The sequence below is a fragment of the Microbispora sp. NPDC049125 genome (genome assembly GCF_040802045.1).
Lineage (GTDB): Bacteria > Actinomycetota > Actinomycetes > Streptosporangiales > Streptosporangiaceae > Microbispora.
The window spans coordinates 230,545-284,781 of sequence record NZ_JBEZDW010000006.1 but is presented as its reverse complement, the minus strand read 5'-3'; the positions used below and the strand labels follow the sequence as shown (position 1 = coordinate 284,781).

Genomic DNA, 54,237 nt, shown 5'->3' with positions numbered 1-54,237 from the left:
ACCGAACAAGACCCCACGCGGCCAGGTGCGGCCGAACAGCCCCCCGGAGGGCCCTCGGGATCCGCCTCCACCCCGCCCACGACGCCGCCCTGGCAGCCGTCCCAGCCCTGGCAGGCACCGCCTCCTTGGCAGCCCGCGGCCTGGCAACCTCCAGCGCCACAGCCCCAGCCCTGGCAGCCGCCGCCGTCCTTCAGCGGGGCGACGCCGCCGGACGCCGGCCCTGGTCAGGGCACAGGCGGCACCGGCCAGGGCGCGGGCTCCAGCGTGCAACCGCCCGCGAATTCCTCCAGCGAAGCCGGATGGCCGCATTCAGGTGCGCAGCCTCCGCCGGCCGCACCCCCGGTCCCAGGCCCCACGTGGTCGGCCGGAGGCCCGATGTGGGCCGCCCCCATACCGGAGACCGCCTCGCCCCAAGGCCTCACTGACCGGCCCGCCGCCGGAGCGACCGGCGCACAGACCTGGCCCAGCCAGCCCGCCGCCGAATCGACCGGCGCACAGACCTGGCCCAGCCAGCCCTCTGCCGGAGCGACCGGCGCACAGGCCTGGCCCGGCCGGCCTCCTGCCGGCAACGCCCCTCACGGACAGGCGGCTCCCGCCGGAGGCGAAGGCCCCTCGGGCCCCTTGACGGGCCCCGCGCCCGCCTGGCCGCCCGCAGACGCCGCGACAAGATCTCCGGACGCTCCCTCCGCGAGCACCCCCGCCTCCTCGCCGGAGGCGCCCTCCCTGCCAGGCCCCGAGGGCTCGGGCCCCGTCGCGCCGGACGCGTCCGGCCAGAGCGCTCAACCGGCCCCCGGCGGCACTCCATCGGCTCTCACCGAACCCGCTCAGCCCGCAGAGCACGGCACACCCGGTCAGCCTGACGCGACCGATCAGCCGGGCGCGACCGATCGACCGGGCGCGACCGAGCAGCACAGCACGCCCGAACAGCCCGCAGGCGCTCTGTCCTCCCGCGCCGCCGAGCCCGGCGACATCCCCGTCTGGCCACCGCGTCTCCCCGGTGAGCCGCAGCGACCGTCCGCCGGAGAGCAGCCTGGCGACGCTTCCGCCGGTTTCGGCACCTCCTGGCCCCCTGTGGCGGTCTACGGGGACGATCAGCCGGCGGCCGATCCCGACCGCACACAACCGGACGGCCGCACGCAACCGGACGACGTCCTCTCCCCGGACATCCCTCCGGTCGCGTCGTCCCACGCGTACATGGCCCCGGGAGAGGACGTCCCGCGCGCCTCGGCGTACGCGGCCCAGGGAGCGGACGCCGAGCCGGCCGACGGCGGTGCCGCGAGCGAGCGGCCCGGCACGACGCCGCCCACGCCTGCGGAGCCCGGTTTGTCCGCTCCCGCATCCGGCACCTCGCCGGGCGACTCCCCCGCCGATCTCACCGGCGCCTCACCTGGCGGCTTGGACACCGGCCACGGGACCGGGGGCGACCTGCCCGACGACGCGCCCACCCGGCCGGGAGCCCACGCGCTGCAGGAGACGGGGGCCACGACACGCGCGTGCCTCCCCCAGGCAGACGCGGACGACCCGTCCCGGGCCGGACAGACCGGCTCTGCCCGTACAGGCGCCCACGCGGCACCGGACGCGAGCACCTCCGGCTCACCCGCGGTTTCAGGCGCGGACGCGCCGCCACCCGGTGCCGGCGCCCTCCCGGACGCCGGCGAATCGAACGACCAGACATCCGCCCACGCGGCGGCGGGCGCCTCTGAGGAGATCTCCGGGGCCGCGACCCCGGCGAACGGCTTCTCGCCCTCCACGTCCGCCTGGCCGTCGCCTCAGGCGCTTCCAGGGGGTGGCGCGACGCCCCCCCGCTTCGCAGACGCCGCACTTCCCGGCGTGACGCCTCCTGAGGGGCTTTCATGGCCAACCCCTGGCCTGACGCCTCCCGAGGGGCTTTCATGGCCCGCCCCCGGCGATCCTTCCGCCGCCTCCAATGCCGCGCCGCCCATGGCGTCCCAGACGAACGCCCCCGGCGACGCACTCGCCGGCGGGACGCCGGCGGCCCCATCCGAGACCCCCCCAGGACACATGCCCTCTTCTTCCACAGAATCGGCCCCCACCACCCCGCCTGGCTCGACCCCGTTCGCCTTCACACCGGTGACCCCGGCGAGGGCGGGGAAGGCCGCACCGCCGCCCGGCTTCGAGGTGACGCCGCCGCCCGGCGCGGGCTCGCTCGCCGGCAGCCCGCCAGGAGGCGCCCGCCTCCCCGTGCCGCTGGCGCCCGCCAAGGCTCCCGGCGGCCCCACGGGCGGCACCGTCAAGCGGGTCCTGCTGGCCGCGGGCACCGTGGTCGTCGTGGGCGCAATCGGCGCCGCCGCCTTCTACGCGTACTCGGGTGAGTCGCAGGCCCCGATCAGCCGGGCTCCGTCGGCCACCGGCGCCCCACCGGCCGCCACCGGGCAGGCGAGCCCGCCGGCTTCGACGATCGTCGACTCCGAGACGACCGACCCCAGCAAGCTCACGCTCGCCGAGGCGTTCCCCGACCCGAAGGTCACCCTGGCCGGACGGACCTTCCGGCGGGTCAAGGTCAACATCACCGACGACTGCCGGCAGGCGGCCGCCGGGGCGTTCGCGGAGGCGCTGGACCGCCAGCAGTGCAGCCGGGTGGTCCGGGCCACATACGTCGACGGCAAGCGCGACTACGCCGTCACCACCGGAATCGCCGTGCTGCCCACGAAACAGGCGGCGCTCACCGTCGACCAGGCCAAGGACCTGGCGGGCAACGTCTGGTTCCGCGGTCTCAACGGCGCCGAGAAGGCCGGCGCCGACCGCGTCGCGATCTCCGGTGGGTACGCGGCGGGCCTGGTGTGGGGTCGCTACATCGTGTTCAGCTACGCGACCTACGCCGACGGCCACACACCGGACGCCAAGGACAAGAACCTCGGGCCGGTCAGCGGCGCCTTCCGGGACCACACCGCCAAGGTGATCGAGAAGCGGGTCACGGGCTGAGCGTACGGACCCGGCGTGTCGCGGCGGCACGCCGGGCCAGCTCCCCGGCGGCCGGATAGCGCACCTCCTCAAGCGTCAGCCCGTGCGCGGGCGCGACGTGCACCCCCGAGTCCCGTACGGCTCCCGCCAGCACCCCGGACGGCCACTCGACGGGCTGACGGCCCTCGCCCACGGCGAGCAGGGAGCCCACCAGCGCCCTGACCATCGAGTGGCAGAACGCGTCGGCGACCACGGTCGCCAGGATGATCCCGTCGTCGCCCCTGACCCAGTCGAGCCGCTTGAGCTCGCGGATGGTGGTCGCCCCCTCGCGCCTGCGGCAGAACGCGGCGAAGTCGTGCTCCCCCAGCAGCCGCGCGGACGCCTCGTTCAGCAGGTCCACGTCGAGCGGCCGGGCGTACCAGAGCACCTCACGACGGCGCAGCGGGTCCACACCCCCGGGCGCGTCGCTCACGCGGTAGCCGTACCGGCGGGAAAGCGCGGAGAAGCGCGCGTCGAAGCCCTCAGGGGCGACGCTGACGGCATGGACGCGGACGTCGGGAGGCAGGACGCCGGAAAGGCGTCTGATCAGCGCGGAGAGCCACTCAGCCTCGCTCCCCGGCCACGCGCCCTCCACGTCCACCACGGCGGCCCGTCTCGCCGAGGCCGCCGCCAGAGCGGAGAGCGGGAGGTCCACGTGGGCCACCTGGCCCCGGGCGTGGACGCCGGCGTCCGTACGGCCCGCCACGGTCAGCCCCGGCGGCGGCTCCAGGCGCAGAATGCGGCCGAGCGCGCCCTCCAGCTCCCCCTGGACCGTACGGCGTCCGGGCTGCTTGGCCCAGCCTGAGAAGTCGGTGCCCTCATAGCCGAGATCGAGCCTCAGCCGCACCAGCGGCCCCTCGACGTCCACCCTCATCCCTCCCACCGGCGACGACCGGCCCGCCGCGCGCAAACGAAGAGCGGGCCCAGATCCCCGGAAGGGAAACTGGACCCGCTCGCCGAGCCTGAGATCCTCGTGGGGATCAGGCCTCGTCCTTCTTGTCGCCCTCCGCCGGCTGGCCGGCCTCGGCGGTCTCAGCCTCGGTGGTCTCGGCCTCGGGGGCCTCCACGACCTCGGCGGACTCGTCGGCCTCGACCGTGGTCTCCTCGGTGGTCTCCTCCGCCGGAGCGGCCGGAGCGGCGGCCGGAGCCGGCTGCGCCGTACGGGAGACGCGAACGGGGTTGAGCTGCTCGGTCACCAGCTCGATGAGCGCCATGGGAGCGGCGTCGCCCTTGCGCGGGCCCAGCTTCGTGATCCGGGTGTAGCCACCGGGACGCTCGGCGAACGTCGGCGCGATCTCCGTGAACAGGTGGTGGACGACGCTCTTGTCGCGGACGACGGTCAGCACCTGGCGACGGTTGTGGATGTCGCCCTTCTTCGCCTTGGTGATCAGCTTCTCGGCCAGCGGGCGGAGCCGCTTCGCCTTGGCCTCGGTGGTGCGGATCCGGCCGTTCTGGAAGAGCGCGGTCGCGAGGTTCGAAAGGATCAGCCGCTCGTGGGCCGGGCTGCCGCCGAGGCGGGTGCCCTTGGTGGGCTTGGGCATTTCATGCTCCTCATGGGTAACCCGCCCCGGCCGTGTCAGGTACCGGGGTCGGGCCGACCGGCGTACCGGTCGTGACTTGTCATCGCCGCCCCCGCCGGCTCAACGGATCACCGTGAGCCGCCGGAAACGACCTGTGGCGCCGGGCAAGGGCCCGGCGCCGCAGGGTTCGGCTCAGTACTGCTCGGTCTCGATGAAGCCGCCGTCCTCGTCGTCGTACCCTCCGCCGGCGACCGCGGTGGGGTCGAATCCGGGCGGGGAGTCCTTGAGAGCGAGGCCCATCTCGTGCAGCTTCTGCTTGACCTCTTCGATCGACTTGGCGCCGAAGTTCCTGATGTCGAGCAGGTCCTGCTCGCTGCGGGCGACGAGCTCACCCACGGTGTGGATGCCCTCGCGCTTGAGGCAGTTGTACGAGCGGACGGTGAGGTTGAGCTCCTCGATCGGCAGCGCCAGGTCGGCGGCGAGCGCCGCGTCCGTCGGCGACGGGCCGATGTCGATGCCCTCGGCCTCGACGTTGAGCTCCCTGGCGAGGCCGAACAGCTCGACCAGGGTCTTGCCGGCCGAGGCCACCGCGTCGCGGGGCTTCATGGACGGCTTGGTCTCGACGTCCAGGATCAGCCGGTCGAAGTCCGTGCGCTGCTCGACACGGGTCGCCTCGACCTTGTAGGTGACCTTGAGGACCGGAGAGTAGATCGAGTCGATCGGAATCCGGCCGATCTCCTGACCCGGCTGCTTGTTCTGCGCGGCGGAGACGTAGCCGCGCCCGCGCTCGACGGTCAGCTCCATCTCCAGCTTCGCCTTGCCGTTCAGCGTGGCGACGTGCAGGTCCGGGTTGTGCACCTCGACACCGGCCGGCGGCGCGATGTCGGCGGCGGTGACCTCACCGGGGCCCTGCTTGCGCAGGTACATCACGACGGGCTCGTCGTGCTCGGACGAGACGACCAGCGACTTGAGGTTGAGGATGATGTCGGTGACGTCTTCCTTGACCCCGGGCACGGTCGAGAACTCGTGCAGCACGCCCTCGATGCGGATGCTGGTGACCGCCGCCCCCGGGATGGAGGACAGCAGCGTGCGCCGCACCGAGTTTCCGATGGTGTAGCCGAAGCCCGGCTCCAGCGGCTCGATGATGAACCTGGACCGGTGCTCCTCGAGCGACTCCTCCTGGAGGCTCGGGCGCTGTGCGATCAGCATGGATTACTCCTGAATCCGGGACGGCCGTCCTGTCGCTCTCAAGGAGGGCCGGCCCTCGGTTCGGCGACGCCCGCTATTTGACGCCGCTCGCCTACACACCATGATGCCGTACGGCCGGCGTGTGCCGGGCCGTACGGCCTCACAGGTCTTGAATCGGGCTCTGCTACTTGGAGTAGAGCTCGACGATGAGCTGCTCCTGGACCAGCGTGTCGATCTGCTGGCGGACCGGGAGCTGGTGCACGAGGATGCGCATGCTGTCGGCCGACACGCCCAGCCACGCCGGGACGGTCTTGTCGCCGGCGGTGGCGCGGGCCACCTCGTACGGCAGAAGGTTGCGCGACTTCTCGCGGACCTCGATGATGTCGTGCTCGCGTACGCGGTACGACGGGATGTCGACCTTCTTGCCGTTCACCAGGATGTGGCCGTGGCGCACCTGCTGGCGGGCCGCGTCACGCGACTCGGCGAAACCGGCGCGGTAGACCACGTTGTCGAGACGGCTCTCCAGGATCTGGAGGAGGTTCTCGCCGGTCTTGCCGGTCTTGCGGTTGGCTTCCTCGTAGTAGTTGTGGAACTGCTTCTCGAGGACGCCGTAGATCCGGCGGGTCTTCTGCTTCTCACGAAGCTGGAGCTGGTACTCAGACTCCTTGGGACGGCCGCGGCCGTGCTCACCCGGCGGGTACGGACGGATTTCGATGGGGCACTTGGCGGACTCGCACTTCTTGCCCTTGAGGAAGAGCTTGGTCTTCTCCCGGCGGCAGAGCTTGCAGTCCGGACCCGTGTAACGAGCCATTTCCTTCTATCTCTCCTGAGCTCAGACGCGGCGGCGCTTGGGCGGACGGCAGCCGTTGTGCGGGACCGGGGTCACGTCCTGGATGGACCCGACCTCGAGGCCGGTCGCCTGCAGCGACCGGATCGCGGTCTCCCGGCCGGAGCCGGGGCCCTTCACGAAGACGTCGACCTTGCGCATGCCGTGCTCCATGGCCCGGCGAGCGGCGTTCTCCGCAGCCATCTGCGCGGCGAAGGGGGTGCTCTTGCGGGAGCCCTTGAACCCGACGTGGCCGGCGCTGGCCCAGGAGATCACGTTCCCGTTGGGGTCGGTGATCGAAACGATCGTGTTGTTGAACGTGCTCTTGATGTGGGCGTGCCCATGAGCGACGTTCTTCTTCTCCTTGCGACGCACCTTCTTCGGTGCGCCCTGGCGGCTCTTCGGCGGCATTTAAGCGCTATCTCCTGGAGTGGGCTGCTTAGGACTACTTCTTGCCCGGCTTCTTCTTGCCGGCCACGGTCTTCTTCTTGCCCTTGCGGGTGCGCGCGTTCGTCTGCGTCCGCTGACCGTGGACAGGCAGGCCCTTGCGGTGCCGGATGCCCTGGTAACAGCCGATCTCGATCTTGCGCCGGATGTCGGCCTGAACCTCGCGGCGCAGGTCACCCTCGATCTTGTAGTTCGCCTCGATGTAGTCACGCATCGGGACGAGCTCGGCGTCCGAGAGCTGGTGGACGCGCAGATCGGGGCTGATGCCCGTCGCCTCGAGGATCTCCTGAGCGCGGGTGCGGCCGATTCCGAAAATGTAGGTGAGAGCGATCTCCAGCCGCTTGTCGCGGGGGAGGTCGACGCCAACCAGGCGTGCCATGGTCGGGCATTCTCCTTCGGTGTGGCGGAGGTCTTGCGCCTCGCTTCCCCTCCCCATGCCCGGGGTGAGGGCCCCGGCCTCCGACCGGGGGTCTCCCGCGTGGTACGGCTTCCACGGAGGAAGCCGCCTGCGCGAGTGCGAGACACGCCTTGTTTGTTCCGGCTCCGCGCGCCCGGCGGTCGAACCGCCCGGCGTCGCGAACCGGCGGCCCTACAGGTGCCGAGCCCGCCGCTGGGACGGGCTCCCCGTGGGGCCGTGCGACATCAGCCCTGGCGCTGCTTGTGGCGCAGGTTGTCGCAGATCACCATGACGCGACCGTGCCGGCGGATCACCTTGCACTTGTCGCAGATCTTCTTGACGCTCGGCTTGACCTTCATAGTCCTTATTCGTTCCGCGTACGGCCCGCCCCCGCTGTGGAGGGGGACCTACTTGTACCGATAGACGATCCGCCCGCGACTCAGGTCGTAGGGGCTCAGTTCCACGACGACCCGGTCGTCCGGGAGGATCCGGATGTAGTGCATCCGCATCCGCCCGCTGATATGGGCCAGGACCTTATGGCCGTTGTCGAGCTGCACCCGGAACATCGCGTTCGGGAGCGACTCAACCACAGTGCCCTCAATCTCGATGGCGCCGTCTTTCTTGGCCATGGCCCTCGCGTTTCGCTGATCGGTTCGTCAGAGGTTTCGGAACACTGCAGCCGCGACCTTCGGGCGCTTCCAGAGAGCGACGACCAGCCAGGCCGTCTACGCGCAAAAGGTCATAGTGAACCGACAAAGGAGTGTACGGCAACCCGGCCCGAATTGCGAAACGAAGCCATGGGGTCCCGACACAACCAGATCAAAGCCTACCCCGGGATCACACGTGCGGCGCACCATCACGGCGGAACGGCGAAGGGGCCCGCCCCCGGAAGGGGCGGGCCCCAGTGTGCACCCCGCACAGATGAGCCGTCTTCTCGAAGCAGGCGAGCCGTCTCCTAGAAGACGTCGTGCCAGCCGCCGCAGTCCTCGGCCGGGCCGCCCTCGCACACGCGGATGTCGAAGTCGTTGAACCCGTTGCTCTTGCGGAAGCCGCCGAAGTGGTTCACTTCCCGGTGACCGAAGGTCCGGTACGACGCCAGGTGCGAGCCGCTGCGGTCGTGCCACCGGAACCACACGTAGCTGTACTCACGGTCGTGGTCGCGGTCGAACAGGTCGCCGTAGAACCAGTAGCGCCCGCCGTCGCGGATCCAGTAGCCGCGCCCGAAGTACGAACGGTCGCCGCGGTTCTCGCCGTCGCCACGGTCGTAGCCCGAGTACGTGTTCCCGAAGAAGTGCCTGACCGGTCCCGCCGCGGCGGCGGTCTGGGTCGCGGCCTGGGCGGCGGGGGCGACCATGAGGCCGGCCGCGAGGGCTCCCGCCACAGCGGTGCCGGCCAGAACGGTACGGATGTTCATTGTTCCTCCAGGGGACTTTCGGATGATGCTGCTCATCTCCGAACACCTCTGAAGTTACGGATGATCACCGTTTCGTTCTGCGCAGGAATCCACACTCGACGCCATCTGAAATGCGGAAAAATGCACGTTCGCCGGTGTCAGTCCTTGCGGCCGGACGAGCCCGAGCCGGCCGTGCCGAGCGTGCTGAGGACGAGGATCACGCCCCACGGGCCCATCACCCACACGGGCCAGGGGTAGACGAAGTGCCCGGAGGTGAGGCCGACGATCAGCCAGATCACCCAGTTCACCGCGCTGGCCGCCGCCCAGGCCTTCCACGCGTCCTGAAGCTTGCCGCTCTTGCCCGCGCCCTTGACCTCCCCGACCGGCCGCCGCGCCGGCTGTGACCCGCTGCTCGCGGGCAACCGGTGCAGGTCGATCTCCGGCAGGTCCGAGGTGAGCTTGGCCAGCTCACCGTACGTGCGACTCTCGTAGACCTGCTCCAGCCGCTCGTTGAACTCGTCGAGGCTGAGCCTGCCTTCGGCCATGTGCTCACGCAGTCCGGCGGCGACCCGATCCCGGTCGCCGTCGGAAGCCCGCATCTCCGGCGCTGCCGCCATCACCATCTCCTGCGTATCCGAGCGATACGACCATTATGGTCCACAGCCGGCGGCATGGGGCTGCGCGGTTTCAGGAGCCTTCGACAGGGGCCCGGGCGCCGTCCCGCGTCTCGGCCGCGAGCCGCTCCAGGCGGTCCCGCCCGCCGTCGAGGGCGGTCAGCACGACCGGGCCGTCCTCGGTCACCGCGACGCTGTGCTCGAAGTGCGCGGACGCCTTGCCGTCCAGGGTGACGACGGTCCAGTCGTCGGCCAGCACCTTCGTCCGGTCGGTGCCGAGGTTGACCATCGGCTCGATGGCGAAGCACATCCCGGGCTCGAACCGGGGCCCCCGCCCCGGGCGGCCGTGGTTGGCCACCCACGGGTCCATGTGCATCTCGGTGCCGATGCCGTGCCCGCCGTACTCCTGAGGGATGCCGTAACGGCCCTGAGAGCGCACGTAACGCTCGATCTGGAAGCCGATGTCGGACAGGTGCCCCCCCACCTTGAGGGCGGCGATGCCGCGCCACATGGACTCCTCGGTGACCCGCATCAGCTCGGTCAGCGCGGGGTCCACCTCCCCCACGGGGACGGTGATCGCCGAGTCGCCGTGCCAGCCGTCGAGGATGGCGCCGCAGTCGAGGGAGATGACGTCGCCTTCGCGGAGCGTCCGCCGGTCGCTGGGGATGCCGTGGACCACCTCGTCGTTGACCGACGCGCAGATGGTGGCGGGGAAGCCCTGGTAGCCCTTGAAGGAGGGGACGGCGCCCTCGCCCCGGATGGCCTCCTCGGCGATGGCGTCGAGGTCCAGCGGCGTCAACCCGGGCCGCACGGAGGACCGGAGCAGCTCCAGAGTCCTGGCCACGACCAGGCCGGCCGCGCGCATCTTGTCGAGCTGCTCGGCGGTCTTGATCTGGATTCCGTGCCTGTTCTTCTTGAACACGTGTCGCACCCCCTCTCGAAATTGTCCCATACAAGGCTGAACGCCACCCCATGGAACGGAGTGGCGTTCGCGGCCTTGGTAACGAGTCAGTCGGCGAATCGGCGCAGGGCCGACATCGCGCGCTGGGTGATCTCCTCGACGGGACCCGTCGCGTCGACTCCCTGGAGGATCCCCTCGTCGGCGTAGAAGGCGATGAGCGGCGACGTCTGCTCCTGGTAGACCTCCAGGCGGTGCCTGATGGTCTCCTCACGGTCGTCGTCGCGCTGGAACAGCTCCCCGCCGCAGGCGTCGCAGACTCCGTCGACCGCGGGCGGATCGAACAGCACGTGCCACACCTTGCCGCAGGAGCGGCAGGTGCGCCGGCCGGCGAGCCGCCGTACGACCTCGTCGTCCTCGACCACCAGGTTGAGGACCACGTCGAGCGCCGTGCCGAACTCGGCCAGCATCTTCTTGAGGACCTCGGCCTGGGGGACGTTGCGCGGGAAGCCGTCCAGAAGGAAGCCTTCCTGCGCGTCGTCCTCCGAGAGCCTGTCACGCACCATGGCCACCGTGACCTCGTCAGGGACGAGGTCACCGCGGTCCATGTACTCCTTGGCGAGCTTGCCGAGCTCCGTGCCCCCGGAGACGTTGGCACGGAAGATGTCGCCTGTCGAGATTTTCGGGATCGACAGGTGCGAAGCGATGAACTGGGCCTGAGTCCCCTTGCCCGCTCCGGGGGGCCCGACCAGGACGACGCGCACTATCTCAGGAAGCCCTCGTAGTTACGCTGCTGCAGCTGGCTCTCGATCTGCTTGACCGTGTCCAGACCAACACCAACCATGATCAGAATGCTGGTCCCTCCGAACGGGAAGTTCTGGCTCGCTCCGGCCACCGCCAGCGCGATGATCGGGATGAGCGAGATGACACCCAGATACGGAGCACCGGCGGCGGTGAGCCGATTGAGCACGTAGCTCAGGTACTCGGCGGTCGGCCGGCCCGGACGGATGCCCGGGATGAACCCACCGTACTTCTTCATGTTGTCGGCCACCTCAACGGGGTTGAAGGTGATGGACACGTAGAAGTACGTGAAGAAGATGATCAGCGTGAAGAACGTGAGCATGTAGATCGGGTGATCGCCCCGGACCATGTTCTGCGCCAGCCACTCGATCACCGCGTTGGGCTTCTGGCTGTTGCCGAACAGCGTGACCAGAAGCTGCGGCAGGTACAGCAGCGAGGAGGCGAAGATGACCGGGATGATGCCCGCCTGGTTGACCTTGAGCGGGATGTAGGTCGACGTTCCGCCGTACATCCGCCGGCCCACCATGCGCTTGGCGTACTGCACCGGGACGCGTCGCTGCGCCTGTTCGATGAACACGACCACCGCGATCATCACGATGCCGACGATCATCACCACGACGAACTTGAACGGGCTGAGGCGGTAGATGTTCAGCAGCTCGGACGGGAAGATCGCGATGACCTGGGTGAAGATCAGGATCGACATGCCGTTGCCGACGCCGCGGTCGGTCACCAGCTCGCCCAGCCACATGATCACGGCCGTACCGGAGGTCATCGTGATGACCATGGTGACCAGCGGGAAGACGTCCTGGCTGAGCAGGATCTGCTCACGGCAGCTCGGGAAGAGCTGGCCGCTGCGGGCCAGCGCCACGAAAGCCGTCGACTGGAGCACCGCCAGCCCGATGGTGAGATACCGCGTGTACTGCGTGATCTTCGAAGTGCCCGCCTGGCCTTCCTTCTTCAAGGCCTCCAGACGGGGAATGACGACGGTCAGCAGCTGCAGGATGATGCTCGCCGTGATGTACGGCATGATTCCGAGCGCGAAGACTGAAAGTTTCAGCAACGCGCCGCCGCTGAAGAGCTGGACCATCCCGTAGATGTTGCCGGCGTCGCCGGACTGGGCCTGGTCGAGACATGTGCGGACGTTCGCGGCGTTGACGCCCGGAGTGGGAAGCACCGAGCCGAGCCGGAACAGCGCGATGATGCCCAAGGTGAAGAGCAGCTTATTGCGCAGGTCCGGCGTCCGGAATGCCCGGGTAATCGCGGTTAGCACGGTCCCTCCTGCGCGCCTGTGACGCGGTAACGGGCGATGGCTTGGGAGGCGTCCATCGACATGTCTTCTTGCCAACGAGCTAGATCGGCCACGGGACGAGCCCGCCGCCAGGCGAACTCTAACGCACTACGGGCGCGGAGGCTCATAACGAACCTCCGCGCCTCGTGCAGCATCATGCCTACAGCTCGGAAACCGAGCCGCCGGCCGCGGCGATCTTCTCCTTGGCGGAGGCGGAGAAGGCGTGCGCCTGCACGTTCAGCGCCACGGAGATGTCACCGGTGCCCAGCACCTTGACGGGCTGGTTCTTGCGGACGGCGCCCTTGGCCACCAGGGCGTCGAGCGTGACCTCGCCGCCCTCGGGGAAGAGCTCTCCGAGCCTGTCCAGGTTGACGACCTGGTAGGTCGTCTTGAACAGGAAGTTGGAGAAGCCCTTCAGCTTCGGCAGGCGCCGCTGGAGCGGCACCTGGCCGCCCTCGAAGCCCGGCATCACGGTGTTGCGGGCCTTGGTGCCCTTGGTGCCGCGACCGGACGTCTTGCCCTTGGAGCCCTCGCCGCGACCCTTGCGGATCTTCGGACGGTTGGAGCCGGGGGCGGGACGGAGGTCGTGCAGCTTGAGCGGAGCGTTGTCGGTCATGACTAGTCGACCTCCTCGACCTCGACGAGATGCGTCACCGTGGCGACCATCCCGCGGATCTCGGGACGGTCCTCCTTGACGACGACATCGCCGATGCGCTTCAGGCCAAGCGAACGCAGCGTGTCACGCTGGTTCTGCTTGCCACCGATCTTCGACCGGGTCTGCTTGATCTTCAGTCGGCCCATCGTCAGCTCACCGCCTTCGCCGCTGCCGCGGCCTCGGCGAGGCCCTCGGCACGCGCCTTGAGCATCGACTTGGGTGCGACGTCCTCGATCGGCAGGCCCCGGCGGGCGGCGATCTCCTCGGGCCGGCTGAGGCCCTTGAGCGCCGCCACCGTCGCGTGCACGATGTTGATCGGGTTGTCCGAGCCGAGCGACTTGGACAGCACGTCGTGGATCCCGGCGCACTCCAGGACCGCGCGCACGGGACCGCCCGCGATGACACCCGTACCGGCCGAGGCCGGACGCAGGAGTACGACGCCCGCGGCCTCCTCGCCCTGCACGGTGTGCGGGATCGTGCCCTGGATGCGCGGCACCTTGAAGAAGTGCTTCTTGGCCTCCTCGACGCCCTTGGCGATCGCCGCGGGCACCTCCTTGGCCTTGCCGTAGCCGACCCCGACGAGGCCGTTGCCGTCGCCGACGATGACCAGCGCGGTGAAGCTGAAGCGCCGGCCGCCCTTGACGACCTTCGCCACTCGGTTGATCTTCACGACGCGCTCGATGTACGAGACGCCCTTGTCTGCGGCGCCACCACGGCGATCGTCACGACGGTCACGCCGCTCGCCACCGCCGCCTGCGCCGCGACGCGGTGCTGCAGCCATCAGTGGTTCCTCTTCTCATTGCTCATGGGACGGGCCATCAGAACTCCAGCCCGCCTTCCCGGGCGCTGTCCGCGAGAGCGGCCAGGCGGCCCGCGTAGCGGTTGCCACCACGGTCGAACACGACAGCGGTGATCCCGGCGGTCTTGGCCCGCTGAGCGAGAAGCTCGCCGACCTTCTTCGCCTTCTCGGTCTTGTCGCCCTCGGCGGTGCGCAGCGAGGCGTCCATGGTGGACGCGCTCACCAGCGTGTGGCCCTGGGTGTCGTCGACGATCTGCACGAACAGGTGCCGCGTCGAGCGGTTGACGACCAAGCGCGGACGCTCGGCCGTGCCGACGACGTTCTTGCGGACTCGGCGGTGCCGGCGGGCCCGCGAGACCGTGCGGGCAGCCGTGTGCTTGCCGAACGCAGTCTTGCCAGCCATGCCTACTTACCAGCCTTTCCGACCTTGCGGCGGACAACTTCGCCCTGGTAACGCACGCCCTTGCCCTTGTACGGGTCGGGCTTGCGCAACTTCCTGATGTTCGCGGCGACCTCGCCGACCTTCTGCTTGTCGATGCCGTCCACGTGGAACAGGGTCGGCCTCTCGACACGGAAGGTGACGCCCTCGGGCGCGTCGACGATCACCGGGTGGCTGAAGCCCAAAGAGAACTCCAGCTGCGTCGGGCCCTTGGCCGCGACACGGTAACCGACGCCGACGATCTCCAGCGTCTTGGTGTAGCCCTGCGTCACGCCCGACACCATGTTGGCGATGAGCGTGCGCGACAGGCCGTGCAGCGCACGGTTGCGGTTCTCGTCGTTCGGGCGGGTGACGGCGATGGTGCCGTCATCCTCACGAGCGACCTCGATCGGCTCTGCGACAGTGTGGCTCAAGGTGCCCTTCGGGCCCTTGACCTGGACGTCCCGGCCGTCGATGTTGATCTCGACACCCGTGGGTACGGGGATGGGCAGCCGTCCGATTCTCGACATGCTGTGGTTCCTCCCCTCGTTACCAGACGTAGGCGAGGACTTCCCCGCCCACTCCACGCTTGCCGGCCTGCTTGTCCGTCATGAGACCGCCGGACGTCGAGATGATCGCGACGCCCAGCCCCCCCAGGACGCGGGGCAGGTTGTTCTTCTGCGCGTAGACCCGCAGACCGGGCTTGGACACCCGGCGCAGGCCCGCGATGGAACGCTCGCGGCTGGGCCCGAACTTGAGCTCAACCACCAGGTTCTTGCCGACCTTGGCGTCCTCGACGTTCCAGGCCTGGATGTAACCCTCCTGCTGGAGGATCTCCGCGATGTGTGCCTTGATCTTGGAGTAAGGCATGCTCACGGTGTCGTGATAGGCCGAGTTCGCGTTGCGCAGACGCGTCAGCATGTCTGCGATCGGGTCGGTCATCGTCATGGCCGGTGGCCTTCCTCACCGCGGTTTCCCGCCTGCTTGCCGTGTCTGCGACACGAGGGGGACCTACGGTGTGGTCGTGGGCGCTGCGTCAGCGCCCGGTTGATTGGTCTTCGGTCGGAGCTGGAGAGCCTGGCGGCTTACCAGCTCGACTTGGTGATGCCGGGCAGCTCGCCGCGGTGCGCCATCTCGCGGAAGCACACGCGGCACAGCCCGAACTTGCGGTAGACAGCGCGGGGACGGCCGCAGCGCGAACACCGAGTGTACGCCCTGACGTCGAACTTCTGCTTGCGCGCTGCCTTGACCTTCAGCGACGTCTTCGCCATGATCAGGCCTCCTTGAAGGGGAATCCGAGGAGCTTCAGCAGCGCCCGGCCCTGCTCGTCGTTCGTCGCGGTCGTCACGACCGTGATGTCCATGCCCCGCTGCCGGTCCACCCGGTCCTGGTCCACCTCGTGGAACATGACCTGCTCGGTGAGCCCGAAGGTGTAGTTGCCGTTGCCGTCGAACTGCTTCGGCGACAGGCCGCGGAAGTCCCGGATGCGCGGAAGCGCGAGGGACAGCAGGCGGTCGAGGAACTCCCACATGCGGTCGCCGCGCAGCGTCACGTGCGCGCCGATCGGCATGCCCTCGCGCAGCTTGAACTGGGCGATGGACTTGCGGGCGCGGGCGACGGCCGGCTTCTGGCCGGTGATCGCGGTGAGGTCGCGTACGGCGCCCTCGATGAGCTTGGAATCGCGTGCCGCCTCGCCGACGCCCATGTTCACCTTGATCTTGGTGAGCGTGGGCACCTGCATGATGTTCTCGATGCCGAAGTCCTCGCGCAGCTTCGCGATGATCTCTTCGCGGTAGCGCTGCTTGAGGCGCGGCAGAGCGCGCGCGGTCTCAGTCGTGGCGGTCATCAGCTGTCCTCACCCGTCGCGTCGGCGTCGCCCTTCGCGGCGGCCTTCTTCTCGGGCTTGTCGGCCTTCGCGGGCTTCTCGTCATCCTTGAGCTTCTTGACGTTGCTCACGTGGATGGGAGCCTCCAGAGTCTGCACGCCGCCCTCCTTGGCGCCGCGCGGTCCCTGGTGGGTCACCTTCGAGTGCTTCTTGATCATGTTCACGCCCTCGACGACCACGCGGTCCCGGTCGGGGATGGCGATGAGGACACGGCCCTTGGCACCCTTGTCCTTACCGGCGATGACCTGAACCAGGTCACCCTTCTTCACGTGGAGCTTCCCCATCACAGCACCTCCGGCGCGAGCGAGATGATGCGCATGAACTTCTTGTCGCGCAGCTCGCGGCCCACCGGGCCGAAGATGCGGGTGCCGCGCGGGTCGCCACTGTCCTTGATGATGACCGCGGCGTTCTCGTCGAAGCGGATGTAGGAGCCGTCGGGGCGGCGGCGCTCCTTCACGGTGCGCACCACGACAGCCTTGACAACGTCGCCTTTTTTCACGCCTCCGCCGGGAATGGCGTCCTTCACCGTCGCGACGATGATGTCACCGATTCCCGCGTAGCGCCGACCCGAGCCGCCGAGCACACGGATGCAGAGGACTTCCTTCGCACCCGTGTTGTCGGCGACCTTGAGCCGCGACTCCTGCTGGATCACGTCTACTCCTGTTTGTCGTGCCGGTTCTCACCGTGACGGTGAGCCTGGCCGAACTCGATGTGGTCTTTTTCCCTCGGCGACAGCTGTACGACCGCCGCCGCTGGCGGACCGGCCGATGGTCGGCGCGGCCCCTTGGACACCGTCGTGGGGGGCGGGGACTCCCACCCCCCACGAGGCGCGTCTGTGCTGAACCTACTTGGCCTTCTCGAGGATCTCGACGACCCGCCACCGCTTGGTGGCCGACAGCGGCCGGGTCTCCATCAGCAGGACCCGGTCGCCCACGCCGCACGAGTTCTGCTCGTCGTGAGCCTTGTACTTGGTCGTACGGCGGATGACCTTGCCGTACAGGGGGTGCTTGACGCGGTCCTCGACGGCGACGACGACGGTCTTGTCCATCTTGTCGCTGACGACCAGGCCCTCGCGGGTCTTGCGGTAGTTCCGCGTCTCGGTGGTCTCGGAGGTGGTGGTCTCAGTTGCTTCAGCCATCGCTCGGCTCCTTCTCGACCGTGACGATGCCGAGCTCCCGCTCGCGCATCACGGTGTAGATACGGGCGATATCGCGGCGAACCTCGCGGAGCCGCCCGTAGCTCTCCAGCTGCCCCGTGGCCGACTGGAAGCGAAGGTTGAACAGCTCCTCCTTCGCCTCCTTCAGCTTCTGAACGAGGACGTCCGCGTCCTCGACACGCAGCTCCCCGGCGGTCAGACCCTTAGCCATCACGCCTCACCCACTTCACGCTTAACGAAACGGCACTTCATCGGGAGCTTGTGCATGGCGCGACGCATGGCCTCACGGGCCACGGGCTCGGCGACGCCGGACAGCTCGAACATGACACGGCCGGGCTTGACGTTGGCGATCCACCACTCCGGAGAGCCCTTACCGGAACCCATGCGGGTCTCGGCCGGCTTCTTCGTAAGGGGACGGTCCGGGTAGATGTTGATCCACACCTTGCCGCCACGGCGGATGTGCCGGGTCATGGCGATACGCGCGGCCTCGATCTGGCGGTTGGTCACATAGGAGTGCTCAAGCGCCTGAATGCCGAACTCGCCGAAGACCACCCTGGTGCCGCCCTTGGCGGCACCATGACGGTCGGGCCGGTGCTGCTTGCGGTGCTTGACCCTGCGCGGGATCAGCATGGTCAGCTCCCTTCAGCACCCGGCTGCTCCGCCGGGCCGGTCTCGGGGGCAGCCTGCGTGGCGGCCTCTGTTCTGGGTGCGCGGTCGGTACGGCCCGCGGCTCCGCCACCACGACGGGGACGCTCGCCGCCGCCACCGCGACGGGGACGGTCGCCGCCACCGGGAGGACCGCTACGACGGTCGTCCCGCTCGCGACGCTGGCCCGCACGGGCGCCGGCCGCGGCGGCCTCGCGCTCCTGACGGCTGGTCGGGGCCTCGCCCTTGTAGATCCACACCTTCACACCGATGCGGCCGAAGGTGGTGCGGGCCTCGTAGATGCCGTAGTCGATGTCGGCGCGGAGCGTGTGCAGGGGCACGCGGCCCTCGCGGTAGAACTCCGAGCGCGACATCTCCGCGCCGCCGAGACGGCCGGAGCACTGCACCCGGATGCCCTTGGCGCCGCTCTTCATGGCGGACTGCATGGCCTTACGCATGGCCCGGCGGAACGAGACGCGGCTGGACAGCTGCTCGGCCACGCCCTGCGCGACGAGCTGCGCGTCGATCTCGGGGTTCTTCACCTCGAGGATGTTCAGCTGGACCTGCTTCTTGGTCAGCTTCTCGAGGTCGCCGCGGATGCGGTCGGCCTCGGCGCCGCGGCGGCCGATGACGATGCCCGGCCGGGCGGTGTGGATGTCTACCTGCACGCGGTCCGTCGTACGCTCGATCTCGACCTTGGAGATGCCGGCCCGCTCCATGCCCTTCTGCAGCATGCGGCGGATCGCCACGTCTTCGGCGACGTACGACTTGTAGAGCTTGTCGGCGTACCACCGGCTCTTGAAGTCGGTCGTGATGCCGAGGCGGAACCCGTGCGGGTTAACCTTCTGGCCCACTAGCGGGTCCTTCCCTTCGGCTCGCGGGACTCCACGATCACGGTGATGTGGCTCGTCCGCTTGTTGATCCGATAGGCGCGACCCTGGGCACGCGGGCGGAACCGCTTCAGGGTCGGACCCTCGTCCACCCATGCGCGGCTCACGACCAGCGTGTTCGGATCGAGCTTGAAATTGTGCTCCGCGTTCGCGATCGCGCTCGAGAGCACCTTGTAGACGGTCTCGCTCGCCGACTGGGGAGCGAACTGCAGCACGGCCTGCGCCTCCGAAGCGGGCAGCCCGCGAATGAGGTCCACCACACGGCGGGCCTTCCGGGGCGTGTGGCGCGCGAACCGCGCCTGTGCCCTGGCTTCCATCGCTGTCTCCTCTGATGCTTGCTTTGAAGGCGCTTACCGCCGGCTGCGGCGGTCTTCCTTGACGTGGCTGCGGAACGTCCGCGTGGGGGCGAACTCTCCCAGCTTGTGACCGATCATCGCCTCGGTGACGAACACCGGAACGTGCTTGCGGCCGTCGTGCACGGCGATCGTGTGACCGATCATGTCCGGCACGATCATGGAGCGCCGCGACCACGTCTTGATGACGTTCTTGGTGCCCTTGTCGTTCTGAGCGTCCACCTTCTTCTGAAGGTGATCGTCTACGAAGGGACCTTTCTTAAGACTACGTGGCATATCGGCTGCTCCTACCGCTTCTTCCTCTTGCTCCGCCGACGGATGATCAGCCGGTCGCTGGGCTTGTTCGGCTGCCTGGTGCGGCCCTCGGGCTTGCCCTTCGGGTTCACCGGGTGGCGACCACCGGAGGTCTTGCCCTCACCACCGCCGTGCGGGTGGTCGACCGGGTTCATGGCGACACCGCGGACGGTGGGGCGCTTGCCCTTCCACCGGTTCCGGCCCGCCTTGCCGATGTTGATGTTCGCCTGCTCGGCATTGCCCACCTGGCCCACGGAGGCGCGGCAGCGGACGTCGACCTGGCGCATTTCCCCGGACGGCATACGCAGCGTGGCGTAGGTGCCCTCCTTGGCCAGCAGCTGGATCTGCGCGCCGGCGCTGCGGCCGAGCTTGGCGCCCCCACCCGGACGGAGCTCCACCGCGTGGATGAAGGTACCGGTCGGGATGTTGCGCAGCGGCAGGCAGTTGCCCGGCTTGATGTCGGCCGCGGGGCCGTTCTCGACACGGTCTCCCTGCTTGAGGCCGGTGGGAGCGAGGATGTACCTCTTCTCGCCGTCGGCGTAGTGCAGCAGCGCGATACGGGAGGTCCGGTTGGGGTCGTACTCGATGTGAGCGACCTTGGCGGGGATCCCGTCCTTGTCGTGGCGGCGGAAGTCGATGATGCGGTAGGCGCGCTTGTGCCCGCCTCCCTGGTGCCGGGCGGTCACCCGGCCATGGACGTTACGGCCGCCCTTGCTGTGCAGGGGAGCAAGCAGCGACTTCTCCGGAGTGCTGCGCGTGATCTCGGCGAAGTCCGAGACGCTCGCGCCGCGACGACCCGGAGTCGTCGGCTTGTACTTTCGGATGCCCATCTCTTTCGTTCATCCTTTGTCGGTTCGTGCCGGTCGGGGTCCGCCTCTCGGCGGTCCCCCCGGCGCTGACTGGTGGGGCGAGTCCCTCGCTGGCGAGGGGCCCCCGTCCCCGCGTACGGCAGGCGGTCAGCCGATCTGGCCGAAGATGTCGATCCGCTCGCCCTCGGCGAGACTCACGATCGCGCGCTTGGTGGCCGGGCGCTGGCCGTAGCCATGCCGCGTCCGCTTGCGCTTGCCCTGCCGGTTGATGGTGTTCACACTGGTCACCTTGACACCGAAGATCTGCTCTACGGCGATCTTCACCTGCGTCTTGTTGGAACCCTTGCGCACCAAGAACGTGTACTTGTTGTGCTCATCGATCAGGCCGTAGCTCTTCTCGGAGACGATCGGCTTGAGGATGATGTCGCGCGGGTCGGCGATCTTCTGCATCAGGCCTCTTCCTTCCCGCTGCTCGCGAGTCGCGTCACGACCTGGTCGTAGGCCTCACGGGTGAAGACCACGTCGTCGTAGCACAGCACGTCGTAGGTGTTCAGCTGACCGGCGTCCACCAGGTGCACGTCGGGCGCGTTGCGCAGGCTCAGCCACGTGAGCTCGTCGGTCTCGTCGACCACGACCAGCACGCTGCGAGCCGCGGTGATCTTGCGGAGCGCCTCGAGGGCAGCCTTGGTCTTCGGCGTCTCGCCGGCGACCAGACCGCTCACCACGTGGACGCGGCCGCCGCCGGCCCGGTCGGACAGGGCGCCGCGAAGCGCCGCCGCCTTCATCTTCTTGGGCGTGCGCTGCTCGTAGTTGCGCGGCTGCGGGCCGTGGACGGTGCCACCGCCGGCGAACTGCGGGGCGCGGGTCGAGCCCTGGCGGGCCCGGCCGGTGCCCTTCTGGCGGTACGGCTTCTTGCCGCCGCCGGAGACCTGGCCACGGGTCTTCGTCGCGTGGGTGCCCTGCCGGCGGGCGGCGAGCTGCGCGATGACGACCTGGTGGATCAGCGGGATGTTGACCTTGGTGCCGAACACGGTCTCCGGCAGGTCGACGGTCCCCGTCTTGGCGCCGGTGGCGTCAAGGACGTCGATGGTGGTGGTCACTTCGCGACCCCCTTCTTGGCGGCGGTGCGGAGGAGGACCAGGCTGCCGTTGGCGCCGGGGATCGCACCCTTGATCAGGATGAGGCCCTTCTCGGCGTCCACGGCGTGGACCTTCAGGCTCTGGACGGTCGTCCGGACGTTGCCCATCCGGCCGGCCATGCGCAGGCCCTTGAAGACGCGCCCGGGGGTCGCGCAGCCGCCGATGGAGCCCGGCGAACGGTGCTTGCGCTGCGTGCCGTGCGAGGCGCCCAGACCACGGAAGTTGTGGCGCTTCATGACACCCGCGAAGCCCTTGCCCTTGCTCTTGCCGGTGACGTCGATGTACTGCCCGGCCTCGAAGGTGTCGGCCAGGATCTCCTGGCCCAGGGCGTACTCGGAGGCGTCGTCGGTGCGGAGCTCGGTGAAGTACCGGCGCGGCGTGATGTCGTGCTTGCGCAGGTAGTCACCCAGGGGCTTGTTGACCTTGCGAGGGTCGATCTGCCCGTAACCGATCTGGATGGCGGAGTAGCCGTCTCTGTCAGGAGTGCGGACCCGGGTCACCACGCACGGACCGGCCTCGACGACGGTGACCGGGACCACCCGGTTCGCCTCGTCGAAGACCTGGGTCATGCCGAGCTTCTTGCCCAGGACGCCCTTGATCTGCTTAGCCATGTCAGTGCGTTCCTTAAAGCTTGATCGAGATGTCGACGCCCGCGGGAAGGTCGAGACGCATGAGCGAGTCGACGGTCTTGGGCGTCGGGTCGATGATGTCAATCAGCCGCTTGTGGGTGCGCATCTCAAAGTGCTCGCGGCTGTCCTTGTACTTGTGCGGCGACCGGATCACGCAGTACACGTTCTTCTCGGTCGGCAGCGGCACCGGGCCAGCGACCTTGGCACCGGTCCGCGTCACCGTCTCGACGATCTTCTTGGCCGAGCTGTCGATGACCTCGTGGTCATACGCCTTAAGCCGGATGCGGATCTTCTGTCCCGCCATAATGGCCTCGGTGTCCTTCGCTGTCGTCCTATAAAGCATCGTGCGGCCCATTGCCGCTGGTCGTTCCACGGGACCGACGCTCCGGAGCCTGCCCGGCGTTCCGTGATCTGGCAGTAATTTCGGTCGCACGCGGCCGAAAGCACTGCGAGATCACGGTTTCGTCGTCCGTGGGGGGTCGTCTCCGGCCCCGTGTGGCGCGGCGGTCAGGCCCGTGTCCGGGCCTGGCCGCCGCCCCGCGGTGGTGCTACTTGATGATCTTGGTCACACGGCCGGCGCCGACGGTGCGGCCTCCCTCGCGGATAGCGAACTTGAGGCCCTCCTCCATCGCGATCGGCTGGATGAGCTGCACGGACATCTCCGTGTTGTCACCCGGCATGACCATCTCGGTGCCCTCGGGGAGGGTCACCACGCCCGTCACGTCAGTCGTACGGAAGTAGAACTGAGGACGGTAGTTGTTGAAGAACGGCGTGTGGCGGCCACCCTCGTCCTTCGACAGGATGTAGACCTGCGCCTCGAACTCGGTGTGCGGAGTGGTCGTGCCCGGCTTGATGATGCACTGGCCGCGCTCGACCTCCTCGCGCTTGATGCCACGCAGGAGCAGACCGACGTTGTCACCGGCCTGGCCCTCGTCGAGGAGCTTGCGGAACATCTCGACACCGGTGACGGTGGTCGTGGTGCTCTTCTCCTTGATGCCGATGATGTCGACGGTCTCGTTGACCTTGACGATGCCGCGCTCGATACGGCCGGTCACCACGGTGCCGCGACCGGTGATCGAGAACACGTCCTCAATCGGCATGAGGAACGGCTTGTCGGTGTCACGAACGGGCTCGGGGACGTTCTCGTCCACGGCGTTCATGAGCTCGATGATCGAGTCGGCCCACTTCTCGTCGCCCTCGAGCGCCTTGAGCGCCGAGACGCGCACGACCGGCAGGTCGTCGCCCGGGAACTCCTGAGCGGACAGCAGCTCGCGGACCTCGAGCTCGACGAGCTCCAGGATCTCCTCGTCGTCCACCATGTCGGCCTTGTTCAGGGCCACGACGATGTAGGGGACGCCGACCTGGCGGGCCAGGAGGACGTGCTCCTTCGTCTGGGGCATGGGGCCGTCGGTCGCCGCGACCACCAGGATGGCGCCGTCCATCTGCGCCGCACCGGTGATCATGTTCTTGACGTAGTCGGCGTGACCGGGGCAGTCCACGTGGGCGTAGTGGCGCTTCTCGGTCTGGTACTCGACGTGCGCGATGGAGATGGTGATTCCACGCGCCTTCTCCTCGGGCGCCTTGTCGATCTTGTCGAACGGGGTCGCCTCGTTGAGCTGCGGGAAACGGTCGTGAAGCACCTTGGTAATCGCCGCGGTCAGAGTGGTCTTGCCGTGGTCGATGTGCCCAATGGTGCCGATGTTCACGTGCGGCTTGTTCCGCTCGAACTTGGCCTTGGCCACTGGTCTTTCTCCTTAGAGATTCTGACTTGACTTGCGTCTTCCAACTCAGGCTCCGTCAGACGTGGCGCTCTGCCGAGCGCCACGCCGTACGGCGAGCGGGACTGTTCGCCCCGAGCCCCTCCGGCACGGGCGCCGACGATCTCCGTCGGGGCCCCACCGGAACGGAGCAGGACTATTCGCCCCGCGCCTTCGCGACGATTTCCTTGGCGATGCCCGGAGGCACCTCCGCGTAGGAGTCGAACTGCATGCTGTAGCTCGCCCGTCCCTGCGTCTTGCTACGCAGGTCACCCACGTAGCCGAACATCTCAGAGAGCGGCACGAGCGCGGTGATGACACGGGCGCCTGCCCGCTCGTCCATCGCCTGGATCTGCCCGCGACGACCGTTCAGGTCACCGATGACATCACCCATGTAGTCCTCGGGCGTGACGACCTCAACGGCCATCATCGGCTCGAGGAGCACCGGGTCAGCCCTGCGTGCGGCCTCCTTGAAGGCCATCGACCCGGCGATCTTGAAGGCCATTTCGGACGAGTCGACCTCGTGGAAGGCGCCGTCCTGCAGGGTGACCTTGACCCCGACCATCGGGTAGCCGGCGAGGACGCCGAACTCGGCGGCCTCCTGGGCACCCGCGTCGACCGACGGGATGTACTCACGCGGGATACGGCCACCAGAGACCTTGTTCTGGAACTCGTACCCGTCGTTGCCCACGCCCAGCGGCTCAAGGTCGATGAGGACCTTGGCGAACTGGCCGGAGCCACCGGTCTGCTTCTTGTGCGTGTAGTCGACCTTCTCCACCTTGCGGCGGATGGTCTCCCGGTACGCGACCTGGGGACGGCCGATGTTCGCCTCGACCTTGAACTCGCGGCGCATCCGGTCGACGATGATCTCCAGGTGGAGCTCGCCCATGCCCCAGATGACCGTCTGCCCGGTCTCCTCGTCCCGGCGGACCTGGAAGGACGGGTCCTCCTCGGCCAGCCGCTGGATCGCGGTGGACAGCTTCTCCTGGTCGCCCTTGGTCTTCGGCTCGATCGCGACGCTGATGACCGGCGCCGGGAACGTCATCGACTCCAGGACGACCGGGTGGCTCGGGTCGCAGAGCGTGTCACCCGTGGTGGTGTCCTTCAGGCCCATCACGGCGACGATCGCGCCGGCGGAGGACGTGGGGAGCTCCGCACGCTTGTTGGCGTGCATCTGGTAGATCTTGCCGATCCGCTCCTTCTTGCCCTTCACCGAGTTGATGACACTGGTGCCGGTCTCGAGCGAGCCCGAGTAGATGCGAAGGTAGGTCAGCTTGCCCAGGTGCGGGTCGCTCATGATCTTGAACGCCAGCGCGGAGAACGGCTCGTTCGGGTCCGCGTGGCGCTCGACGATCTGGTCCTCGTGCCCGACGGCGTGGCCCTTGAAGGCCGGGATGTCGATGGGCGCGGGAAGGTAGGCCACGACGGCGTCGAGCAGGGGCTGCACGCCCTTGTTCTTGAACGCCGTGCCGCACAGGACCGGGTTGACGGCGCTCTTCAGCGTCGCGCGGCGGATGGCCGCGACCAGCTGCTCCTCGGTGGGCTCGACGCCCTCGAGGAAGAGCTCCATCAGCTCGTCGTCGTTCTCGGAGATGGTCTCGACCAGCCTGTCGCGCCACTCGCGAGCCGCTTCGGCGTGGTCGGCCGGGATGTCGACGATGTCGTACATCTCGCCCTTGGCCGCCTCGATGGGCCAGATCAGACCCTTCATCCGCACCAGGTCGATGACGCCCTTGAAGTCGGACTCAACGCCCCAGGGGAGCTGGATGACCGCCGGGGTGGCACCCAGGCGGTTGATCATCATGTCGACGCAGCGGTGGAACTCCGCGCCGACCCGGTCCATCTTGTTGACGAAGCAGATGCGCGGCACGTCGTAGCGGTCGGCCTGACGCCACACGGTCTCGGACTGGGGCTCCACGCCCGCGACGCCGTCGAACACGGTGACCGCACCGTCAAGGACACGAAGGTTGCGCTCGACCTCGATGGTGAAGTCGACGTGACCCGGGGTGTCGATGATGTTGATCGTGTGACCGTCCCACTCGCAGGTCGTCGCGGCGGACGTGATCGTGATGCCGCGCTCCTGCTCCTGCTCCATCCAGTCCATCGTGGCAGCGCCGTCGTGGACCTCACCGATCTTGTAGTTGATACCGGTGTAGAACAGGATGCGCTCGGTCGTCGTGGTCTTGCCCGCATCGATATGGGCGATAATCCCGATGTTGCGGACCTTGGCCAGGTCAAGAGCGGTCGTCGTGGCCACTTCTTCGCGTCCTTAACTCGTCGTCGGTGCCGACTACCAGCGGTAGTGGGCGAAGGCCTTGTTGGACTCGGCCATCTTGTGCGTGTCCTCACGCCGCTTCACGCTGGCGCCGAGGCCGTTGCTCGCGTCGAGCAGCTCGTTCATCAGCCGCTCGGTCATGGTCTTCTCACGGCGCGCGCGCGAGTACTGGACGATCCAGCGCAGGGCCAGCGTGGTGCTGCGCGCCGCGCGCACCTCGACCGGCACCTGGTAGGTGGCGCCACCGACACGGCGGCTGCGCACCTCGAGGGTGGGCTTGACGTTGTCGAGCGCCCGCTTGAGGGTGACGACCGGGTCGTTGCCGGTCTTGTCCTTGCAGCCCTCGAGGGCGCCGTAGACGATCGACTGCGCCAGGGAGCGCTTGCCGTCCAGGAGGACCTTGTTGATCAGAGCGGTGACCAGCGGCGAGTTGTGCACCGGGTCAGCGATCAGCTGGCGGCGGCCAGGGGAACCCTTGCGCGGCATGTCAGCTCTTCTCCTTCTTGGCGCCGTAGCGGCTGCGAGCCTGCTTGCGGTTGCGGACGGCCTGAGTGTCCAGCGAACCACGGATGATCTTGTAGCGAACACCCGGCAGGTCCTTCACACGACCGCCGCGCACGAGCACCATCGAGTGCTCCTGAAGGTTGTGCCCCACCCCGGGGATGTACGCCGTGACCTCGATGCCGTTGGTGAGCCGAACACGGGCCACCTTGCGCAGAGCGGAGTTGGGCTTCTTGGGGGTCGTCGTGTAGACGCGGGTGCAAACGCCGCGCCGCTGCGGGCTCCCCTTGAGGGCAGGAGTCTTGGTCTTACTGACCTTGTCCTGCCGGCCCTTACGGACCAACTGCTGAATGGTGGGCACCGCGTCTCCGTTTCGTGCCTAGCCGGTGATACGTAGGTGTCTGGCCGAAGCGGTCTCCCGCTTCTCCCAGTTCATGCTTTCGCAGGTGCTGCCGGTGTCATGACCTGCTGGTTATCCTTCTCCTTCGACCCACGCGGTCGGGCGTGTCGCGGCCTTGCCGTACCACACCCGGGCGGACCCGGTCGATCTGGAGAGGTCACGCGGCGCCCCACCGGTCTTCCACACCGGGAAGGCGGCTCTCGAGCGCACGCATGCGAACCCATGAACCCATGGGCACGAAGGAAAAGACTACCCAGCCTTACGCGACTCGTCAAAACGACGGTCGCCCGGGGGTCGTCGTGTCCGTCCCATGGTGTCCCGCGACCTGCTCGGGCGGCAGGCCGCAAAGGGCTCGGAAGAAGTGTACCCGTCTTCGATCGCGCTCGCTCCGCTCACGCGGCTCGAGGCGCCGTTGAGGCCCTCGTGGTCGTGCCGGAGGCGCGCGAAGATGCACCGCCCTCGTCACGTCCTCGCTCGTTCCTCGCTCCGGGCGTTCCTCAGTCCAGACACGGCCGCGCCTCTCGCGTGACCGCTGAGCGCCGTACTCGGTGAAGACGACACAAAACCAAAACGCCCGGAGCTTGCGCTCCGGGCGTTCGTGGTGCGGTGAAACTCAGCGGGTGAGACTCAGCGGCCGTACTGGCCGAAGTCGTACTCCTCCAGCGGGACGGCCTCGCCGCTGCCCGAGCCGAAGGTGTAGTCCGACGCGGAGCCGTCGTAGCCGCCGACCGTGTACATCGCGGCCTTGGCCTCCTCGGTCGGCTCGACCCGGATGTTGCGGTACTGGGGCATGCCCGTACCGGCCGGGATGAGCTTACCGATGATGACGTTCTCCTTGAGGCCTAGCAGCGAGTCCGACTTGGCGTGGATCGCCGCGTCGGTGAGGACTCGCGTCGTCTCCTGGAAGGACGCCGCCGACAGCCACGACTCGGTGGCCAGCGACGCCTTGGTGATGCCCATCAGGACCGGACGTCCGGAGGCCGGCTGGCCGCCTTCCGCCTTGGTCTGGCGGTTCATCGCCTCGAAGCGCGGACGCTCCACCAGCTCGCCGGGCAGCAGCTCGGTGTCGCCGGACTCCAGCACGTTCACGCGCTTGAGCATCTGCCGGACGATGACCTCGATGTGCTTGTCGTGGATCGACACACCCTGCGAGCGGTAGACCTGCTGCACCTCCTCCACCAGGTGGAGCTGCACGGCCCGGGGGCCGAGGATGCGCAGGACCTCGTTCGGGTTGCGGGCACCGGCGATCAGGAGCTGGCCCACCTCGACGCGCTGGCCCTCCGAGACGAGCAGACGCGACCGCATCGACACCGGGTAGGCGACCTCTTCCGAGCCGTCGTCCGGGGTGACCACGATCTTGCGCGTCTTGTCCGTCTCGTCGATCCGCACGCGGCCGGCCGCCTCGCTGATCGGGGCGACACCCTTGGGGATGCGCGCCTCGAACAGCTCCTGGACACGCGGCAGACCATGGGTGATGTCCGCACCGGCCACACCACCGGTGTGGAAGGTACGCATGGTCAGCTGGGTGCCGGGCTCGCCGATCGACTGGGCCGCGATGATGCCGACGGCCTCGCCGACGTCCACGAGCTTGCCGGTCGCGAGCGAACGGCCGTAGCAGGTGGCGCAGACACCGATCTTGGCCTCGCACACCAGGGTGCTGCGGGTCCTGACCGTCTCCACACCGGCGTTGACCAGTGCCGTGACCACGAGGTCGTTGATGTCGGTGCCCGCCGAGGCGACCAGCTTGCCGTCCACCTCGACGTCCTCGGCGAGGATCCGGCCGTGCACGTTGCTCTCGGCGTTCTCGGCCTTGACCAGGTTGCCCTGCGCGTCGCGCTCGCCGACGTGCAGCGGGACCGCACGGTCGGTCTCGCAGTCGATCTCGCGGACGATGACGTCCTGTGCCACGTCGACCAGACGACGGGTCAGGTAGCCGGAGTCGGCGGTCCGCAGAGCGGTGTCCGCCAGACCCTTCCGCTGGCCGTGGGTCGAGATGAAGTACTCCAGCACCGACAGGCCCTCACGGAAGGAGGACTTGATCGGACGCGGGATCGTCTCGCCCTTGGTGTTGGACACCAGGCCGCGGATGCCGGCGATCTGCCGGACCTGCATCTTGTTGCCTCGGGCGCCGGAGTTGACCATCATCCAGACCGGGTTCGTCGCCGGGAACGCGTTGACCATGTCGGTCTCGACGTCCGCCGTCGCGTGGGTCCAGATCTCGATGAGCTCCTGGCGGCGCTCCTCGTCGGTGATCAGACCGCGGTCGTACTCGCGCTGGACCTTGTCGGCCCGCTTCTCGTACGACTCCATGATGGAGGCCTTGTTCGGCGGGGCCACGACGTCCTCGATGGAGATCGTGACACCGGCGCGGGTCGCCCAGTAGAAGCCGGCGTCCTTCAGCGAGTCCAGCGCGTTGGCGACGTCCACCTTCGGGTACGTCTCGGCCAGCTCGTTGACGATCGCCGAGAGCTGCTTCTTGCCGACCTGGTAGTTCACGAAGGGGTAGTTGTCCGGCAGCGTCTGGTTGAACAGGCACCGGCCGAGCGTGGTCTCCAGCCGGATCGGCTCACCGGGCTCCCAGCCCTCCGGGCCCTCCCAGCCGCGGGGCGGCGGGACGTCCTTGAGGCGGACCTGGATCTTGGCCTGGATGTCCAGCTCGTGCCGGTCGTGGGCCATGAGGGCCTCCGACACGGAGGTGAAGACCCGGCCCTCGCCGGCGCCCTCCTCCTTGTGAGTGGTCAGCCAGTACAGACCGATGACCATGTCCTGGGTGGGCATCGTCACCGGCTTGCCGTCCGCCGGCTTGAGGATGTTGTTGGTGGACAGCATCAGGATCCGCGCCTCGGCCTGGGCCTCGGCCGACAGCGGCAGGTGCACCGCCATCTGGTCGCCGTCGAAGTCCGCGTTGAACGCGGTGCAGACGAGCGGGTGGATCTGGATGGCCTTACCCTCGACCAGCTGCGGCTCGAAGGCCTGGATGCCCAGACGGTGCAGGGTCGGCGCGCGGTTGAGCAGCACCGGGTGCTCGGTGATGACCTCTTCGAGCACGTCCCACACGACCGGCTTGGACCGCTCGACCATCCGCTTGGCGGACTTGATGTTCTGCGCGTGGTTGAGGTCGACCAGGCGCTTCATCACGAACGGCTTGAACAGCTCCAGCGCCATCTGCTTGGGCAGGCCGCACTGGTGCAGCTTGAGCTGCGGGCCGACGACGATGACCGAACGGCCGGAGTAGTCGACGCGCTTGCCCAGCAGGTTCTGCCGGAACCGGCCCTGCTTGCCCTTGAGCATGTCGCTCAGGGACTTGAGCGGACGGTTGCCGGGGCCCGTGACCGGGCGGCCGCGGCGGCCGTTGTCGAACAGCGCGTCGACGGCCTCCTGGAGCATCCGCTTCTCGTTGTTCACGATGATCTCGGGCGCGCCGAGGTCGAGCAGACGCTTGAGGCGGTTGTTCCGGTTGATGACCCTGCGGTACAGGTCGTTCAGGTCGGAGGTCGCGAACCGGCCACCGTCGAGCTGCACCATGGGGCGCAGGTCCGGCGGGATGACCGGGATGCAGTCGAGCACCATGCCGCTCGGCGAGTTCCGCGTGTTGAGGAACGCCGCCACGACCTTGAGCCGCTTGAGGGCACGGGCCTTCTTCTGGCCCTTGCCGCTGCGGATGGTCTCGCGCAGGTTCTCCGCCTCGGCGTCCAGGTCGAAGCTGTTCAGCCGCTCCTGGATCGCCTGGGCGCCCATGCCGCCGCGGAAGTAGCGGCCGAACCGGTCGCGCATCTCACGGTAGAGCAGCTCGTCGCCCTCGAGGTCTTGGACCTTGAGGTTCTTGAAGCGGCTCCAGACCTCCTCCAGCCGGTCCAGCTCACGCTGGGCGCGGTCACGCAGCTGCCGCATCTCGCGGTCGGCGCCCTCCCGCACCTTGCGCCGCTGGTCGCCCTTGGCGCCGGCGGCCTCCAGCTCGGCCAGGTCGGCCTCGAGCTTCTTCTGCCGGGCCTCGATGTCGGCGTCCCGGCGCTGCTCGACGTGCTGCCGCTCGACGGAGATCTTCGCCTCCAGCGACGGCAGGTCGCGGTCACGCATCTCGTTGTCGACATGCGTGATCATGTACGCCGCGAAGTAGATGACCTTCTCGAGGTCCTTCGGGGCGAGGTCGAGCAGGTACCCCAGGCGCGACGGGACGCCCTTGAAGTACCAGATGTGCGTGACGGGAGCGGCCAGCTCGATGTGGCCCATCCGCTCGCGCCGCACCTTGGCGCGCGTGACCTCCACGCCGCAGCGCTCGCAGATGATGCCCTTGAAGCGGACCCGCTTGTACTTACCGCAGTAGCACTCCCAGTCCCGGGTGGGGCCGAAGATCTTCTCGCAGAAGAGCCCGTCCTTCTCCGGCTTGAGGGTCCGGTAGTTGATGGTCTCCGGCTTCTTGACCTCGCCGTGCGACCACTGGCGGATGTCATCAGCGGTCGCGAGGCCGATGCGCAGCTCGTCGAAGAAGTTGACGTCGAGCACTAGATAATCCCCTTTTGAATCAGACCTCGTCGACGGTCATCGCGCCCTCGTGGGGACGCCGGGACAGGTCGATGCCGAGCTCCTCCGCGGCACGGAACACGTCCTCGTCGGTATCTCTCATCTCGATCGACATGCCGTCGCTCGACAGAACTTCGACGTTCAGGCAGAGCGACTGCATCTCCTTGATGAGGACCTTGAAGGACTCGGGAATGCCCGCCTCAGGGATGTTCTCGCCCTTGACGATGGCCTCGTAGACCTTCACGCGACCCAGCACGTCGTCGGACTTGATCGTCAGCAGCTCCTGCAGCGCGTACGCCGCGCCGTAGGCCTCCAGGGCCCAGACCTCCATCTCACCGAAGCGCTGGCCGCCGAACTGGGCCTTACCGCCGAGCGGCTGCTGGGTGATCATGGAGTACGGACCGGTCGAGCGAGCGTGGATCTTGTCGTCGACCAGGTGGAGCAGCTTGAGGATGTAGATGTAGCCGACCGAGATCGGGTGCGGGAACGGCTCGCCGGAACGGCCGTCGAACAGCCGCGCCTTTCCGTTCTCACCCACCATGCGGACGCCGTCCCTGTTCACCAGGGTGCTGTCCAGCAGGCCGACGATCTCCTCCTCGCGCGCGCCGTCGAACACCGGGGTCGCGACCTTGGTGAAGGGCTGGACGGTGCCCAGGCCCTTGTCCCTCAGGCGCTCGGCCCACTGCTCGTCGAGGCCGGTGACGTCCCACCCGCGGGCGGCGATCCACCCCAGGTGTGTCTCCAGGACCTGGCCGACGTTCATTCGCCCGGGAACACCCAGGGGGTTCAAGACGATGTCGACCGGCGTGCCGTCCTCGAGGAACGGCATGTCCTCCACAGGGAGGATCTTGGAGATGACGCCCTTGTTGCCGTGGCGGCCGGCGAGCTTGTCGCCGTCGGTGATCTTGCGCTTCTGTGCCACGTAGACGCGGACCAGCTCGTTCACGCCGGGGGGAAGCTCGTCGCCCTCCTCGCGGCTGAACACGCGGACGCCGATGACCTTGCCCGACTCGCCGTGCGGCACCTTCAGCGAGGTGTCGCGCACCTCGCGCGCCTTCTCACCGAAGATCGCGCGGAGCAGGCGCTCCTCGGGGGTCAGCTCGGTCTCACCCTTGGGCGTGACCTTGCCGACGAGGATGTCGCCGGTGACGACGTCGGCGCCGATCCGGATGATGCCGCGCTCGTCGAGGTCGGCCAGGACCTCCTCGGAGACGTTCGGGATGTCCCGCGTGATCTCCTCGGGGCCCAGCTTGGTGTCACGGGCGTCGACCTCGTGCTCCTCGATGTGGATCGAGGACAGGACGTCGTCCTGCACCAGGCGCTGCGACAGGATGATCGCGTCTTCGTAGTTGTGACCCTCCCACGGCATGAACGCCACGAGCAGGTTCTTGCCGAGCGCCATCTCGCCGTTGTCGGTGCAGGGACCGTCGGCGACGACCTGGTTGACCTCGACGCGGTCGCCCTCGGCCACGATCGGCTTCTGGTTGAAGCAGGTGCCCTGGTTCGACCGCTTGAACTTGGCCACGCGGTAGGTGGTCCGGGTGCCGTCGTCGTTCATCACGGTGACGTAGTCGGCCGAGACCTCCTCCACCACCCCCGCCTTCTCGGCGGTGATGACGTCGCCGGCGTCGGTGGCCGCGCGGTACTCCATGCCGGTGCCGACCAGCGGGGCCTCGCTCTTCAGCAGGGGCACCGACTGGCGCTGCATGTTGGAGCCCATGAGCGCGCGGTTGGCGTCGTCGTGCTCCAGGAAGGGGATCATGGCGGTCGCCACCGACACCATCTGGCGCGGAGAGACGTCCATGTAGTCGACCTCGGACGGGTGGACCGCCTCGAACTCGCCGCCCTTGCGGCGGGCGAGCACCCGGGCCTCGGCGAAGCTGCCGTCGGGGTTCAGGACCGTGTTGGCCTGGGCCACGACGTGCCGGTCCTCCACATCGGCGGTCAGGTAGTCGATCTGCTCGCTCACCTTCCCGTCGATCACGCGGCGGTACGGCGTCTCCACGAAGCCGAACGAGTTGACCCGGCCGAACGAGGACAGCGAGCCGATGAGGCCGATGTTCGGGCCTTCCGGCGTCTCGATCGGGCACATGCGGCCGTAGTGCGAGGGGTGCACGTCCCGGACCTCGAAGCCCGCGCGCTCACGCGACAGACCACCGGGGCCGAGAGCCGACAGACGCCGCTTGTGCGTCAGGCCGGCCAGCGGGTTGGTCTGGTCCATGAACTGCGACAGCTGGGAGGTGCCGAAGAACTCCCGGATCGACGCGGTGACCGGCCGGACGTTGATCAGCGTCTGCGGCGTGATCGCCTCGACGTCCTGCGTGGTCATGCGCTCGCGGACGACCCGCTCCATGCGGGCCAGACCCAGGCGGACCTGGTTCTGGATGAGCTCGCCCACCGTGCGCAGACGGCGGTTGCCGAAGTGGTCGATGTCGTCGGTCTCGACGATGATGTCCCGGCCGCCGACACCGCTCATGGATTCCTCGCCGGCGTGCAGCCGGACCAGGTACTCGATGGTGGCGACGATGTCGTCCTCGGTGAGCGTCCCCTGCGTGATCTCGGAGTCGACCCCGAGCTTCTTGTTCAACTTGTAGCGTCCGACCTTCGCGAGGTCGTACCGCTTGTGGTTGAAGTACAGGTTCTCCAGCAGGGTCTGCGCCGACTCCTTGGTCGGCGGCTCGCCCGGCCGCAGCTTCCGGTAGATGTCCAGCAGGGCGTCGTCCTGGCCGGACGTGTGGTCCTTCTCCAGGGTGGCCCGCATCGACTCGTACTGGCCGAACCGCTCCAGGATCTGGTCGCTCGTCCATCCGAGCGCCTTGAGCAGGACGGTGACCGGCTGCTTGCGCTTACGGTCGATGCGCACACCGACGCTGTCACGCTTGTCGATCTCGAACTCGAGCCAGGCGCCCCGGGACGGGATCACCCGGCAGCCGAACAGGTCCTTGTCGGAGGTCTTGTCGACGGACCTGTCGAAGTAGACGCCCGGCGAACGCACGAGCTGCGACACCACGACACGCTCGGTGCCGTTGATGATGAAGGTGCCCTTCGACGTCATGAGCGGGAAGTCGCCCATGAACACCGTCTGGCTCTTGATCTCACCGGTGGTGTTATTGATGAACTCCGCCGTCACGAACAGCGACGCGGAGTAGGTCATGTCCTTGTCCTTGCACTCCTCGACGGAGTGCTTGGGAGGCTCGAAGCGGTGGTCCCTGAACGACAGGGACATGGTCCCGGAGAAGTCCTCGATGGGACTGATCTCTTCGAAGATCTCCTCGAGACCGGACTGGGCAGGAACGTCCTTGCGCCCGGCCTGGCGAGCCGCCTCGACCCGGGCCTTCCATCTCTCGTTGCCCACCAGCCAGTCGAAGGACTCGGTTTGCAGGGCGAGAAGGTCGGGAACTTCGAGCGGCTCCTCGATACGTGCGAATGAGACGGTACGGGGACCGGCGGGTACGGCGGAGGCGTTGCGCGAGGCTGCCAACAGATGTTCCTTCCGAGGGCTCGCGGACTGACTACACGCACGCCAGACGACCGGCATCAATGTTACAGAGAGAAGCGGTCGTCAAAGGGCAGCGCAAAGGGGCAGTGTAGCCGATAGGCATACACCTGTCCAGTCCACTCTCGCTCTACGCTCCACGTTGCTGGCAGCATCACCCGTCCGCGTCGAAACGTCAAGCCCGAGAGCCGACATTTCGCCTAACTGACGGGCTTCACGCTGGGTTTTCCCCATTCGAGCGACTCGCGAACCGCTGGTCCCCTGTCCCTACCCGGGAGCCGGTCCAGGTAACGCTCTGTCACTCGGGGGCCCGGCGCTCAGCCCGACGCTGACCTTCCATCGACGTTGCCGTGCCGTCGGTATGCCGCGAAACGGCGCGGCGCAAACATAGACTTTGCTAACAATTTAGTGTCGAGGTCAGCGGGCGGGCGTGTCACCGAGCAGGGACGACAGGCCCGAGACCCGCCAGCCGTCGCCCTGTGTGACCAGGACGAACCGGGCCCTTCCCTCGCTGACCTGCTGCCGCGCGACCGCCTGGCCGGGCTCGGTGCTGGTCTTGACCATGTTCACGAAGAGCAGCACCCGGACCTCGCCGGGGGTGGCCGACTCGACCCCCGCGGCAGCCACGACGGCCTGCTGGACGATCCGCAGCCGCCGGGCCTGCGGCCCGAGCGTGGCGGCCAGCGTGCGGTAGTGCTCGGCCAGCGGCCCGGTGGCGTGGCCTCGCGCCCGCGCGAAGTCCTGCTCCATCGTCCGGTAGTCGTACGACAGCATGTCCGCGGCGTACGACCGTGCGGCCGTCAGAGCCTCGCCGGCGGCCGTGTCGCCGTCCTGCAGGCGGCGCAGGGCGGAAAACATGGAGATCGAGGTCCAGGCCAGCACGACGGCCGTGAGGGCCGCCACCGCCCGCAGGAACCGTCTCACTGCACGCGCTCCGACGTGGCGACGAGCCACTGGCCCGAGACCTCGGTGACCCGCATGCGCCAGCGGAAGAAGCGCTCCTCGGGCGCGGCCTTCTTGCCGTCCTCCCAGTGGACCACGGCGTCCCCGATGACGAGCACCTCCGCCGTACGCCGGGCCGCGTCGAACGACGCCAGCGCGGAGGCCCGCAGGACGCCCGTCTGCACGACCTTGGTGCGCAGGGCCGCGGCCTTCAGGTCCGCCTCGTTCCTGGCGTACTCGGCGCGCTCCTGCCCGGTGGAGGTGGCCAGGACCCGCCTCATGTCGTCGTCCACGGTCCGGTGGCTCAGCGACATCAGGCTGACGGCGTGGCCGGAGGCGGCGCGCATGGCCGCCTCCCGGTCGCCGGCCGCCGCTCGCGCCGCGGCGAGGCTCTGCTCCACCCGCCAGGTGACCAGGGCCAGCACCGCCACCAGGACGACGAGGGCGGGGGTCAGCGCGCGCCGCATGGCCCGACCACCCCCCTTGTCACGTCGCCCGTCGCCGGATCCCATCCCCGCAACATAGATCAGCAGGCCTGTCCTGCCCATAGTTTCCGCCGTCATCGGCCTGACCGCCCGCCTCGGCTGAAAGTCGCGAGAACGCGCTCACTACTTGACGGCAAGTGACAAGTACTTGATGCTTGGCGTCAAGTAGGAGGAGCGAGCATGGACGAGCGGCATGCCTTGATCGAGGACCTCCGCCGGATCGTCGGCGGCAGGGTGCTCGACGCACTGGAGATCCTGTTCGACCCGGACGAGCTGTCCGGCGCCGATGAGCGGCTGCGCGAACTGCTGAAGGTCAGGAGCCGCGTCTGGGCGGACGTGCTGCTCGGCGAGGACGACCGGGCCGCCGCCTTCCTGGCGATTCGTCTGGTGAGCGTGCTCTATCCGGGCGATACGCCGTTCGACCCGCCGGCGAGCTGGTGGGGCACGCCACTCGGCCGGGCCGTCGCCCGGCGTGCGGGACACCCGGCCGCGACCGCGGTTCCGGTCTCCGTCGCCGCCGCGATGCTCGGCATCACCCGGCAGGGCGTGCACGACCTCGTACGGCGGCACAAGCTCGGCCGCGATCCGGACGGCGCGATCACCACGGCCTCGATCCAGGCTCGCCTCACCCGCCGCGGCGACCAGCCCGCGGCCGATATGAGGAGGCATGAATGACCGTTCCCGCCGGCAGAGTCCTCGACCTCGCGGACGACCTCACCTTGGGGCGTCTCGGCTACGGGACGATGCAACTGCCCGGGCCGGGTGTCTGGGGGCCGCCACGCGACCACGCCGCAGCGCTGGCCGTCCTGCGCCGGGCGGTGGAGCTGGGCGTCACCCACATCGACACCAGCGACTTCTACGGGCCGCACGTGGCCAACGACCTGATCAGACAAGCCCTGCACCCCTACCCTGACGACCTGGTCATCGCCACCAAGGTCGGCGTGGTCCGCGATGAGTGGCACGGCTTCGAGGCGGCGGCGGAGCCGAAGCGGCTGCGCGACCAGGTCGAGGAGAACCTGGTGCGGCTGAACCGGAGCCGGTTGGATCTTGTTTACCTGCGGGTGGGCGGCGACGGGCTGCTGTTCCCCAGCGACGTGCCCTTCGCCGAGTCCCTCGGAGCCCTGGCCGACCTGCGACGGCGCGGGCTGATCCGGCACCTCGGGCTCAGCGGCGTGACGGTCGACCAGTTGGCCGAGGCCCGTGCGATCGCACCCGTGGTCGCGGTCCAGAACCGTCTGCACCTGTTCGACCGCTCAAGCGCGGACGTGCTGTCCGTGTGCGAGAAGGCCGGTATCGCGTTCGCCGCCTACTTCCCGCTCGCCGCCGGGATGCTCCGCCCCGGTCTGGACCTGTCGCAGGCTCCGCCCGGCATGGCCCCCTCCCCCGAGCAGTTCGCCATGCTCGACGAGATCGCCGCCCGGTACGGCGCGACCCGGACGCAGGTGGCGCTCGCCTGGCTGCTCGGCCACTCCCCGGTCACCCTGGCCATCCCCGGCACGTCCTCACTGGCTCATCTGGAGGAGAACATCGCGGCGGCCGATCTGGTCCTGTCGGGTGACGACCTCGCCACACTGGACAAGCTCGCCTGATCTTTCCTGATCAACGCGAAAGGGGCGGACCATCCGGCACCTGGATGGACCCGCCCCTCTCGGGTGAAGCGTGTTACTTGACCGTGACGGTGGCGCCGGCGCCCTCGAGGGCCGCCTTCGCCTTCTCGGCCTGCTCCTTGTTGACCTTGCCGTCGAAGACGGACTTGGGAGCGCCGTCCACGAGGTCCTTGGCCTCCTTGAGGCCCAGGCTCGTCAGAGCGCGGATCTCCTTGATGACCTGGATCTTCTTCTCGCCGGCGGCCTCGAGGACGACGTCGAACTCGTCCTGCTCCTCGGCCTCCTCGGCGGCGGCGCCGCCGCCACCCGCCGGCGCGGCGGCGACCGCGACGGGGGCCGCGGCCTTGACGTCGAAGGTCTCCTCGAAGACCTTCACGAAGTCGGACAGCTCAAGGAGGGTCATCTCCTTGAAGGTCTCGAGCAGCTCGTCGGTGCTGAGCTTCGCCATGATGTGTTCCTCCAGTGGATCGAGCAAAACGTGAAAAGGGACCGCGGTGTGCGCTTCCCCGTCCGCTGCGCGGACCTACTCGCCGGCCTCTTCGCGCTTGGCGCGCAGAGCCTCGGCCAGTCGAGCCATGGTCGTGGGCAGCGCGGCGAAGGTGGCGGCAGCCTGGGACTGCTTGGCCTTCAACGCACCGGCCAGCTTCGCGAGGAGCACCTCACGGGACTCAAGGTCGGCAAGCTGGGTGATCTCGGCCGGGGACATCGACTTGCCGTCGACGACTCCACCCTTGATCACCAGGAGGGGATTGGCCTTGGCGAAGTCACGCAGACCCTTGGCCGCCTCGACGACGTCGCCCTTGACGAACGCGATCGCGGTCGGTCCGGTGAGCAGGTCGTCCAGGACGGTGATCCCGGCGCCATTGGCCGCGATCTTGGTCAGCGTGTTCTTCGCCACGGCGAACTTCGCATTCCCACCGAGAGAGACGCGCAGCTGCTTGAGCTGAGCGACGGTGAGACCGCGGTACTCGGTCAGAACGGCGGCGCTGGATCCTTCGAACTCACTCTTGAGCTCGGCGATCGCACCGCTCTTCTCCGCCTTCGCCATGGGCCTCCTTCCAGATGTGCCGCCGGCGAGGCCCCGAGAAAAACGAACAAGCCCCGGCGCAGGCGCACGGGGCTTGGATGACGTGACACGTCCCCAGTCTCCACACCTGCGCGGGTCGTCCGTTTCAGCGGATCCTTCGGCCACCGGGCTGTGAGCCCGGCGGCGACCGGCGGTCTTCGGCAGGAGACAGAATACGTGCCGATCCCTAGAACACCAAATCAGGCGCCGGGAGTGAGGGCGCTCTTCGGCAGCTCGCCGACCTGGTCGGCGGCGGGCGTCTCGATGGTGACCGGCTCGTTGAAGGACTTGAACAGCGCGGTGGCCTTGAACGAGCCCTCCTGAGCCCCGCCGTTCAGCTCGACCTTGCGGGGCAGTCCCTGGGCGTCGATCCACGTGTCGAACTTGACGTCCTTGGCACTGGCCAGCTGGCCCTGGAGCTGCGACCGCGACTCCTCGGGAAGCTGCTTGATCGCCTCGTCGACCGGGAAGGTGCCCGCGTAGTGCGTCGTGTCGACGCCGCCGACCTGCTCGGTGCCGACCGACTTCACGTCCTTGGACGCGGTGAGCAGGGCCACGCTGGTCTTGAGGTCGATCTGCTGGGCCTGCGCGAGATACTGCTCGACGTTGACCCCGGACGAGGAGCCGAGCTGCTTGAGGTCGAGCCTCACCCACGGCTTGGTCGTTCCCAGGAGGGTCTTGAGCATGTCGAACTTCACGTACGCGACATCGCCCTGAAGGATCACCCGCACGCCGCCCGGCAGGTTCTGGCCGCCGAACGAGACCTGGTTGAGCGTGATGTCCGTGGCCAGCTGCGGGGTCTTCTGGTAGAGCATCGTGCCCTGGATGCCGCCCGCCTGGCCCTTGGTGCTGGAGACGTTGACGACGAGATCGGCGGAGTAGGTGTTGACCTCGTCAGCCTTCTGCGCGGTCTGCTGAAGGACCTCGGCGGCGGAAAGCTTGGCGTTGTCGAGCGACGGAGCCGCGGTCGTCCCGCATCCGGCAACCGTTATCGCGGCCACCGCCCCGGCGGCCACCAATAGTCTGCGCATCATTACACCCCTTCGTGTCCCCCATTACCTGCCCTTGACCCTAAGCGGCTAACGCCTCGGGCGCGCTCCCTGAGGAGAAACCCGCACAACCTATGCACAGAGCTTCACAACATCCACACATTCGGCGTACCCGGCGGGAGCCGTACAAGCGGGCGGGAAAAGGCGGAAGCCCCTGCCGGGCGGGCAGGGGCTTCCGGATGGTCTCCGAGGCCGGGCGCGCCCGGCCTGGTTCACCGCCGTACGGCCGTCAGGCCTCGAGGTCGGCGGTGATCCCGCGCGTCACGTTCGGGTCGACCGGGATGCCCGGGCCCATGGACGTGGTGAAGGTGACCTTCTTGAGGTAGCGGCCCTTGGCCGCCGACGGCTTGAGACGCAGCACCTCGTCGAGCGCGGCGGCGTAGTTCTCCAGGAGCTGACGCTCGTTGAACGACGCCTTGCCGATGATGAAGTGCAGGTTCGCGTGCCGGTCGACCCGGAACTCGATCTTGCCGCCCTTGATCTCCGTGACGGCCTTGCCGACGGCCGGGGTCACGGTGCCGGTCTTCGGGTTCGGCATGAGGCCACGCGGGCCGAGGACGCGGCCCAGGCGGCCGACCTTGCCCATCAGGTCCGGAGTGGCGACGACGGCGTCGAAGTCCAGGCGGCCCTTGGACACCTCGTCGATCAGGTCGTCCGAGCCGACGATGTCGGCGCCCGCGGCGCGGGCCTCCTCGGCACGGTCACCGGTCGCGAAGACCAGGACCCGGGCGGTCTTGCCGGTGCCGTGCGGGAGGTTGACGGTGCCACGGACCATCTGGTCGGCCTTGCGGGGGTCGACACCCAGACGCAGGGCGACCTCGACGGTGGCGTCGAACTTGGCGGTGGCGGTCTTCTTGGCCAGCCGCACACCCTCGACCGGCGCGTACAGCGACTCGCGGTCGATCTCGGCCGACGCGTTCTTCCAGCTCTTGCTGCGCTTCACTTCGTGCTCCTCGTGGAGTTCGTGGTCCGGGCCAGCGCGGGCCCTGCCACAGTGTCGGATCGCCCCGCCGTCGGCGAGGCGGCTCGGGACGGCTTCGATGCCGTGTCTTCCCTCGTCGCGCTCGGTCGCTTCGCTCCCGCGCTCGTCGGTCCGGACCCGGCCGCGCCCCTCGCGGGACTACTCGGCGATCGTGATGCCCATCGAGCGGGCGGTGCCGGCGATGATCTTCTCGGCGGCCTCGACGTCGTTGGCGTTGAGGTCCTGCATCTTGGTCTCGGCGATCTGGCGCAGCTGGTCGCGGGTGAGCTTGCCCACCTTGTCCTTGTGCGGGTTCGCGCTGCCCTTCTGCAGACCGGCCGCCTTCTTGATCAGCTCGGGCGCCGGCGGCGTCTTCGTGATGAAGGTGAACGAACGGTCTTCGAAGATGGTGATCTCGACGGGGATGATGTTGCCCCGCTGAGCCTCCGTCGCCGCGTTGTACTGCTTGACGAATTCCATGATGTTGACGCCGTGCGGACCGAGTGCGGTACCGACCGGCGGCGCGGGGGTGGCCTGTCCAGCGGGAAGCTGGACCTTCACCAGGGCCGCGACTTTCTTCTTAGGAGGCATCTGTCCTTCTCCGGGTCCTTGTCCCTACAAATCCCTCACAGACGTCGGGAGCCGGCGCCTGGCCCCGGCTCCCTGTACGCGTGAGGACGACTATCGAGTCTATGCGAGGTGGTCAGATCTTCGAGACCTGGTTGAACGACAGCTCGACCGGGGTCTCTCTGCCGAAGATCGACACGAGCACCTTGAGCTTCTGCGACTCGGCGCTGATCTCGCTGACCGTGGCGGGCAGCGTGGCGAACGGGCCGTCCATGACGGTGACGGACTCGCCGACCTCGAAGTCCACCGTGGCCGCCGCCGCCTTGCTCGTCGCCTTCTTGACTTCCTCGGAAGGCTCGGGGGCGAGCAGCTTGGCGACCTCGTCGAGGTTGAGCGGGCTCGGCTTGTTCGACAAACCGACGAAGCCGGTCACGCCGGGCGTGTTGCGGACCGCGGCCCACGACTCGTCGCTGAGCTCCATGCGCACCAGCACGTAGCCGGGGAGCACGCGCTCCTTGATCGGAGTCTTCTTGCCGCCCTTGAACTCCGTGATCGTGTGGGTCGGCACCTCGACCTGGAAGATGAAGTCCTCCATGTTGAGGGAGCCGATGCGGCTCTCGATGTTCTGCTTCACGCGGTTCTCGTAGCCGGCGTAGGAGTGGATGACGTACCACTCGCCGTACTGGCCGCGGAGCTGGCGCTTGAACTCCTCGACCGGGTCCACGTCCGGGAGGACGTCGCCGTCCTCGTCGACCAGCGGGGTGTCCTCCGCCGTCTCGGAACCGGCCGACTCGGCGTTCCCGGGGTCTTCGGAGTCGAGGTCATCGGAATCGATCTCGTCGGATTCCGGCACGTCGGGCTCGAGCGCGTCGAGGTCGGCCGTATCGGACTCATCGGACTCAGTCGTGTCGGCGTCGAACTCGTCGCCATCCGAGTCGGCGGTCGTGGTCTCTTCGGCCTTTGTTACGGCCTCGTCCAGCTCGTTCTCCCGCTCATCGCGGGAGCCATCGACCGGCATCGGGGACTCGGACACGGGACTCTTCCTTCTTCGATCGCTGAATTGACGTGCTCGGACGTCTCGGGCCGGATCAGGATCCGCCGAAGATCGCCAGCACACCCTTCGTCAGCAGGAAGTCCAGTCCGGCCACGATCCCGACCATGATCACAACAAAGACCAGGACCACCATCGTGTAACTGACCAGATCGTTGCGCCGCGGCCAGATGACCTTGCGCAGCTCGGCGACGACCTGCCGGTAGAAGAGTGCGGGAGAGGTGCGCTTGGCCTTCTTCTCACCGGTCGGCCTGCCGGGCCTGCCAGCGGTCTCGCCGCGGGTGTCGATCGCCACAGTCCTCACCTGATCCGTCGTGTCCGTCGCGTTTGCGGCGCGCTATCACGCCATTGTTGCGCGGACCGCACTCCGCAGGGCACGAGGGACTCGAACCCCCAACCGCCGGTTTTGGAGACCGGTGCGCTACCAATTGCGCTAGTGCCCTAAGCCGTGCACCACGATACCCGAGAAACGCATGGACAAGTCCCTGCGTCGCTCGCGTGGCCCACTAGTCGGTGAAGTGTACGTGGGAAAGACCACTTCGTCGAACCACACGGCCCGCGCGGCCGGAAGGCCGATCCCGTGCCGCCTGCGTGCTGCTCAAAGGTACCGTGCGCGGATACCCGAATGCTGGATATGGAGAGGAAACCGCTCGGCGCGTCTGGAACCATGGAGCCATGACCCGAACTCGCATCTCCGCGCGCATCTCCGCGATCTCCGAGTCCGCGACGCTGGCCGTGGACGCCAAGGCCAAGGCGATGAAGGCCGCCGGTCGCCCGGTCATCGGGTTCGGCGCCGGTGAGCCCGACTTCCCGACTCCCGACTACATCGTCGAAGCGGCGGTCGAGGCCTGCCGGAACCCCCGGTTCCACAAGTACACGCCCGCCGGGGGGCTGCCGGAGCTGAAGAAGGCGATCGCCGAGAAGACGCTGCGAGACAGCGGGTTCGAGGTCCCCGCCTCCCAGGTGCTCGTCACCAACGGCGGCAAGCAGGCGGTCTACGAGGCGTTCGCCACGCTGCTGGACCCGGGTGACGAGGTTTTGGTCGTCGCTCCGTACTGGACGACGTATCCGGAGGCGATCAAGCTCGCGGGCGGCGTCCAGGTGGACGTCGTGACCGACGAGACCACCGGTTACCTCGCCTCGGTCGAGCAGCTCGAGGAGAAGCTGACCGACCGCACCAAGGTGCTCCTGTTCGTCTCGCCGTCCAACCCCACCGGCGCGGTGTACACCCCCGCCCAGGTCGAGGAGATCGGACGCTGGGCGCTGGACAAGGGCCTGTGGGTCGTCACCGACGAGATCTACGAGCACCTCGTGTACGGCGACGCCCGCTTCTCCAGCATCGCCACCGCCGTCCCCGAGCTGCGCGACCGTGTCGTCGTGCTCAACGGCGTCGCGAAGACGTACGCGATGACCGGCTGGCGGGTGGGCTGGCTGATCGGCCCCGCCGACGTGGTGAAGGCCGCCACCAACCTCCAGTCGCACGCCACCTCGAACGTCTCGAACGTGGCGCAGGCCGCGGCCCTCGCCGCCGTCTCCGGCGACCTGTCGGCGGTCGCCCGTATGCGCACGGCGTTCGACCGCCGCAGGCAGACGATGGTCCGGATGCTCAACGACATCCCCGGCGTCGTCTGCCCCGAGCCGATGGGCGCGTTCTACGTCTACCCCTCGGTCAAGGCGCTGCTGGGCAAGGAGATCGGCGGCCGGCGGCCGCAGACGTCGGCCGAGCTGGCCGAGCTCATCCTGGAGGAGGCCGAGGTCGCGCTGGTCCCCGGAGAGGCGTTCGGCACGCCCGGCTACTTCCGTCTCTCGTACGCCCTCGGCGACGACGACCTGGCGGAAGGCGTCAGCCGGGTGGCGAAGCTGCTCGCCGACGCCCACTGATCCGACACCACTGAGCCGACACCACTGAGCCGACACCACTGAGCCGACGCCCATCGCGGTGACGCTGATCCACCGATGACCGGAAGGCCCGGGCCCCGCGCCCGGGCCTTCCCGTTGCCGGGCCTTCCCGTTGCCGGGCCTTCCCGTTGCCGGGCCTTTCCATCGCCGGTGACGGATCAGCTCCAGACAGTGCAGATGGGAGCGGCGACGATCCTGTCGCCGAGCTCGTACATCCGGGCGCCCGTGTGCAGGACGACTCCCGCGACGAAGCGGTCCCCCAGCTCGTCACGGAGCCACGCCAGATGCTTCGCCGCGTCCGCGCGCGGAGCGGCGGACGCCTTGACCTCGATCCCGATCACCTGCCCCATGCCGAGCTCCAGGACGATGTCCACCTCGTGGCGGCCCCGATCCTGACGCAGGTGGTACATGCGCGGACGGCTCGCGCACACCGGCATCTCCGCCCGCAGCTGCTGGGCCACGAACGTGTCGATCATGCGGCCCAGCAGGTCGCCGTCTCTCATGATCCCCTCTGCGCCGACTCGCAGGAGGGCCGGGACCAGTGCCGGCTCGACGACATACCGCTTCGCCCCTCGTACCAGCCGTTTCAGCCGGTTGCTGAACCATGCGGGGATCTTGTCGAGCAGCAGGAGATCGCGAAGGAGTCTCTCGTACGCCTCCCCGGTACGGGCGTTGACTGCCGCCGCCTCATACAGCGTCTTGTCCGTGACGACGCCCGCCGTGTTGAGGGCGAGGGCCTCGAGATATGCCCTCAGCCTGAGCGGATCACGCCGTCCGTCGAGCGTCTCGATGTCTCGGGTGAGGGTCTGCTCGATGTAGCTGTCCAGCCAGCGGTCCCGTACGGCCGGCGGCATGCGGTGCGCCTCCGGGTAGCCGCTGCGCAGCGCCAGGTCCAGGTAGTCGCCGAGGTCGGGAGGCCGGGCGGGGACGGTGAGCTCAGCCACGCGTCCCTGCGCCAGGAGGTCGGCGAACGGGGGCCTGCCTGTGGTCCGCTCGGCCTCCTTGACGGAGAGCCCGGCCATGTCCACGCGGACGACCCGCCCCGTGCCCGGCCAGGTGCGCCCTCCGAAGTCCGACCAGACCGAGCCGGTGAGGATGAAGCGGCCAGGACGGTGGTCGTCGTCCACCGCCCGCTTGACCGCGCCGAGGACCTCCGGAACCATCTGCCATTCGTCGAGGAGCACCGGCTCCGGCAGCCGCCGGAGCGCCGCGTCGGGATCCGCCAGGAAGGCGGCGCTCTCCTGTTCCCGGTCGAGCCGGATGACGGTCCGCACATGCCGGGCGGCCGTCGTGGTCTTCCCGGTGGCCCGGGGACCCACCAGCATGATCGCCGGAAGGGTGCCGAAGATGTCCTCGATCAGTGGGTCCACCAAGCGAGGGATGTACGGAGCACCTACCATGAGCTGGACGTTACCAATCTCCCCCAGCTTTGAGTGCGATTCTCACCCATCGGTCAGTACCAAGATGACCCAGGCTCACGGGACGCCGCCGATGCCGCGTACGCCGCCTCACCGGCCCGGCGGAGGTCAGCCGTCGCCGGACGGCCGGCTCGCCGGCGAGGGCGCCGTGGCCAGTGTCTGGAAGCACGGGCGGAGCAGGTCGACGATCTGTTCGGGCGAGGCGTCGGCGAGCCGGCCGAGCCGAAGCAGGTAGCGCTCGATGATCACGCCGTGGACGATCGCGCTGAGCAGGCTGGCGCGCAGCTCGGCGTCGTCGCTGGGGATCGCGGCGGTGATCTGGCTGAGCTGGGGCTCGGCCGCGGCCCGGTAGCGGTTGGCGGCGTCGGCGTTGGTCAGCATGGATCTCAGCACGGCCAGCGAGGCCACCGGCTCGCTGTCCAGGCGCTTGGCCAGCGAGGTGAGCAACGCCTCGGCCACCTGCTCCGCGGTGCCGCCGGGCAGATCGTCGGGGGGAAGCTTGGCGGCTCGCGAGAAGAGCTCGTCCTTCGTGCCGAAGTAGTGCATGACAAGACCGGCGTCGACGCCTGCCGCCTTGGCCACGGCACGGATCGTGGTGCGGTCGTAGCCGAGCTCGGCGAACATCCGGCGGGCCGCGGCGAGAATGCCCTCCTCTGTCTGGCGGCGCTGCTGCGCCCGGGTCGGCCTGACGTTCGGATCGGTCACCCGTTCATTCTACGGCCGTTGACTGAGGTGGCCATTCGTTCTACGCTCGTTCAATCAACATGCGTTCAACGAAAGGGGCGGGATGACCGTCACATCACGCGAGGTCGTCGAGCGGATGCTCCAGGCGGGCCGCGAAATGGATGTCGAGACCTTCGTGGGGCTGATGGCACCGGACGGGTACCTCGAGTGGCCGTACCGGCCGCCTGGCGTGCCCGCGCGGTTGCAGGGCCGCGCCGTGATCCACAGGCATCTGACCGAGGCGGCCAAAGCCTTCATCGCGTTCGACGAGTTCCGGGATCTCGTGATGCACGAGACCACCGATCCCGAGGTGATCATCGTCGAGTACGACGCGTACGGAACCGTCGTCGCGACCGGCGCGCCGTTCCACCAGACGGTCATCGCCGTGTTCCGCGTCCGGGACGGTCAGGTCCTGTCGTACCGCGACTACATCAATCCACTGCCGCTGATGGAGGCGTACGCCAGCGCCGCCCAGGCCGGAGCGTAGGAACGCGGACGGCGCCGGCGGGCCCGCTCCAGGTGTCATGCCCTCGCCTACGCCCGGCTCCCGCACCGGTCGTGACGGTCAGCCGGTGGGGGCGACCTTGGCGGCGATCTTGTGAAGCTCCCTGCGGATCCCGGCCTCGCCGAGCTTCTCGCCGTAGTCAGGGCTGATCATGACCTCGAACCCGAGGTCGGCGCCCTCGGTCCACAACATCGCCCGGGTGGCCCCCTCGTTGGGGATCTCCTCGGTCGTGACCAGGTAGACGGTCTTCCCACCGGCCTTGCTCGGCGTGGCACCCTGGTCCACGTACTCTTTGATCCGCCTGGCCAGGTCCCGTACGGCAGGGCCCCGGTAGACCACCATCTCGACGCTGTAGGCGCCGCTCGACTCCATGCCGGGCTCGACCCACGTCGTGGCGTAGCTCCTGTCGCCGAAACCGTCCTTGGTCGACCACTTGCCCCAGACGAGCCCGTCCGGCAGGTAGCCGACGTGGACGCCGCCGAACCTCCGGCCGTCCCCGAGGTCGCCCAGGTCCTGCGGGAGCGGCTCCTTCGACAGCGAGGGGGCCGGGGTGCCGGAGGCCTTCACGGTGGCCATGGTGATCGTGACGACGGATCCGGCGGGAGCGGCGGTCCCGCCCGCCGGATCCTGAGCGATGATCGTCCCCGGAGCAGTGCCCTCCGCCAGCACCTTCTTCCAGGCCACCTCGTATCCGGCGCGCTCCAGGATGGCCCTGACCTCTTCGTTGCTCGTCCCGACCACATTCGGCACCAACTGGCCCGGAACCGCGACGGAGTCCCCCGCCCCGGACGACGGACCGGGCGGTTCCGGCCCCTGCCCGCCGAGATACAGCGGCACGGCTCCCGCCACCGCCGCGGTGACCAGGGCCGCGCCTGCCGTACGGAACCGGACGACGTGGCGGCGGCTGCGCCGCCTCACCGCCTGCCCCATGGACGGCGGCGCGTAGACGCCCTCCACCTGTGAGCCCATCGCGTCCTTCAGCGCCTCTTCCACGTTCACGCGGACGCCCCTTCCCGATCTTCCATGCGCGCACGCACTCTCGCGAGGCCGCGGGCGGCCTGGCTCTTGACGGTTCCGACCGCGCAGCCCAGGACGGCGGCGGTCTCGGCTTCGGACATGTCCTCCCAGTAGCGGAGGACCAAGACCGCCCGCATCCGGGCGGGCAGCCTCCTCAACTCCTCGACCAGCGCGTCACGCAGGCCGAGATCGGGCGACTCCACCGGGGTGTCCGGCGGGTGCGCGAAAGTGATCTCCTGGAGCACCTTCCGCCTGCGCGCCCTGCTGATCGCGCCGTTGACCACCACCCGGCGGGCGTACGCCTCGGGATTGTCGTGGCGGATGCGCGGCCAGTGCCGGTAGACCCTCTCCAGGGCGCCCTGGACCATGTCCTCGGCGTCGGCGGCCGAGGCGCCGCAGACCAGGATCGCGGTGCGGAGCAGGGCGGTGCTTCGGGCGGCCAGGAACTCGTCGAAGGCCGCCTCGTCTTCTTCCGTCATGGACTCCCCTTTCGCCGTACCCAACGCGCGGGGTACGCACGAGGTTGAGAGCGGGATGCGGCAGGATATGGAGATGCCGCGTCCACTCCACACGCTCCCGAAGGCACACCTGCACCTGCACTTCACCGGCTCGATGCGGCATACCACGCTTATCGAGCTCGCGCGTGAGGAAGGCGTCCACCTGCCGGACGCGCTGGAGCAGGACTGGCCGCCCCAGTTGCGGGCCACCGACGAGAGGGGCTGGTTCCGCTTCCAGCGGCTGTACGACATCGCCCGCTCGGTCCTGCGGCGCCCCGATGACGTCTACCGGCTGCTGCGGGAGGCCGCGCAGGACGAGGCGCGCGAGGGATCCCGCTGGCTGGAGATCCAGGTCGACCCCTCCGGGTACGCTCAGCGGTTCGGCGGGCTGACCGAGACGCTGGAGCTCGTCCTGGACGCGGCCCGGCGGGCGGCGGACGCCGCGTCGATCGGCATCGCCGTCGTCGTTGCCGCGAACCGCACCCGCCACCCGCTCGACGCCCGGACGCTCGCCCGCCTCGCCGGGCAGTACGCCGGGAACGGCGTGGTGGGCTTCGGACTGTCCAACGACGAGCGGCGGGGCCGCGCGAGGGACTTCGAGCACGCGTTCCGCATCGCCAAGCGGGCGGGGCTGCTGGCGGTGCCGCACGGCGGCGAGCTGCTGGGCGCGCCCAGCGTCGCCGAATGCGTAGACGATCTGGGCGCCGACCGCGTCGGCCACGGGGTCCGGGCCGCCGAGTCGCCCCGGCTCATGGAGAGGCTGGCCGACCGGCAGATCGCCTGCGAGGTCTGCCCGCTGTCCAACGTCGGTCTCGGCGTCGCCGAGCGGCCTGAGGACGTGCCGGTGCGGCGACTGTTCGAGGCGGGGGTGCCCCTCGCGCTCGGCGCCGACGACCCGCTGCTGTTCGGCGCCCGGCTGCTGGCGCAGTACGAGCTGGCCAGGGAGGTCTACGGCTTCACCGACGCGGAGCTGGCCGAGCTGGCCCGCCAGTCGATCCGCTCGTCGGCCGCCCCCGACCAGCTCAAGAAGGAGCTCCTCGGCGAGATCGACGCCTGGCTCGCCGCCCCGGAGTGAGCTCGCCGGCTCCGATCCGCAGGGATGTCAGCGGACGGAGCGGGCGATCCGCAGGGCCTCCTGCTGATCCGTGCCCTCCAGCCGCATGCCGGTCGTGCCGTTCTGCCAGATGAGGGTCGGCCCCGCCACCCCCAGCTCCTGTAGCGCGCCGCTGTCCGCGGGGACGTAGGAGACGCCGTGCGGACGGCTGATCCACCAGCCGTGCGGGGATGAGATCTCCTCCGGCCACGGCTCCCCCATCTCCTTGCGGAACACCACGCTCAGCGTCCCGTCGAACTCGTCGAGGCGGATCCCGGGCCACAGGAGCGTCACCACGCGGCCGCCGTCGGCCACCCGCACGTCGGCCGGCTCGCCGAGAGCGGACGGCACCGCCACCGTGAACCGCACGGCGCGCCGGGCCTCGTCGAGCGTCACTCGCCGCTCTCCGGGCAGCGGGGCCGGCACGCCTGTCGGCAGCGGCCCAGGCCCTCCGACGTGGATCTCCACCCCGGCGAACCTGAGCACCGATTCGACGGCGGCCCGCCCCTGCGGGGTGGCCCCGAGCAGCACGGCGAGAAATACGGCCACGACCGCCGCGATCCGGCGCCGCGACGGCCGGGCCCACCGCGACGGGACCCGCGGGGAGGGCTCCCCCTCCAGCCGGGCGCGTACGGCACGGGCGACGTCGGCCGGAGGAGGAACGGGCGTGCGCAGGCTCTCGCCGAGCGCCAGCAGCTCGGACTCCAGTTCGTCCGGCACGTCGGCGGAGCGGTCAGGGGAGGAGCTCACGGCCCACCTCCTCTCGCAGGCGCTTGAGGCCGCGGAACGTCCGCGACTTCACCGTGCCCAGCCGTACGCCGAGGACCGAAGCGGTCTCGGCTTCCGACAGCTGAAGGAAATACCGGCAGACGACCGTTTCGCGTTCCCGTTCGGGCAGCCGGCGGACCGCCTCGAGCAGGCGGCTCCTGTCCTCGGCGGCGACCGCCGCCTCCTCGGGCTCCTCCGGCTCGTACGGCTCCCGCTCACGGCCCAGCCGTACGGAAAGGTCGGCGCGGCGGCCACGCGACCGGGTGAGGTTGTGGGTCTCGTTGGCCACGATCCGCAGGAGCCACGGCCGGAAGGCGGAGTCGCGCCGGAAGCCGGCCAGGTGGCGGAACGCCTTGACGAACGCCTCCTGCACCACGTCCTCGGTCTCGTCGCCCGCTCCGAGCAGCGCGGCCGTGCGGTGCGCGACCGCGCTGTACCGGGCGACGAGCACCTCGTAGGCGTCCAGGTCGCCGGCCAGGGACCGTGCTATGGCGTCGTCGTCGTCCATGGGAGTGGCGCGATGTTCGTGTGGGGGGTCACGGCCGGGCCGCGCTCAGGGCTTGCGGCCGACGCCGCAGTAGCCGGCGACCTCGGGAGGGAGCCCCAGCGGGTCGTCTTCGGGCCGCCACCGTGTCATGGAGACGAGACCGGGCTCCACCAGTTCCAGGCCGTCGAAGAAGCGCAGGATCTGTTCCCGGTTGCGCGGGCCGATCTGGGTGGAGGCCTTCTCGTTCCACTCCTCGTTCATCTGGGCGTTGGCCTCGATGCTGGACTGGTCGCCGATCTCGAGGGTGGCGTGGGTGAGCACCAGGTGGCTCCCCGGCGGGATGGCGTCCATCAGCCGGTTCACGATCCGGCACGCGTCGTCGAGGTCGCCGATGAAGTGCAGGATGCCCAGCAGCATGACGGCGACCGGCCGGGTGAGATCAAGGGTCGCCGCGGCGGCTTCGAGAATCTTGTCCGGATCGCGCAGATCGGCCTCGACGTAGTCCGTGGCGCCCTCGGGGCTGCCGACCAGCAGGGCGCGGGCGTGAACCAGCACGAGCGGGTCGTTGTCGACGTAGACGATGCGCGACTCGGGGGCGATGCGCTGTGCCACCTCATGGGTGTTGTCCATGGTGGGCAGCCCGGTCCCGACGTCGAGGAACTGCGTGACGCCCGCCTCCCCCGCCAGGTAGCCGACGGCACGCCCCAGGAACGCCCGATCGGCGCGGGCGATGTCGACGATCTGGGGGAAGACCTGCCTGGCCTGATCGCCCGCCTCGCGGTCGATCGGGAAATGGTCCTTGCCGCCCAGGAAGTAGTTCCACACCCGGGCGCTGTGCGGCACGGTGACGTCGATCTTCGGCGACGGCTCCTGAGAGGCGACGGGGAAATCGTTGTCGGTCACGAGGCGGACCTTCCGTAGTGCGAGCGCAGTGATTGGAGCTTAGCCTCGTCGATGGATCATGTACTGGCGATCGCTCATGTCGGGAAATATCACTTTCTGACTCGACAAGATGTCCCGAGCGGCGGCTATGACATGGCGAGGACGCGGATCGGGGCCGCCCCGCTCCTGTCGGAACGCGACCTTCGCCCGATGGGGCGGCACTACACTTTCCACGACCGTCAGCCCGCGTGAACGAGGATTCCATGTCTGGATATGACCGCGTAGTCCAGCCGGCGGCCGGAGACGAGGCCCTGGAGAACCACCTCGGTGGGGATGAGGCCAGGAACTACCGGCAGTACGAGTTCGACATGGTCGCACCGCACGTCGGGCGCTCGATGCTGGAGATCGGATCCGGCCTGGGGCACTTCGCCGAGCAGTTTCTCCCCCGGCTCGACCGGCTCGTGGTGAGCGACTTCGACCCCTACTGCGTGGACCAGCTCAAGAAGAGGTTCGAGGGCCGCGACGACATCTCGGTGCTCCGGTTCGGCCTGCCGACGGAGATCCCCCTCGCCGACCCGGTGGACACCGTGGTGATGATGAACGTCCTCGAACACATCGAAGAGGACGCCGAGGCCCTGCGCTCCCTCGCGAAGGTCACCGCCCCCGGCGGCCGGATCATCATCTGGGTGCCCGGCTACATGCAGCTCTATGGGGACTTCGACCGCAAGGTCGGCCACGTCACCCGCTACACGCCCGCCACCCTGCGCAAGACGGTCACCGACGCGGGCCTGGACGTCGACGTCCTCAAGCCGATCAACTTCCTGGGCGGCATCGCCTGGTGGGCCGCCGTCAGGCGCGGCGGGGTGGGCTACCCGGACCCGCGGCTCGTCAAGGTCTACGACCGGACCGTCGTCCCCGCCACGCGGTTCATCGAGCGCTTCATCCGGCCGCCCTTCGGTCAGACCGTCTTCTGCGTGGCCCGGGTGCCCCAGCCCAAGTAGGGTTCTCACGTTTTTCCCGGAGATCTCCTCGCCCGGCCCCAGCCCGGGCCTGTTGGGTTGTCCTCATCGGCCCGACAACGGAGGAGCGCTGATGAGGAAGGTCACCGGAACCGCCGCCGCCGTGGCGGTGTGCGCGCTCGTGACGGGCGCCGCCGCCCTCGGACCGGAGACGCCGGGCGACGTGACGGCGTCCGCCGGGCCGTACGGCGCCGAGGCCGCCGCGGAGGCGACGAGCTTCCAGACGGACGGCCAGGTCGCGGTGGCCACGCCGTCGCCGAAGGTCACGGGGGCCGCCAAGGCGGCCGCGAGACAGCGGCGCCAGATGGTCGGCGTGCACGGCGAGGCAACGGTTCGCGCCAAGGGCGGGACGTTCACCGAGCGCACCTGGCAGCGCGGGGCCGTCACCGCCAAGACGGACACCACCCTGACGGTCAAGAGCAAGGACGGCGCCAGCTGGACCTGGGCCGTCGCGGGCAGCACCCGGATCCGGCGCGCCGGGGACAGGGCCGACATGGCCCGGCTCGCCGTCGGCGACCGCGTTCTGGTGATCGGAACGCCCCGCGCGCCGGGACAGCCGGAGGCGGGCAAGGTCGTGGCCCGCGCCGGCAAGGGACTGTGACGGACACGGGAGCCGGGCTGTGACGGACGCGGGGGCGGAGCTGTGACGGACGCGGGAGCGGGGCTGTGACGGACGCGGGAACGGGGCCCGCAGATGCGACGGAGGCCTCACACCTGCACAATGGGTCCCCAATGAGCGCAACCAGGATCCTCGTCGTCGAGGATGACCCGAACATCAGGGACGTCATCGACGTCGCCCTCCGCTTCCACGGCTTCCGGGTCACGACCGTCGCGACCGGGCGAGCCGCCCTGGAGGAACTGACCGGCGACCGGCCCGACATGGTCGTGCTGGACGTCATGCTGCCCGACATCGACGGTTACGAGGTGTGCCGCCGGCTCCGCGCGGACGACGTCGAGACGCCGGTGATCTTCCTGACCGCGCGGGACACGGTCGCCGACACCGTACGGGGGCTCACGCTCGGCGGCGACGACTACGTGACCAAGCCCTTCTCCGTCGAGGCCCTGGTGGCGAGGATCCGCGCCGTGCTGCGGCGTACGACGGTGCCGGCGGCGGCGGAGCGGTCGGCGGGGACCATGCTGCGGGTCGCCGACCTGGAGCTGGACGAGGCCCGCTGGGAGGTGCGGCGCGGCGGCGTGCAGGTGGACCTGTCGCCGACCGAGTTCCGCCTGCTGGCCTTCCTCATGA

The 54,237-nt window shown here is 68.7% G+C and carries 65 protein-coding genes and 1 tRNA gene (2 of these 66 cut by a window edge); 9 read left to right on the top strand and 57 right to left on the bottom strand.

The features are described 5' to 3' along the window. A protein-coding gene (locus AB0B72_RS10550) for a hypothetical protein (RefSeq protein WP_367738338.1) crosses the window boundary here: on the top strand, positions 1–2,943 show its 3' portion. It extends 690 nt beyond the left edge of the window; the window shows 2,943 of its 3,633 coding nt (coding positions 691–3,633); the start codon falls outside the window, past its left edge; the stop codon is at positions 2,941–2,943. On the opposite strand, the gene truA is transcribed toward AB0B72_RS10550, so the two are convergent. The 42 genes from truA to AB0B72_RS10340 all read right to left on the bottom strand — a co-directional run bounded on the left by truA (position 2,933) and on the right by AB0B72_RS10340 (position 36,364). After that, entirely contained in the window at positions 2,933–3,835 is a 903-nt protein-coding gene (gene truA, locus AB0B72_RS10545) for a tRNA pseudouridine(38-40) synthase TruA (protein WP_367738337.1), read from the bottom strand. The genes AB0B72_RS10550 and truA overlap by 11 nt on opposite strands. 106 nt (positions 3,836–3,941) lie before the next feature. After that, positions 3,942–4,502, bottom strand: coding sequence for a 50S ribosomal protein L17 (gene rplQ / locus AB0B72_RS10540; protein WP_367738336.1), 561 nt, complete (start codon positions 4,500–4,502; stop codon positions 3,942–3,944). Positions 4,503–4,673: 171 nt separating this feature from the next. Next, entirely contained in the window at positions 4,674–5,690 is a 1,017-nt protein-coding gene (locus AB0B72_RS10535; RefSeq protein ID WP_367738335.1) for a DNA-directed RNA polymerase subunit alpha, read from the bottom strand. Between the two features lie 163 nt (positions 5,691–5,853). Continuing rightward, entirely contained in the window at positions 5,854–6,480 is a 627-nt protein-coding gene (gene rpsD / locus AB0B72_RS10530; RefSeq protein WP_367738334.1) for a 30S ribosomal protein S4, read from the bottom strand. 21 nt (positions 6,481–6,501) lie between these two features. Continuing rightward, complete coding sequence (gene rpsK, locus AB0B72_RS10525) at positions 6,502–6,906, bottom strand: 30S ribosomal protein S11 (RefSeq protein WP_020542285.1); 405 nt, start codon at positions 6,904–6,906, stop codon at positions 6,502–6,504. A gap of 34 nt (positions 6,907–6,940) precedes the next feature. Continuing rightward, complete coding sequence (rpsM, locus tag AB0B72_RS10520; RefSeq protein ID WP_367738333.1) at positions 6,941–7,321, bottom strand: 30S ribosomal protein S13; 381 nt, start codon at positions 7,319–7,321, stop codon at positions 6,941–6,943. Positions 7,322–7,584: 263 nt separating this feature from the next. Next, positions 7,585–7,698, bottom strand: a complete 114-nt coding sequence (gene rpmJ / locus AB0B72_RS10515; protein WP_003956441.1) for a 50S ribosomal protein L36 — start codon at positions 7,696–7,698, stop codon at positions 7,585–7,587. A gap of 48 nt (positions 7,699–7,746) precedes the next feature. Then, a complete protein-coding gene (gene infA, locus AB0B72_RS10510; protein ID WP_012887858.1) occupies positions 7,747–7,968 on the bottom strand; it encodes a translation initiation factor IF-1 in 222 nt (73 codons plus the stop codon). A gap of 326 nt (positions 7,969–8,294) precedes the next feature. Beyond that, positions 8,295–8,753, bottom strand: a complete 459-nt coding sequence (locus AB0B72_RS10505; protein WP_367738332.1) for a hypothetical protein — start codon at positions 8,751–8,753, stop codon at positions 8,295–8,297. Between the two features lie 137 nt (positions 8,754–8,890). Then, entirely contained in the window at positions 8,891–9,349 is a 459-nt protein-coding gene (locus AB0B72_RS10500; RefSeq protein WP_367738331.1) for a DUF1707 domain-containing protein, read from the bottom strand. Between the two features lie 70 nt (positions 9,350–9,419). Then, on the bottom strand, positions 9,420–10,268 hold the full coding sequence (gene map / locus AB0B72_RS10495) for a type I methionyl aminopeptidase (protein WP_367738330.1): 849 nt from the start codon (positions 10,266–10,268) through the stop codon (positions 9,420–9,422). Positions 10,269–10,354: 86 nt separating this feature from the next. Then, entirely contained in the window at positions 10,355–11,008 is a 654-nt protein-coding gene (locus AB0B72_RS10490; RefSeq protein WP_367738329.1) for an adenylate kinase, read from the bottom strand. After that, entirely contained in the window at positions 11,008–12,315 is a 1,308-nt protein-coding gene (secY, locus tag AB0B72_RS10485) for a preprotein translocase subunit SecY (protein ID WP_367738328.1), read from the bottom strand. The genes AB0B72_RS10490 and secY overlap by 1 nt, the downstream gene beginning before the upstream one ends. A 178-nt stretch (positions 12,316–12,493) precedes the next feature. Beyond that, the gene (gene rplO / locus AB0B72_RS10480) at positions 12,494–12,949 is read right to left on the bottom strand and encodes a 50S ribosomal protein L15 (protein WP_367738327.1); all 456 of its coding nucleotides are present in this window, start codon (positions 12,947–12,949) and stop codon (positions 12,494–12,496) included. Positions 12,950–12,951: 2 nt separating this feature from the next. After that, complete coding sequence (rpmD, locus tag AB0B72_RS10475) at positions 12,952–13,134, bottom strand: 50S ribosomal protein L30 (RefSeq protein ID WP_367738326.1); 183 nt, start codon at positions 13,132–13,134, stop codon at positions 12,952–12,954. A 2-nt stretch (positions 13,135–13,136) separates the two neighbouring features. Then, a complete protein-coding gene (gene rpsE / locus AB0B72_RS10470; RefSeq protein ID WP_367738325.1) occupies positions 13,137–13,769 on the bottom strand; it encodes a 30S ribosomal protein S5 in 633 nt (210 codons plus the stop codon). A gap of 37 nt (positions 13,770–13,806) precedes the next feature. Beyond that, the gene (rplR, locus tag AB0B72_RS10465; RefSeq protein WP_367738324.1) at positions 13,807–14,190 is read right to left on the bottom strand and encodes a 50S ribosomal protein L18; all 384 of its coding nucleotides are present in this window, start codon (positions 14,188–14,190) and stop codon (positions 13,807–13,809) included. Between the two features lie 2 nt (positions 14,191–14,192). Then, the gene (rplF, locus tag AB0B72_RS10460; protein WP_367738323.1) at positions 14,193–14,735 is read right to left on the bottom strand and encodes a 50S ribosomal protein L6; all 543 of its coding nucleotides are present in this window, start codon (positions 14,733–14,735) and stop codon (positions 14,193–14,195) included. A gap of 19 nt (positions 14,736–14,754) precedes the next feature. Continuing rightward, positions 14,755–15,153 carry a 30S ribosomal protein S8 gene (gene rpsH, locus AB0B72_RS10455; protein ID WP_367738322.1) on the bottom strand — a complete coding sequence of 133 codons (399 nt, stop codon included), beginning with the start codon at positions 15,151–15,153 and terminating at the stop codon, positions 14,755–14,757. A gap of 137 nt (positions 15,154–15,290) precedes the next feature. Continuing rightward, positions 15,291–15,476, bottom strand: coding sequence for a type Z 30S ribosomal protein S14 (locus tag AB0B72_RS10450; protein WP_066368977.1), 186 nt, complete (start codon positions 15,474–15,476; stop codon positions 15,291–15,293). 2 nt (positions 15,477–15,478) lie between these two features. Beyond that, positions 15,479–16,051: a 50S ribosomal protein L5 gene (rplE, locus tag AB0B72_RS10445; RefSeq protein ID WP_367738321.1), complete on the bottom strand. Its 573-nt coding sequence runs from the start codon at positions 16,049–16,051 to the stop codon at positions 15,479–15,481. After that, positions 16,051–16,374 carry a 50S ribosomal protein L24 gene (gene rplX / locus AB0B72_RS10440; protein ID WP_367738320.1) on the bottom strand — a complete coding sequence of 108 codons (324 nt, stop codon included), beginning with the start codon at positions 16,372–16,374 and terminating at the stop codon, positions 16,051–16,053. The genes rplE and rplX overlap by 1 nt, the downstream gene beginning before the upstream one ends. Beyond that, a complete protein-coding gene (rplN, locus tag AB0B72_RS10435; protein ID WP_367738319.1) occupies positions 16,374–16,742 on the bottom strand; it encodes a 50S ribosomal protein L14 in 369 nt (122 codons plus the stop codon). Before rplN ends, rplX begins: the two co-directional genes overlap by 1 nt. Before the next feature lie 192 nt (positions 16,743–16,934). Next, a complete protein-coding gene (rpsQ, locus tag AB0B72_RS10430; protein WP_367738318.1) occupies positions 16,935–17,228 on the bottom strand; it encodes a 30S ribosomal protein S17 in 294 nt (97 codons plus the stop codon). Further along, complete coding sequence (gene rpmC, locus AB0B72_RS10425; RefSeq protein WP_367738317.1) at positions 17,221–17,457, bottom strand: 50S ribosomal protein L29; 237 nt, start codon at positions 17,455–17,457, stop codon at positions 17,221–17,223. The genes rpsQ and rpmC overlap by 8 nt, the downstream gene beginning before the upstream one ends. Continuing rightward, positions 17,457–17,876: a 50S ribosomal protein L16 gene (rplP, locus tag AB0B72_RS10420; protein WP_367738316.1), complete on the bottom strand. Its 420-nt coding sequence runs from the start codon at positions 17,874–17,876 to the stop codon at positions 17,457–17,459. Before rplP ends, rpmC begins: the two co-directional genes overlap by 1 nt. A 2-nt stretch (positions 17,877–17,878) precedes the next feature. Next, the gene (gene rpsC, locus AB0B72_RS10415; protein ID WP_367738315.1) at positions 17,879–18,745 is read right to left on the bottom strand and encodes a 30S ribosomal protein S3; all 867 of its coding nucleotides are present in this window, start codon (positions 18,743–18,745) and stop codon (positions 17,879–17,881) included. Next, positions 18,745–19,098, bottom strand: a complete 354-nt coding sequence (rplV, locus tag AB0B72_RS10410) for a 50S ribosomal protein L22 (RefSeq protein WP_367738314.1) — start codon at positions 19,096–19,098, stop codon at positions 18,745–18,747. Before rplV ends, rpsC begins: the two co-directional genes overlap by 1 nt. A 33-nt stretch (positions 19,099–19,131) precedes the next feature. Then, complete coding sequence (gene rpsS / locus AB0B72_RS10405) at positions 19,132–19,410, bottom strand: 30S ribosomal protein S19 (protein WP_367738313.1); 279 nt, start codon at positions 19,408–19,410, stop codon at positions 19,132–19,134. Positions 19,411–19,421: 11 nt separating this feature from the next. Further along, entirely contained in the window at positions 19,422–20,258 is an 837-nt protein-coding gene (rplB, locus tag AB0B72_RS10400; RefSeq protein WP_367738312.1) for a 50S ribosomal protein L2, read from the bottom strand. 126 nt (positions 20,259–20,384) lie between these two features. Beyond that, complete coding sequence (gene rplW, locus AB0B72_RS10395; protein WP_367738311.1) at positions 20,385–20,687, bottom strand: 50S ribosomal protein L23; 303 nt, start codon at positions 20,685–20,687, stop codon at positions 20,385–20,387. Beyond that, positions 20,687–21,337 carry a 50S ribosomal protein L4 gene (gene rplD / locus AB0B72_RS10390; protein WP_367738310.1) on the bottom strand — a complete coding sequence of 217 codons (651 nt, stop codon included), beginning with the start codon at positions 21,335–21,337 and terminating at the stop codon, positions 20,687–20,689. Before rplD ends, rplW begins: the two co-directional genes overlap by 1 nt. Next, positions 21,334–21,987 (bottom strand): 50S ribosomal protein L3, encoded by a 654-nt coding sequence (rplC, locus tag AB0B72_RS10385; RefSeq protein WP_367738309.1) that lies wholly within the window; start codon positions 21,985–21,987, stop codon positions 21,334–21,336. Before rplC ends, rplD begins: the two co-directional genes overlap by 4 nt. Positions 21,988–22,000: 13 nt before the next feature. Further along, positions 22,001–22,309, bottom strand: coding sequence for a 30S ribosomal protein S10 (gene rpsJ / locus AB0B72_RS10380; protein ID WP_012887830.1), 309 nt, complete (start codon positions 22,307–22,309; stop codon positions 22,001–22,003). Positions 22,310–22,553: 244 nt separating this feature from the next. Next, positions 22,554–23,747, bottom strand: coding sequence for an elongation factor Tu (tuf, locus tag AB0B72_RS10375; RefSeq protein ID WP_367738308.1), 1,194 nt, complete (start codon positions 23,745–23,747; stop codon positions 22,554–22,556). A gap of 172 nt (positions 23,748–23,919) precedes the next feature. Next, positions 23,920–26,019: an elongation factor G gene (gene fusA, locus AB0B72_RS10370; RefSeq protein WP_367738307.1), complete on the bottom strand. Its 2,100-nt coding sequence runs from the start codon at positions 26,017–26,019 to the stop codon at positions 23,920–23,922. Between the two features lie 33 nt (positions 26,020–26,052). Continuing rightward, on the bottom strand, positions 26,053–26,523 hold the full coding sequence (gene rpsG, locus AB0B72_RS10365; protein WP_367738306.1) for a 30S ribosomal protein S7: 471 nt from the start codon (positions 26,521–26,523) through the stop codon (positions 26,053–26,055). A 1-nt stretch (position 26,524) separates the two neighbouring features. After that, positions 26,525–26,899 (bottom strand): 30S ribosomal protein S12, encoded by a 375-nt coding sequence (gene rpsL, locus AB0B72_RS10360; protein ID WP_030508316.1) that lies wholly within the window; start codon positions 26,897–26,899, stop codon positions 26,525–26,527. Positions 26,900–27,565: 666 nt separating this feature from the next. Next, positions 27,566–31,441, bottom strand: a complete 3,876-nt coding sequence (locus AB0B72_RS10355; RefSeq protein WP_367738305.1) for a DNA-directed RNA polymerase subunit beta' — start codon at positions 31,439–31,441, stop codon at positions 27,566–27,568. Between the two features lie 19 nt (positions 31,442–31,460). After that, positions 31,461–34,940 (bottom strand): DNA-directed RNA polymerase subunit beta, encoded by a 3,480-nt coding sequence (gene rpoB / locus AB0B72_RS10350; protein ID WP_367738304.1) that lies wholly within the window; start codon positions 34,938–34,940, stop codon positions 31,461–31,463. 432 nt (positions 34,941–35,372) lie between these two features. Beyond that, positions 35,373–35,879 carry a hypothetical protein gene (locus AB0B72_RS10345; RefSeq protein ID WP_367738303.1) on the bottom strand — a complete coding sequence of 169 codons (507 nt, stop codon included), beginning with the start codon at positions 35,877–35,879 and terminating at the stop codon, positions 35,373–35,375. After that, positions 35,876–36,364 carry a hypothetical protein gene (locus tag AB0B72_RS10340; protein ID WP_367738302.1) on the bottom strand — a complete coding sequence of 163 codons (489 nt, stop codon included), beginning with the start codon at positions 36,362–36,364 and terminating at the stop codon, positions 35,876–35,878. The genes AB0B72_RS10345 and AB0B72_RS10340 overlap by 4 nt, the downstream gene beginning before the upstream one ends. 198 nt (positions 36,365–36,562) lie before the next feature. Between AB0B72_RS10340 and AB0B72_RS10335 the strand changes: the two genes are divergently transcribed. Together AB0B72_RS10335 and AB0B72_RS10330 are read left to right on the top strand one after the other, a co-directional pair. Further along, on the top strand, positions 36,563–37,057 hold the full coding sequence (locus AB0B72_RS10335; RefSeq protein WP_367738301.1) for a hypothetical protein: 495 nt from the start codon (positions 36,563–36,565) through the stop codon (positions 37,055–37,057). Next, positions 37,054–37,971, top strand: coding sequence for an aldo/keto reductase (locus AB0B72_RS10330; protein ID WP_367738300.1), 918 nt, complete (start codon positions 37,054–37,056; stop codon positions 37,969–37,971). Before AB0B72_RS10335 ends, AB0B72_RS10330 begins: the two co-directional genes overlap by 4 nt. Before the next feature lie 73 nt (positions 37,972–38,044). Here AB0B72_RS10330 and rplL read toward each other — a convergent pair whose 3' ends face one another. The 8 genes from rplL to AB0B72_RS10290 all read right to left on the bottom strand — a co-directional run bounded on the left by rplL (position 38,045) and on the right by AB0B72_RS10290 (position 43,126). Then, entirely contained in the window at positions 38,045–38,437 is a 393-nt protein-coding gene (gene rplL, locus AB0B72_RS10325) for a 50S ribosomal protein L7/L12 (RefSeq protein WP_367738299.1), read from the bottom strand. 75 nt (positions 38,438–38,512) lie between these two features. Then, positions 38,513–39,037 (bottom strand): 50S ribosomal protein L10, encoded by a 525-nt coding sequence (gene rplJ, locus AB0B72_RS10320; RefSeq protein WP_367738298.1) that lies wholly within the window; start codon positions 39,035–39,037, stop codon positions 38,513–38,515. 218 nt (positions 39,038–39,255) lie between these two features. Beyond that, positions 39,256–40,089, bottom strand: coding sequence for an LppX_LprAFG lipoprotein (locus AB0B72_RS10315; protein WP_367738297.1), 834 nt, complete (start codon positions 40,087–40,089; stop codon positions 39,256–39,258). A gap of 244 nt (positions 40,090–40,333) precedes the next feature. Beyond that, positions 40,334–41,047, bottom strand: a complete 714-nt coding sequence (gene rplA, locus AB0B72_RS10310; protein ID WP_367738296.1) for a 50S ribosomal protein L1 — start codon at positions 41,045–41,047, stop codon at positions 40,334–40,336. A gap of 177 nt (positions 41,048–41,224) precedes the next feature. Next, positions 41,225–41,656 (bottom strand): 50S ribosomal protein L11, encoded by a 432-nt coding sequence (gene rplK, locus AB0B72_RS10305; protein ID WP_367738295.1) that lies wholly within the window; start codon positions 41,654–41,656, stop codon positions 41,225–41,227. Positions 41,657–41,768: 112 nt separating this feature from the next. After that, positions 41,769–42,665, bottom strand: coding sequence for a transcription termination/antitermination protein NusG (gene nusG / locus AB0B72_RS10300; RefSeq protein ID WP_367738294.1), 897 nt, complete (start codon positions 42,663–42,665; stop codon positions 41,769–41,771). Between the two features lie 55 nt (positions 42,666–42,720). Continuing rightward, on the bottom strand, positions 42,721–42,978 hold the full coding sequence (secE, locus tag AB0B72_RS10295) for a preprotein translocase subunit SecE (RefSeq protein WP_367738293.1): 258 nt from the start codon (positions 42,976–42,978) through the stop codon (positions 42,721–42,723). A gap of 75 nt (positions 42,979–43,053) precedes the next feature. Next, a tRNA-Trp gene (locus AB0B72_RS10290) sits at positions 43,054–43,126 on the bottom strand. A gap of 232 nt (positions 43,127–43,358) precedes the next feature. Here AB0B72_RS10290 and AB0B72_RS10285 point away from each other — a divergent pair. Next, on the top strand, positions 43,359–44,564 hold the full coding sequence (locus AB0B72_RS10285; RefSeq protein WP_367738292.1) for a pyridoxal phosphate-dependent aminotransferase: 1,206 nt from the start codon (positions 43,359–43,361) through the stop codon (positions 44,562–44,564). 176 nt (positions 44,565–44,740) lie between these two features. Here the strand turns inward: AB0B72_RS10285 and AB0B72_RS10280 are convergent, their stop codons facing one another. Then, a complete protein-coding gene (locus tag AB0B72_RS10280) occupies positions 44,741–45,952 on the bottom strand; it encodes an ATP-binding protein (protein WP_367738372.1) in 1,212 nt (403 codons plus the stop codon). Positions 45,953–46,108: 156 nt separating this feature from the next. Further along, positions 46,109–46,705, bottom strand: a complete 597-nt coding sequence (locus AB0B72_RS10275) for a TetR/AcrR family transcriptional regulator (protein ID WP_367738291.1) — start codon at positions 46,703–46,705, stop codon at positions 46,109–46,111. Between the two features lie 82 nt (positions 46,706–46,787). Here AB0B72_RS10275 and AB0B72_RS10270 point away from each other — a divergent pair, with 82 nt between their 5' ends. After that, positions 46,788–47,210, top strand: a complete 423-nt coding sequence (locus tag AB0B72_RS10270) for a nuclear transport factor 2 family protein (protein WP_367738290.1) — start codon at positions 46,788–46,790, stop codon at positions 47,208–47,210. 78 nt (positions 47,211–47,288) lie between these two features. Here AB0B72_RS10270 and AB0B72_RS10265 read toward each other — a convergent pair whose 3' ends face one another. Both AB0B72_RS10265 and AB0B72_RS10260 read right to left on the bottom strand, forming a co-directional pair. Continuing rightward, on the bottom strand, positions 47,289–48,227 hold the full coding sequence (locus tag AB0B72_RS10265) for a PASTA domain-containing protein (protein ID WP_367738289.1): 939 nt from the start codon (positions 48,225–48,227) through the stop codon (positions 47,289–47,291). Then, complete coding sequence (locus AB0B72_RS10260) at positions 48,224–48,724, bottom strand: SigE family RNA polymerase sigma factor (protein ID WP_367738288.1); 501 nt, start codon at positions 48,722–48,724, stop codon at positions 48,224–48,226. Before AB0B72_RS10260 ends, AB0B72_RS10265 begins: the two co-directional genes overlap by 4 nt. 73 nt (positions 48,725–48,797) lie before the next feature. Between AB0B72_RS10260 and AB0B72_RS10255 the strand changes: the two genes are divergently transcribed. Further along, on the top strand, positions 48,798–49,817 hold the full coding sequence (locus AB0B72_RS10255) for an adenosine deaminase (RefSeq protein ID WP_367738287.1): 1,020 nt from the start codon (positions 48,798–48,800) through the stop codon (positions 49,815–49,817). Positions 49,818–49,844: 27 nt separating this feature from the next. Here the strand turns inward: AB0B72_RS10255 and AB0B72_RS10250 are convergent, their stop codons facing one another. The 3 genes from AB0B72_RS10250 to AB0B72_RS10240 are packed head-to-tail and all read right to left on the bottom strand — an operon-like array spanning position 49,845 to position 51,993. Then, positions 49,845–50,585 (bottom strand): hypothetical protein, encoded by a 741-nt coding sequence (locus AB0B72_RS10250; protein ID WP_367738286.1) that lies wholly within the window; start codon positions 50,583–50,585, stop codon positions 49,845–49,847. Then, positions 50,569–51,111 (bottom strand): RNA polymerase sigma factor, encoded by a 543-nt coding sequence (locus tag AB0B72_RS10245; RefSeq protein WP_367738285.1) that lies wholly within the window; start codon positions 51,109–51,111, stop codon positions 50,569–50,571. The genes AB0B72_RS10250 and AB0B72_RS10245 overlap by 17 nt, the downstream gene beginning before the upstream one ends. 45 nt (positions 51,112–51,156) lie before the next feature. Further along, positions 51,157–51,993, bottom strand: a complete 837-nt coding sequence (locus AB0B72_RS10240; protein ID WP_367738284.1) for an SAM-dependent methyltransferase — start codon at positions 51,991–51,993, stop codon at positions 51,157–51,159. A gap of 242 nt (positions 51,994–52,235) precedes the next feature. Here AB0B72_RS10240 and AB0B72_RS10235 point away from each other — a divergent pair, with 242 nt between their 5' ends. The 3 genes from AB0B72_RS10235 to AB0B72_RS10225 all read left to right on the top strand — a co-directional run. Next, positions 52,236–52,973 carry a methyltransferase gene (locus AB0B72_RS10235; protein ID WP_367738283.1) on the top strand — a complete coding sequence of 246 codons (738 nt, stop codon included), beginning with the start codon at positions 52,236–52,238 and terminating at the stop codon, positions 52,971–52,973. A gap of 91 nt (positions 52,974–53,064) precedes the next feature. Continuing rightward, positions 53,065–53,592, top strand: coding sequence for a DUF5666 domain-containing protein (locus AB0B72_RS10230; protein WP_367738282.1), 528 nt, complete (start codon positions 53,065–53,067; stop codon positions 53,590–53,592). A 131-nt stretch (positions 53,593–53,723) separates the two neighbouring features. Then, positions 53,724–54,237, top strand: partial view of a response regulator transcription factor gene (locus AB0B72_RS10225; protein ID WP_367738281.1) — the 5' portion only. The gene runs 185 nt beyond the window's last position; 514 of the gene's 699 nt are visible here — the first part of the coding sequence; its start codon is at positions 53,724–53,726; the stop codon falls past the right edge of the window.

What these genes read in the sequence shown, in the direction of transcription:
- truA (WP_367738337.1), bottom strand. Translation starts at nt 3,835, where the DNA reads ATGAGGGTGGACGTCGAGGGGCCGCTGGTGCGGCTGAGGCTCGATCTC.
- rplQ (WP_367738336.1), bottom strand. Translation starts at nt 4,502, where the DNA reads ATGCCCAAGCCCACCAAGGGCACCCGCCTCGGCGGCAGCCCGGCCCAC.
- AB0B72_RS10535 (WP_367738335.1), bottom strand. Translation starts at nt 5,690, where the DNA reads ATGCTGATCGCACAGCGCCCGAGCCTCCAGGAGGAGTCGCTCGAGGAG.
- rpsD (WP_367738334.1), bottom strand. Translation starts at nt 6,480, where the DNA reads ATGGCTCGTTACACGGGTCCGGACTGCAAGCTCTGCCGCCGGGAGAAG.
- rpsK (WP_020542285.1), bottom strand. Translation starts at nt 6,906, where the DNA reads ATGCCGCCGAAGAGCCGCCAGGGCGCACCGAAGAAGGTGCGTCGCAAG.
- rpsM (WP_367738333.1), bottom strand. Translation starts at nt 7,321, where the DNA reads ATGGCACGCCTGGTTGGCGTCGACCTCCCCCGCGACAAGCGGCTGGAG.
- rpmJ (WP_003956441.1), bottom strand. Translation starts at nt 7,698, where the DNA reads ATGAAGGTCAAGCCGAGCGTCAAGAAGATCTGCGACAAGTGCAAGGTG.
- infA (WP_012887858.1), bottom strand. Translation starts at nt 7,968, where the DNA reads ATGGCCAAGAAAGACGGCGCCATCGAGATTGAGGGCACTGTGGTTGAG.
- AB0B72_RS10505 (WP_367738332.1), bottom strand. Translation starts at nt 8,753, where the DNA reads ATGAACATCCGTACCGTTCTGGCCGGCACCGCTGTGGCGGGAGCCCTC.
- AB0B72_RS10500 (WP_367738331.1), bottom strand. Translation starts at nt 9,349, where the DNA reads ATGGCGGCAGCGCCGGAGATGCGGGCTTCCGACGGCGACCGGGATCGG.
- rplO (WP_367738327.1), bottom strand. Translation starts at nt 12,949, where the DNA reads ATGACCGACAACGCTCCGCTCAAGCTGCACGACCTCCGTCCCGCCCCC.
- rpmD (WP_367738326.1), bottom strand. Translation starts at nt 13,134, where the DNA reads ATGGGCCGACTGAAGATCAAGCAGACCCGGTCGAAGATCGGTGGCAAG.
- rpsE (WP_367738325.1), bottom strand. Translation starts at nt 13,769, where the DNA reads ATGGCTGCAGCACCGCGTCGCGGCGCAGGCGGCGGTGGCGAGCGGCGT.
- rplR (WP_367738324.1), bottom strand. Translation starts at nt 14,190, where the DNA reads ATGGCTGGCAAGACTGCGTTCGGCAAGCACACGGCTGCCCGCACGGTC.
- rplF (WP_367738323.1), bottom strand. Translation starts at nt 14,735, where the DNA reads ATGTCGAGAATCGGACGGCTGCCCATCCCCGTACCCACGGGTGTCGAG.
- rpsH (WP_367738322.1), bottom strand. Translation starts at nt 15,153, where the DNA reads ATGACGATGACCGACCCGATCGCAGACATGCTGACGCGTCTGCGCAAC.
- AB0B72_RS10450 (WP_066368977.1), bottom strand. Translation starts at nt 15,476, where the DNA reads ATGGCGAAGACGTCGCTGAAGGTCAAGGCAGCGCGCAAGCAGAAGTTC.
- rplE (WP_367738321.1), bottom strand. Translation starts at nt 16,051, where the DNA reads ATGACCGCCACGACTGAGACCGCGCGCGCTCTGCCGCGCCTCAAGCAG.
- rplX (WP_367738320.1), bottom strand. Translation starts at nt 16,374, where the DNA reads ATGGGGAAGCTCCACGTGAAGAAGGGTGACCTGGTTCAGGTCATCGCC.
- rpsQ (WP_367738318.1), bottom strand. Translation starts at nt 17,228, where the DNA reads ATGGCTGAAGCAACTGAGACCACCACCTCCGAGACCACCGAGACGCGG.
- rpmC (WP_367738317.1), bottom strand. Translation starts at nt 17,457, where the DNA reads ATGGCTAAGGGTCTGACCGCCGGGGAGCTGCGTGTCGAGGACGCGGAC.
- rplP (WP_367738316.1), bottom strand. Translation starts at nt 17,876, where the DNA reads ATGCTGATCCCGCGCAGGGTCAAGCACCGCAAGCAGCACCGGCCCGAC.
- rplV (WP_367738314.1), bottom strand. Translation starts at nt 19,098, where the DNA reads ATGGAAGCCAGGGCACAGGCGCGGTTCGCGCGCCACACGCCCCGGAAG.
- rpsS (WP_367738313.1), bottom strand. Translation starts at nt 19,410, where the DNA reads ATGCCACGTAGTCTTAAGAAAGGTCCCTTCGTAGACGATCACCTTCAG.
- rplB (WP_367738312.1), bottom strand. Translation starts at nt 20,258, where the DNA reads ATGGGCATCCGAAAGTACAAGCCGACGACTCCGGGTCGTCGCGGCGCG.
- rplW (WP_367738311.1), bottom strand. Translation starts at nt 20,687, where the DNA reads ATGCAGAAGATCGCCGACCCGCGCGACATCATCCTCAAGCCGATCGTC.
- rplC (WP_367738309.1), bottom strand. Translation starts at nt 21,987, where the DNA reads ATGGCTAAGCAGATCAAGGGCGTCCTGGGCAAGAAGCTCGGCATGACC.
- rpsJ (WP_012887830.1), bottom strand. Translation starts at nt 22,309, where the DNA reads ATGGCGGGACAGAAGATCCGCATCCGGCTTAAGGCGTATGACCACGAG.
- rpsG (WP_367738306.1), bottom strand. Translation starts at nt 26,523, where the DNA reads ATGCCGCGCAAGGGTTCCCCTGGCCGCCGCCAGCTGATCGCTGACCCG.
- AB0B72_RS10340 (WP_367738302.1), bottom strand. Translation starts at nt 36,364, where the DNA reads ATGCGGCGCGCGCTGACCCCCGCCCTCGTCGTCCTGGTGGCGGTGCTG.
- AB0B72_RS10335 (WP_367738301.1), top strand. Translation starts at nt 36,563, where the DNA reads ATGGACGAGCGGCATGCCTTGATCGAGGACCTCCGCCGGATCGTCGGC.
- AB0B72_RS10330 (WP_367738300.1), top strand. Translation starts at nt 37,054, where the DNA reads ATGACCGTTCCCGCCGGCAGAGTCCTCGACCTCGCGGACGACCTCACC.
- rplL (WP_367738299.1), bottom strand. Translation starts at nt 38,437, where the DNA reads ATGGCGAAGCTCAGCACCGACGAGCTGCTCGAGACCTTCAAGGAGATG.
- rplJ (WP_367738298.1), bottom strand. Translation starts at nt 39,037, where the DNA reads ATGGCGAAGGCGGAGAAGAGCGGTGCGATCGCCGAGCTCAAGAGTGAG.
- AB0B72_RS10315 (WP_367738297.1), bottom strand. Translation starts at nt 40,089, where the DNA reads ATGATGCGCAGACTATTGGTGGCCGCCGGGGCGGTGGCCGCGATAACG.
- rplK (WP_367738295.1), bottom strand. Translation starts at nt 41,656, where the DNA reads ATGCCTCCTAAGAAGAAAGTCGCGGCCCTGGTGAAGGTCCAGCTTCCC.
- AB0B72_RS10285 (WP_367738292.1), top strand. Translation starts at nt 43,359, where the DNA reads ATGACCCGAACTCGCATCTCCGCGCGCATCTCCGCGATCTCCGAGTCC.
- AB0B72_RS10270 (WP_367738290.1), top strand. Translation starts at nt 46,788, where the DNA reads ATGACCGTCACATCACGCGAGGTCGTCGAGCGGATGCTCCAGGCGGGC.
- AB0B72_RS10260 (WP_367738288.1), bottom strand. Translation starts at nt 48,724, where the DNA reads ATGACGGAAGAAGACGAGGCGGCCTTCGACGAGTTCCTGGCCGCCCGA.
- AB0B72_RS10255 (WP_367738287.1), top strand. Translation starts at nt 48,798, where the DNA reads ATGCCGCGTCCACTCCACACGCTCCCGAAGGCACACCTGCACCTGCAC.
- AB0B72_RS10245 (WP_367738285.1), bottom strand. Translation starts at nt 51,111, where the DNA reads ATGGACGACGACGACGCCATAGCACGGTCCCTGGCCGGCGACCTGGAC.
- AB0B72_RS10235 (WP_367738283.1), top strand. Translation starts at nt 52,236, where the DNA reads ATGTCTGGATATGACCGCGTAGTCCAGCCGGCGGCCGGAGACGAGGCC.
- AB0B72_RS10230 (WP_367738282.1), top strand. Translation starts at nt 53,065, where the DNA reads ATGAGGAAGGTCACCGGAACCGCCGCCGCCGTGGCGGTGTGCGCGCTC.